General features: G+C 68.4%; 34 protein-coding genes and 3 pseudogenes. 22 read left to right on the forward strand and 15 right to left on the reverse strand.

Annotated elements, in window-relative coordinates; all coding sequences use genetic code 11:
- Nucleotides 1-217: 217 nt before the first annotated feature.
- The 3 genes from KY462_13785 (at nt 218) to KY462_13795 (ending at nt 2,716) form a co-directional block, all read left to right on the forward strand.
- On the forward strand, nt 218-430 hold the full coding sequence (locus KY462_13785; protein MBW3578783.1) for a helix-turn-helix domain-containing protein: 213 nt from the start codon (nt 218-220) through the stop codon (nt 428-430).
- A gap of 97 nt (nt 431-527) precedes the next feature.
- The gene (locus KY462_13790; GenBank protein MBW3578784.1) at nt 528-1,856 is read left to right on the forward strand and encodes a site-specific integrase; all 1,329 of its coding nucleotides are present in this window, start codon (nt 528-530) and stop codon (nt 1,854-1,856) included.
- Between the two features lie 614 nt (nt 1,857-2,470).
- Nucleotides 2,471-2,716, forward strand: a complete 246-nt coding sequence (locus KY462_13795; protein ID MBW3578785.1) for a hypothetical protein — start codon at nt 2,471-2,473, stop codon at nt 2,714-2,716.
- A 181-nt stretch (nt 2,717-2,897) separates the two neighbouring features.
- Here the strand turns inward: KY462_13795 and KY462_13800 are convergent, their stop codons facing one another.
- Nucleotides 2,898-3,932, reverse strand: coding sequence for a hypothetical protein (locus tag KY462_13800; GenBank protein MBW3578786.1), 1,035 nt, complete (start codon nt 3,930-3,932; stop codon nt 2,898-2,900).
- A gap of 158 nt (nt 3,933-4,090) precedes the next feature.
- On the opposite strand from KY462_13800, the gene KY462_13805 reads away from it, so the two are divergent.
- From KY462_13805 to KY462_13830, 6 genes are all read left to right on the forward strand, one after another.
- The gene (locus KY462_13805; GenBank protein ID MBW3578787.1) at nt 4,091-6,457 is read left to right on the forward strand and encodes a DEAD/DEAH box helicase family protein; all 2,367 of its coding nucleotides are present in this window, start codon (nt 4,091-4,093) and stop codon (nt 6,455-6,457) included.
- Nucleotides 6,458-6,522: 65 nt separating this feature from the next.
- The gene (locus KY462_13810; protein MBW3578788.1) at nt 6,523-7,122 is read left to right on the forward strand and encodes a type IV toxin-antitoxin system AbiEi family antitoxin domain-containing protein; all 600 of its coding nucleotides are present in this window, start codon (nt 6,523-6,525) and stop codon (nt 7,120-7,122) included.
- Nucleotides 7,119-7,997, forward strand: a complete 879-nt coding sequence (locus KY462_13815; protein ID MBW3578789.1) for a nucleotidyl transferase AbiEii/AbiGii toxin family protein — start codon at nt 7,119-7,121, stop codon at nt 7,995-7,997. Before KY462_13810 ends, KY462_13815 begins: the two co-directional genes overlap by 4 nt.
- Nucleotides 7,994-9,457, forward strand: coding sequence for a type I restriction-modification system subunit M (locus KY462_13820; protein ID MBW3578790.1), 1,464 nt, complete (start codon nt 7,994-7,996; stop codon nt 9,455-9,457). The genes KY462_13815 and KY462_13820 overlap by 4 nt, the downstream gene beginning before the upstream one ends.
- Complete coding sequence (locus KY462_13825; GenBank protein ID MBW3578791.1) at nt 9,450-10,685, forward strand: restriction endonuclease subunit S; 1,236 nt, start codon at nt 9,450-9,452, stop codon at nt 10,683-10,685. Before KY462_13820 ends, KY462_13825 begins: the two co-directional genes overlap by 8 nt.
- Before the next feature lie 10 nt (nt 10,686-10,695).
- Nucleotides 10,696-11,802 carry an SIR2 family protein gene (locus KY462_13830; GenBank protein MBW3578792.1) on the forward strand — a complete coding sequence of 369 codons (1,107 nt, stop codon included), beginning with the start codon at nt 10,696-10,698 and terminating at the stop codon, nt 11,800-11,802.
- Between the two features lie 582 nt (nt 11,803-12,384).
- Here the strand turns inward: KY462_13830 and KY462_13835 are convergent.
- Nucleotides 12,385-13,860, reverse strand: coding sequence for a phosphatase PAP2 family protein (locus KY462_13835; protein ID MBW3578793.1), 1,476 nt, complete (start codon nt 13,858-13,860; stop codon nt 12,385-12,387).
- 252 nt (nt 13,861-14,112) lie between these two features.
- Here KY462_13835 and KY462_13840 point away from each other — a divergent pair.
- Together KY462_13840 and KY462_13845 are read left to right on the forward strand one after the other, a co-directional pair.
- A pseudogene (locus KY462_13840) lies at nt 14,113-14,427 on the forward strand (DUF1206 domain-containing protein).
- Nucleotides 14,428-14,842: 415 nt separating this feature from the next.
- Nucleotides 14,843-14,962: a DUF1206 domain-containing protein gene (locus tag KY462_13845; GenBank protein MBW3578794.1), complete on the forward strand. Its 120-nt coding sequence runs from the start codon at nt 14,843-14,845 to the stop codon at nt 14,960-14,962.
- 592 nt (nt 14,963-15,554) lie between these two features.
- Here the strand turns inward: KY462_13845 and KY462_13850 are convergent.
- The 5 genes and pseudogenes from KY462_13850 to KY462_13870 all read right to left on the reverse strand — a co-directional run bounded on the left by KY462_13850 (nt 15,555) and on the right by KY462_13870 (nt 23,380).
- Nucleotides 15,555-16,889, reverse strand: coding sequence for a lysine N(6)-hydroxylase/L-ornithine N(5)-oxygenase family protein (locus tag KY462_13850; GenBank protein MBW3578795.1), 1,335 nt, complete (start codon nt 16,887-16,889; stop codon nt 15,555-15,557).
- Nucleotides 16,890-16,930: 41 nt separating this feature from the next.
- The gene (locus KY462_13855) at nt 16,931-17,149 is read right to left on the reverse strand and encodes an MbtH family protein (GenBank protein ID MBW3578796.1); all 219 of its coding nucleotides are present in this window, start codon (nt 17,147-17,149) and stop codon (nt 16,931-16,933) included.
- A gap of 52 nt (nt 17,150-17,201) precedes the next feature.
- Nucleotides 17,202-17,981, reverse strand: a complete 780-nt coding sequence (locus KY462_13860; protein ID MBW3578797.1) for a 4'-phosphopantetheinyl transferase superfamily protein — start codon at nt 17,979-17,981, stop codon at nt 17,202-17,204.
- An 80-nt stretch (nt 17,982-18,061) separates the two neighbouring features.
- Nucleotides 18,062-22,736: pseudogene (locus KY462_13865) on the reverse strand (amino acid adenylation domain-containing protein).
- Nucleotides 22,736-23,380: an acetyltransferase gene (locus tag KY462_13870; protein ID MBW3578798.1), complete on the reverse strand. Its 645-nt coding sequence runs from the start codon at nt 23,378-23,380 to the stop codon at nt 22,736-22,738. Before KY462_13870 ends, KY462_13865 begins: the two are co-directional and overlap by 1 nt.
- A gap of 29 nt (nt 23,381-23,409) precedes the next feature.
- Here KY462_13870 and KY462_13875 point away from each other — a divergent pair, with 29 nt between their 5' ends.
- Nucleotides 23,410-25,239, forward strand: coding sequence for an ABC transporter ATP-binding protein/permease (locus tag KY462_13875; protein ID MBW3578799.1), 1,830 nt, complete (start codon nt 23,410-23,412; stop codon nt 25,237-25,239).
- Nucleotides 25,236-26,996 carry an ABC transporter ATP-binding protein/permease gene (locus tag KY462_13880; GenBank protein MBW3578800.1) on the forward strand — a complete coding sequence of 587 codons (1,761 nt, stop codon included), beginning with the start codon at nt 25,236-25,238 and terminating at the stop codon, nt 26,994-26,996. The genes KY462_13875 and KY462_13880 overlap by 4 nt, the downstream gene beginning before the upstream one ends.
- Before the next feature lie 76 nt (nt 26,997-27,072).
- Here the strand turns inward: KY462_13880 and KY462_13885 are convergent, their stop codons facing one another.
- From KY462_13885 to KY462_13905, 5 genes and pseudogenes are all read right to left on the reverse strand, one after another.
- Complete coding sequence (locus KY462_13885) at nt 27,073-28,197, reverse strand: iron-siderophore ABC transporter substrate-binding protein (GenBank protein MBW3578801.1); 1,125 nt, start codon at nt 28,195-28,197, stop codon at nt 27,073-27,075.
- A gap of 158 nt (nt 28,198-28,355) precedes the next feature.
- Entirely contained in the window at nt 28,356-29,396 is a 1,041-nt protein-coding gene (locus tag KY462_13890; GenBank protein ID MBW3578802.1) for a hypothetical protein, read from the reverse strand.
- Between the two features lie 14 nt (nt 29,397-29,410).
- Nucleotides 29,411-31,123, reverse strand: a complete 1,713-nt coding sequence (locus KY462_13895) for a CopD family protein (protein ID MBW3578803.1) — start codon at nt 31,121-31,123, stop codon at nt 29,411-29,413.
- Between the two features lie 224 nt (nt 31,124-31,347).
- A pseudogene (locus tag KY462_13900) lies at nt 31,348-31,857 on the reverse strand (YcnI family protein).
- A 79-nt stretch (nt 31,858-31,936) separates the two neighbouring features.
- Nucleotides 31,937-32,506 carry a hypothetical protein gene (locus tag KY462_13905; GenBank protein MBW3578804.1) on the reverse strand — a complete coding sequence of 190 codons (570 nt, stop codon included), beginning with the start codon at nt 32,504-32,506 and terminating at the stop codon, nt 31,937-31,939.
- 198 nt (nt 32,507-32,704) lie between these two features.
- Here KY462_13905 and KY462_13910 point away from each other — a divergent pair, with 198 nt between their 5' ends.
- From KY462_13910 to KY462_13945, 8 genes are all read left to right on the forward strand, one after another.
- Nucleotides 32,705-33,358, forward strand: a complete 654-nt coding sequence (locus KY462_13910) for a hypothetical protein (protein MBW3578805.1) — start codon at nt 32,705-32,707, stop codon at nt 33,356-33,358.
- 311 nt (nt 33,359-33,669) lie between these two features.
- Entirely contained in the window at nt 33,670-35,721 is a 2,052-nt protein-coding gene (locus KY462_13915; protein MBW3578806.1) for a thiamine pyrophosphate-requiring protein, read from the forward strand.
- A gap of 3 nt (nt 35,722-35,724) precedes the next feature.
- Nucleotides 35,725-36,846, forward strand: a complete 1,122-nt coding sequence (locus KY462_13920; GenBank protein ID MBW3578807.1) for a mandelate racemase — start codon at nt 35,725-35,727, stop codon at nt 36,844-36,846.
- Nucleotides 36,847-36,914: 68 nt separating this feature from the next.
- Complete coding sequence (locus KY462_13925; GenBank protein ID MBW3578808.1) at nt 36,915-40,013, forward strand: FAD-binding protein; 3,099 nt, start codon at nt 36,915-36,917, stop codon at nt 40,011-40,013.
- Nucleotides 40,014-40,025: 12 nt separating this feature from the next.
- On the forward strand, nt 40,026-40,856 hold the full coding sequence (locus KY462_13930) for a formate/nitrite transporter family protein (protein MBW3578809.1): 831 nt from the start codon (nt 40,026-40,028) through the stop codon (nt 40,854-40,856).
- Nucleotides 40,856-41,173 carry a hypothetical protein gene (locus tag KY462_13935; GenBank protein ID MBW3578810.1) on the forward strand — a complete coding sequence of 106 codons (318 nt, stop codon included), beginning with the start codon at nt 40,856-40,858 and terminating at the stop codon, nt 41,171-41,173. The genes KY462_13930 and KY462_13935 overlap by 1 nt, the downstream gene beginning before the upstream one ends.
- Nucleotides 41,170-41,544: a sensory rhodopsin transducer gene (locus KY462_13940; GenBank protein MBW3578811.1), complete on the forward strand. Its 375-nt coding sequence runs from the start codon at nt 41,170-41,172 to the stop codon at nt 41,542-41,544. Before KY462_13935 ends, KY462_13940 begins: the two co-directional genes overlap by 4 nt.
- 176 nt (nt 41,545-41,720) lie before the next feature.
- Complete coding sequence (locus KY462_13945) at nt 41,721-42,197, forward strand: hypothetical protein (protein MBW3578812.1); 477 nt, start codon at nt 41,721-41,723, stop codon at nt 42,195-42,197.
- Here KY462_13945 and KY462_13950 read toward each other — a convergent pair.
- Complete coding sequence (locus tag KY462_13950; protein MBW3578813.1) at nt 42,171-44,069, reverse strand: glycoside hydrolase family 15 protein; 1,899 nt, start codon at nt 44,067-44,069, stop codon at nt 42,171-42,173. The genes KY462_13945 and KY462_13950 overlap by 27 nt on opposite strands.
- A 9-nt stretch (nt 44,070-44,078) precedes the next feature.
- Nucleotides 44,079-44,519 carry a DNA-binding protein gene (locus KY462_13955; protein MBW3578814.1) on the reverse strand — a complete coding sequence of 147 codons (441 nt, stop codon included), beginning with the start codon at nt 44,517-44,519 and terminating at the stop codon, nt 44,079-44,081.
- 293 nt (nt 44,520-44,812) lie between these two features.
- Between KY462_13955 and KY462_13960 the strand changes: the two genes are divergently transcribed.
- Nucleotides 44,813-46,033: a cation:proton antiporter gene (locus tag KY462_13960; protein MBW3578815.1), complete on the forward strand. Its 1,221-nt coding sequence runs from the start codon at nt 44,813-44,815 to the stop codon at nt 46,031-46,033.
- A 76-nt stretch (nt 46,034-46,109) separates the two neighbouring features.
- Here the strand turns inward: KY462_13960 and KY462_13965 are convergent, their stop codons facing one another.
- On the reverse strand, nt 46,110-46,799 hold the full coding sequence (locus tag KY462_13965) for a response regulator transcription factor (GenBank protein MBW3578816.1): 690 nt from the start codon (nt 46,797-46,799) through the stop codon (nt 46,110-46,112).
- Nucleotides 46,800-47,226: the final 427 nt, after the last annotated feature.

Consider the following 47,226-nt stretch of genomic DNA (forward strand, 5'->3'; position numbering starts at 1 on the left):
CCCAACTCCGACGTGGCGCTCGAACACGGCATGACGAACCTCCGGGTGCAGGAGTGGTTCACGCCGTTCAGAGCCTCCGAGCCGGTCCATCCCTACCTCAGCAACCTGGGATCGACGGAGCCCGGTCCGGGTAATCCTTGAGGTCACCTGTCACACAACGGCCTCTGGAACGGCCTCCATGGGTGGAGGAATCACCAGACGGAAAGAGGAGAGGCTGATGATCACGACGACGTACCCGCCGACGATGACCGTCGAGGAAGCCGGAGAGCTCCTCGGACTGAGCCGAAGCGCTGCCTACCGGGCCGCAGCCAAAGGAGAGCTCCCCACCCTGCGCTTCGGTCGGCGCCTGTTCGTCCCCACGATCCGCCTCCTGAACATGCTCGGACTCGACAACGGCGACTTCGAGATCCACCACGACGACGGCTCATAGCACGAACCTGAGGGAACTATCCACAGGCAGGCGCGTCACCAGCTGCGTCGTGACCCGCGGCGCGCGACTCTGGTGACGCGACGGAGGGGAGGTCTGATTGGCTGGTCGGTGGGGCGAGGTCAACGGTCACGTCGAGAAGCGGCGCGGACGCTGGCAGGTCGTCGTCGAACTGGGCGAGCAGCGGTTCCGTCAGTGTTCGGTCTGCCGGGACGAGCTCAGGGCCGACGGCCGGCGCAAGGGCTCGACTCGCTGGTGGGTGACCGACGGCAACGCTCCGCGACGGTGCCCCGACTGCGACGCGCCGCTCGTCGAGGAGGAAGGACGTCGGCAGGAACGCATCGGCGGGTTCTCGCGCAAGGTCGATGCCGAGGAGGAACTGTCCCGCATCATCAGCGAACATCGGGCCGGCCGCGACCCCAGCCCCTCCAATCTGACGCTCTCCGAGTGGTTCGAACAGTGGCTCGACATCATCGCGGCCAGCGTTCGCGTCGGGGAACTCTCCCCCAAGACCGCAGCGGGGTACGAGTCCCACGTGCGCAACCACCTACGTACGAAGGTCGGGCACATCGACATCCGCAAGCTCACGCCCGGCAACGTGGCCGATCTCATTCGCGACCTTCAGGCTTGGGGACGGTCTCCGGCGACTGCTGCCCGGGTGCGAGCCACGCTGTCGCGAGCCCTGTCCGACGCCATGCGCCACGAGATCGTCCACCGCAACGTCGCCCAGATCGCCAAGCCGCCGAGGGCGACCAAGCGAGAACCGTCGGTCTTCGACAGGGACGAGTTCGAGCGCATCGTAAAGGTCCTCGAGGACCACCGGCTCGGTCCAGCCTTCCTGTTCGCCGCCTGGTCGGGACTCCGCGCGTCCGAGCTGCGGGGACTGCGGTGGAGCGACCTCAATCTCGACCAGGGGACGTTCCAGGTCCGCCGCGGGCTGCACCGCATCACCAAGGCGGCGGAGCGTGTGGTACCCGAGATTGGACTGATCGAGAGCAAGCCCAAGACAGACGACTCGGGCAACGAGCTGCCGCTCGCGAAGCACGCCATCGCGCTACTCGAAGAGCATCGTGAGGTACAGCGAACTGAGTACGACGGACTCGGGATCCCGTGGGGAGAGGACGGCTACGTGTTCACCTCCGTGACGGGTACGCCACTTGAGCCGTCGAATCTCAACCACGCCTGGCAGAAGCTCCTCGAGGAAGCCAAGGTCGAGTACCACACTCGCGACGGCCGCGGCCGAGGGCTCCACGAGCTGCGCCGCACCTTCGCGACGAGACTTCGCGACAGCGGTGTCCCGCTCGAGGACGTACAGCGCCTAGGGCGCTGGTCGTCCCCGCAGGTGCTCCTCCAGCTGTATGCCGCGACCGACGAGGACCGGCTCCGCGCCGCCGCGGACGAGGCCGCCGACGCGCTCGGCGGATCCTGATGTGTGCGAAATGTGTGCGAGCGACGTTCGAGGCCCCTTCGGCGAACCTCGGGTGTGGCTTGGAAACCGCCCCTGACCTGCGGTTTCGCGGAGTGGGCCCGGCAGGGATCGAACCTGCAACCAACGGATTATGAGCGGATCCCCCGCCCTGCCGTTGCGTGCCGTCCTGTGTCGTCTGGTCCGCGTTCTCCCAGGTCAGAATGGGGTTCGCCGATCGGCTCATGCCGTCGAATGCCGTCGCGTGTCGTCCCGTTCCGCCCTGTTCAGCGACCTCTCGTTAGCATCTCGTTAGCGAGTCGCCGGACTTCGCGGCGACCACCACCACCCTACTTGAAAGGCTGGTGAGAGCTCACGGGCGATCCCGGTGAGGTTCTTGAAAGGCGGGCCGAGCGCGATGGCGACCTACCAGTTGATGAGATCGTGCAGCGACAGGGCATCAGGCCGGTGAAAGACATCGGCGAGCTGGCCGGCGACCCGATCGACGACTTCGACGAGTTCCTCGCTGCGGTCCCGTCGGTCCGCAGGTCTACTTGAGAGGTGCGTGTGAGGCCATGGATCCCAGCCTTGTGAGGTAGCTGTGAGGTAGACCGATCCCGACGAGGACGGAGGGGACGATGGCTCGGCGGGATGAGCCGGTGTTCGGCGAGCTCGTCGCGATCCCGTGGGGACTCGGCGAGGTGTACTGCTACGTCCACGAGATCTACGGACGGCCGGACCGGCGCTACGTCATTCTTCGCTCGGAACCCGAACTCTCCCACTACATGCTCGATGACGAGACCACCGTCGTGGTTCCTCTTGAGCAGGTGCGACGCCTCGGACCGGAAGAGTCGACCAGTGCGTTGACGACTACTGCCCGCTGACATCGGCGAAGTACCCTGCGGGCAATCCTCCCCGCCGTGCGTCGCTTCCCGGCGCACTGGCGGGGATTACCCCGTTCGGACTCGCAGCACGCGTCTGCTTCATATAGGCGCCGGCCGGATCGTGCGGTGCACCGAACCCCCGATCGTGTGACACGACACCCCTGTCACGGGACGGGCAGGGTCAGCCTTCGAGTTGTTCCGCCTCGAGTGCAAGGTCTGCCTCAGTGATCTCGCGACGACCCATGCCCCACATCGATGGACCGATGACAGGTCCGTCCACCTCGAGCAACGCGGGCGCAACGTCGGCAGGGATGCCCATAGCATCCTTCAACAACCGTAGGACCGCTGCGCGGAGCCGCGTCACCTGAGCGTCGATCTGCGCCGCGCGCTGCCGCGTGAAGTAGTTCCTGCCGTGGACGACCTGCCGGAGTCGCCACATCTCCCGCGCATCCTGCTCGTCCACACCGGCCGCATCCCCAAGGTAAGCGCGGAGGCTCGCGCCACGAACAAGCGAGGAGACATCGTTCCCGCATTCGGGACACACCTCGATCTCGTGGTCGCATCCCTGGACTCTGTAGGGCGCAGTGATCTTCTCGCCATCCCGCTCCCACAAGACCTCGAGCGCGATCCAGAGGAATAGGTAGCGATCCGCGACCCATGGGACAGCGAGCGCCTTCACGTACCACCACAACGCGAGGAGGAGACGATCGTCGGCCTCCCTCGTGGGACCTAGCGTCGGCACCGGAACGGGGTACTCCTGCCACCGAAAGTTCATCGAGCCGGTGAGGAACTTCGGCGTCACGAGCGCGGCCGGGTTCGCGACGAAGTGAGAGTCCCGTTCCTGTCCGACCTCAAGAGTCGGCGTCACGTCGAGGACGTCGAGCCCCACGACTGGGAGCGCCGCCTGAGCCTGGAACGACAGCGAGTCGACGACGCCCTCGAGAATCGGTTGGGCCCTATCGATCGCGTCGCCGAGCGCTGTCTCGTGGAGCCGGACAACGACCTGCGCCACATCGTGACCCTCGATCTCCGGACCGTCGCCCGTTGCCGGACCGAGAGTCACCGGAAGCCCGTGGAGACGGACCGTGTGCCTCGGCGGGACACGGGTCTCGGTCGTCAGTCGCTTCGGGAGACCCCCGGGCTCGTCCGGCGGCTCGGCCGGGACGATCGACCGCGGGAACGCAACGGAGGCGGTGACACGCGAAACGGGTTCCATCCCTCAAGGGTGACATACGCGATTCACTGACCGCCGCCCATGGCGGACTTCAGGGTGGGAACCCGGGCGTCCTGTCGCTACGTGAGGAATCGCCGCGATCCATTCCAGCACGTGGCTCCTCACCTACTCTTCATCGCGGAGACTGGATTGGGGGTGGGGTGACGCCGGCGGCCGGACCAACTGAAGCGGATACGTGCCGGGACTTCGTCGTCCCGAAGCTTGAGGCCGCCGGTTGGGACGGCAAGTTCAAGGAGCAGTTCCCCATCACCGACGGGCGGATCATCCCGACCCGGCGCGGCCATCGACGCGCCGACGAGCGTCTCCGCGCGGACTACGTGCTCGAGCGCGAGCCAGGCTTCCCGCTCGCGGTCGTGGAGGCGAAGCGGCTCTACAAGATCGCAGCGCACGGCCTGCAGCAGGGCAAGCGCTATGCGGAGCTCCTTGACGTCCCGTTCACGTACGCCACGAACGGGAACGAGATCGTCGAGCACGACTACGACACCGGTCTCGACCGGATCGTCGCGGAGTTCCCTACCCCCGACGAGCTCTGGAGCCGCTTCCGCGCATGGAAAGGGCTCGCCGACGACCCGGTCGCCACCGATCTCGTCCTCCCGTTCAACCGGTCGCTCCGGAACGCCGACGGCACCGTCAAGGAACCTCGCTACTACCAAACGACCGCCATCAACCGGATCGTCCAGGCGGTGCTCTCCGGCGACAAGCGAGTGCTCGTCACCATGGCCACCGGCACCGGCAAAACGTTCGTCGCACTCCAGGTCGTGTGGAAGCTCTGGAGCAGCTCATGGAAGGGAGCGGCCCGCAAACCGCGGATCCTGTACCTCGCAGACCGCAACATCCTCGTGGACCAACCGATCTCGCGGGAGTTCCGTCCCGTGTTCGGCGACGCCGTGTGGAAGGTGCAGGGGACTGCACGCACGAGCCGCGAGATCTACTTCGCGCTCTACCAGGCGCTCACGGGGACGTCGGACGAACCGAGCCTCTTCCACGACTACCCAGAGGACTTCTTCGACCTCGTGATCGTCGATGAGTGCCACCGCGGCAGTGCCCGCGACGAGTCGACCTGGCGAAACATCCTCGAGCATTTCTCCCCCGCGGCTCAGCTCGGCATGACCGCGACTCCACTCCGTGACGACAACGTCGACACCTACAACTACTTCGGCGATCCGGTGTTGGAGTACTCACTCGCCCGAGGGATCGAGGACGGCTTCCTCGCCCCGTACCGCGTGCGACGCGTCGTGCTCAGTCCCGACGCACACGGTTGGGCACCCGAGCCTGGCCAACTCGACCGGTACGGACGCGAGATCCCCCAAGACCTCTACAGGACCCGGGACTTCGAGCGAGTCGTCTCGCTCCTCGCTCGGACCGAGGCGGCGGCGCGCCACCTCACCGAGTACCTGAAGCGCACCGACAGGTTCGCCAAGACGATCGTGTTCTGCGTCGACTCCGAGCACGCCGAGCAGATGCGCATGGCGCTCAACAACGCCAACGCCGACCTGACCCGTCAGCACCCCGACTACGTCGTCCGGATCGTCTCCGACGAGGGCGACATCGGCCGCATGCATCTCGGCAACTTCATCGATACAGAAGCCGAGACGCCGGTCATCGCGACCACATCCAAGCTGCTGTCGACGGGGGTCGACGCCCCGACGGTACGCAACATCGTGCTGTTCAAACCGATCGGGTCGATGGTCGAGTTCAAGCAGATCATCGGACGAGGCACCCGCCTGTACCCGGATGACGACAAGCTCTCGTTCGAGATCATCGACTACTCGGCTGCCACCGCGCTGTTCGGGGATCCGGAGTTCGACGGTCCGCCCGAATCCGTCGCCGTCGACGAGGTGGACGACGAGGGCGCCGTGGTCACCCCGCCGGTCACAGCGGCAGAGGAGCCCGCCGAGTTCGACGAGGAGGAACCTGAGGAGGAGGTCACCGAACGCGCCCATCGCAAGTTCTACGTCGAGGACGGTGACGCCTTGGTCACGGTCGAGGGGTTCTACCTGCCCGACGTCGAGACGGGCAAGCTTCGGCTGGTCGAGTACCGCGACTACATCGCCGACACGGTGCGAGCACTGTTCCCCTCAACCAAGGATCTTCGTGGCAAGTGGTCATCGCGAGCCGGCCGTGAGGACGTCCGGGAGGCGCTGGCCCGACGCGGCATCGACCTCCGGGAGGCGGCGGAGCGGCTCGACCTCACCGAAGCGGACCCGCTCGACCTACTCGTCCACGTGGCCTGGAACGAACCGATCACCACCCGCCGCGATCGAGCTCGTCGAGCGCGGGACGCCGAGTTCCTCGATCACTTCGTCCCCGCCGCTCGAGAGATCCTCGAGGAACTGCTCGACAAGTACGCCGAGCATGGCATCGAACAGCTCGACGACCTGTCCGTCCTCCGCGTCCCACCGTTGAGCGAACACGGGACCGTGGTCGAAATCGCCGGCCTGTTCGGCGGCCACGAGGAGCTCCGCGACGCGGTCCGCCAACTCGAAGACAACCTCTACGCCGCCTAGAACTAAAGGATAACTTTAGTTCTGCTTCCTAGGTTTCGTGCGCATCTAAAGATACGATGTAGGACGTGCCACTGGACCGCCGCGACCTACGTCGCCAACTACTCGCGCTCGCTGCCAGGCAGTCGGGCTACTTCACCGCTGCCCAAGCCAAGGAGATCGGCTACTCCTACCAGGCACAGAAGTACCACGTGGACGCCGGCAACTGGCGCAGGATCGCCCGGGGGCTGTTCCGCCTTCCAGAGTGGCCCGTCGGCGACCACGACGACCTCGTGCGCTGGAGCCTCTGGAGCAAGGAGCGCGCTGTCGTCTCGCACGAGACAGCTCTCGCGGTCCACGATCTGGGCGACGTCAACCCACGCGCGATCCACCTAACGGTCCCCGACAGCTTCGGACAGGAGCCTCCCAGCCACATCGTCCTCCACCGGAACGAGCTGGATACCGACGACGTGGAGGGGTTCGAGGGTTTCCGCGTCACGACTCCACTGCGATCACTCTTCGATGTCGCTGGCTCCGAGACACCTCAGGAGACGGTCGACAAGGCCGTCGCCGACGCACTGCGGGCGGGTGTCGTCTCCCGGCGGCAACTGCTGCGACGAGCCGACGAGTTCGGACCGGCCGCAGCGCTAGAGATCGAGCGCGCACTCGCGTCAGCGGCCGCCTCATGAGGTATGACACCCCCGCCGGCTTCCGTGACGCGCTGGAACAGAGGCTCCTCAACCGAGCTGAGGCGACGGGAACGGACATCAACCGGCTTCGGCGAAGAGCCGTGTTCGAACGCATCCTCGCCCGGCTCGCCGACGCGACGGGCGAACGATGGATTCTGAAGGGCGGCTTCGCCCTCGAGGTTCGGCTCGGCGACCGAGCACGGTCGACCCGTGACCTCGACTTGGCACTCGGCGACAGCGCCGCTACCGGTGCTGACGTCCGAGACGCGCTCATCGACGCCTTGAGCCTCGACCGCGGCGACATGTTCGACTTCGAGGTCAGAGAGCCGAGGGACATCACGCCGGATGACGCTGGGCGACCTGGCTGGCGGTTCACCGTCACCGCCAACCTGGCCGGCAAGGAGTTCCAGAAGGTCCGGGTTGACGTTGTTGCGCGCCCCGAAGAGATCGGTGGACGCACCGAACAGGTGGACGTCAGCACACTACTCGATTTCGCCGACATCGAGAGCGTGACCATGGAAACGATCGACCGTCGCCAGCACTTCGCCGAGAAGCTCCACGCGCTGACGCGTGATTACGGCGACCGACCGAGCTCTCGCGTCAAGGATCTCGCCGACCTCCTCATCCTGATCGAGGACGGGCTGCTTCCGGATGACGACCTCCTGACGGCAGTTCAGGACGTCTTCGAGGTCCGCGCTACCCACGACGTTCCCGACACGATCCCGGCACCGCCGTCGAGCTGGCAGGCGGAGTACGAGGCCTACGTGAGCGAGCTCGACCTTGACGCTGCTGACCTGGATGTCGCACACCAACGCTTGGATGAGTTCTGGTCGAAGGCCCGCAGCGGGGACGACCCACAGGGAGGAACACGATGACGAGCCAGGCCACGCTCTCCGCGGTGATCAAGAACGCGCGCGACACCATGCGCAAGGACGCCGGTCTCAGCGGAGACATCGATCGCATCCCCCAGCTCGCATGGCTGCTCTTCCTCAAGGCCTTCGATGCCCAGGAACAGGAACGCGAGGTCGTCGAACCCGACTTCGAACCGGCGATCGCGGCCCCCTATCGGTGGCGGGACTGGGCCGCCGACCCGATCGAAGGCAAGACAGGCGAGGAGCTGCTGCAGTTCGTCAACAACGATCTCATCCCCTACCTCCGATCCCTCAGCGGGACCAGGAAGGACGACCCTCGAGACGTCATCGCCGACGCCTTCAAGGAGACCCACAACCGGATGCTGTCCGGCTATCTGCTTCGAGATGTCGTCGACGAGGTCAACAAGGTCGACTTCACGTCCTCGGACGACATCTACACCATGGCGCACCTGTACGAGAGCATGCTGCGACAGATGCGCGACGCGGCCGGTGACGCGGGCGAGTTCTACACCCCCCGTCCAGTAATCCGGTTCATGGTCGAGCAGGTGGGCCCGCAGCTCGGCGAATCCATCCTGGATCCCGCCGCGGGGACGGGCGGGTTCCTCGTCGAGGCCTACGAGCACCTCCGCCCCGAGGTCGGCAACGTCGAAGAGCTGCAGGAGCTCGAAGCGAACCTGCAGGGCATCGAGAAGAAGCCATTGCCCTACCTGCTCGGGATGATGAACCTGCTGCTGCACGGGATCAAGCGTCCGGCGATCGTGCGCCAGAACGCCCTCGCCCAACCCGTCACGCAGATCGCGAAACGCGACAAAGTCGACGTGGTCCTCACGAACCCACCGTTCGGCGGTGAGGAGGAGAAGGGGATCCAGGACAACTTCCCAGCGGCGACTCAAACGGCAGAGACTGCCTGGCTCTTCCTCCAGCTCGTGATGCGACGGCTCAAGACTGATGGCCGATGTGGGATCGTCGTCCCCAACGGCGTCCTCTTCGCCGACGGAGTGGGCGCGAGGATCAAAGAACAGCTCTTGGACCAGTGCGACCTCCACACGATCGTGCGGCTCCCTGATGGGGTCTTTGCGCCCTACACGGATATCCCGACCAACCTGCTGTTCTTCCAGAAGACCGGACGTACCAAGGAGGTGTGGTTCTACGAGCTTCCGCTGCCCCAGGACCGGCGGAAGTACACCAAGACGAATCCGCTCCAGTTCGAGGAGTTCGAGGAAGCCCACGAGTGGTGGGGAGGCTCGCATCGCGAGGGACGCAAAGAAACAGACCACGCCTGGAGGGTGTCCATCGCAGACATTGAAGACGCCAACTACAACTTGGACATCACGAATCCGACTGCACCTGGGGATCTATCGCATCGTCCACCAAAGGAGCTGGTCGCTGATCTCTTCGAAGTGGAAGACGGAATCCGCCAGACGCTTGGCGCCTTGGAAGAGGTGATGACTCATCTTGAGTAAGCATGCGATGGGCACGCGCCACCTGGCCGACTTCCTTGAGCTCAGCGTCGAGGAGATTCCGCTCGAACCTTCGTCTCAGTACGAGATGGCTGGACTCTACAGCTTCGGCAGAGGTCTCTTTGAACGAGATCCAGTCCGTGGCAGCGACACGTCATATGCGAAATTCAACCGACTTCGAGAAGGCCAGCTAGTAATTAGTCGTCTCAAGGCGTTCGAGGGCGCTGTCACCGTTGTTCCACCGGAGTTCGATGGTCGCCACCTCTCTCGAGAATTTCCGACCTATGACATCGACCCCACCCAGGCTGATCCGCGATTCGTTCGACACCTGTGTCGTTGGCCGGGATTTTGGGATCTTCTACGCGAAGCGTCATACGGCGTCGGAGCCCGTCGAGAGCGCGTTCACAAGACTGAGATCCTCACGACTGTGAGCGTGCCCCTCCCAGATTTTGCAGAGCAGCGTCGGTTGGCCGAAGTGCTAGACGCTGCCCAAACCCATGTCTCGTCGGCGAAGAGCTCAGTGGAGCGATCGCGCGCGCTAGCGTCAGCTCTTGTCACCTCGCTGACACATCGCGGCGACCTGTCCGAGGATGAGAGATTACGAAGGGGATGGCGCCTAGTTCCTGTCGGAGAATTCGTCGACCTTGATCTCGACGAAGTCCGGGTTAGTGACGACGGGACTTATCCTATGGTTGGCGTGTTCAGCTTCGGCCGTGGCCTCTTCGCCAAGGACTCTGTATCCGGATCGGACACGTCCTATACCAAGTACTACCGCCTCCACCCAGGCCAGATTGTCCTAAGCCGGCTCTTCGGATGGGAAGGGGCTATTGCGCTGGTCACCGACGAGTTCGAAGGTCGTTTCGTATCAACCGAGTTCCCGACATTCCGAGTAGATGAGAACAAGGCTGTTTCGGAGTTTTCAGCGGCCTTGTTCGCGACAGAGGCATTCTGGGGTCAACTCCGGAGCGAGGCCGAGGGCATGGGCGTCAGACGGCAACGCATCCACGCGGAGCGATTCATGAACCAGGAGGTCTGGCTGCCTCCATTGCCGTACCAGTATGCGACCACCACTCAGATTGCAGAGCTCCGTGAGATCGCTACGGAGGAGAGACGTGACGAGCTCCTCGACGCCGTCATGCCCTCGCTGCTCAACGCCACGTTCAGCGCAGTTCCATTGAGCCAGCAGACGGTTCAGCACATAGAGGAAAGAGAGCTTCGCGACCATGACTGAGCACAGTGTGATGACCTTTACGAACGAGTTGGGCACGAAACTGTCCACCCGTTCGAGGCACGTGTGCACCTTTCTTGGGGCAGGTATCTCTAAGGCTTGCGGCCTTCCAGATGTCGCGACTCTCGAACAAGACGTAGTCGGGGGCTTGGAAGGTGATGAGCAGGAAGCCCTGCAGGCGCAGCTCGAAGACAGGAACCTTGAACAGACACTAAGCCGTCTTCGACGAATCTCCTCCCTCGTTTCTGGTGATGAGAGGGTCGATGGGCTGACTGGGACAGACGCGGCCCAGTTGGACAACAACATTTGCCGACTCATCGTAGGTCGATTGGCTGTAGACCAAGCGAATCTCGCTCCAGCTTTGCAGTTCGTATCGTGGGCGGGTCGCACCTCTTATTCGCGACCAGTAGAAATCTTCACCGTGAACTACGACCTTCTTCTCGAAACCTCGCTGGAGCGTCTGGGAATACCGTACTTCGACGGCTTCGTGGGATACCTCACTGGGCGGTTCAGGACCGACCTAGTCGAAGCTAAGCCCACTGATGAAGAGGCCTGGCTCCCTAGGTTCGTGGCTCGTCTATGGAAACTTCATGGATCTGTGAACTGGCGCTGGGATTCTGAGCATTCGTCGACGGTGTCACGGCTCGGGACAACCGTTTCGGAAGGAGAGCCGGCTGCAATCTACCCGTCCGATGCCAAGTACGAGGAGTCGAGACGGGTACCGTTCGTCGTGCTGCAAGATCGATTTCGTCGGGCCCTGCAGGAGCCTGAGACGCTACTTCTCGTCTGTGGCTATTCGTGGAGCGATGCGCATCTCAACGAGATGATTTTCGAAGCAGCGCGGCGCCACCCGCGGTCAGAGATCATCTCATTCTGCTACTCCACCATCCCCGAGGAGCTGGCGAATGAAGCAGTTGCAACACCGAACCTTCAGGTTGTTGCCCAGAAGGAAGCGATCATCGGGGCGATTCGCGGTGCCTGGCAAGAGCCCACAGAGGCGCCCCCGGAAACCGTCTGGATGAACACGACCCGTGGGGCGCCGTCGGGGACGCCGGCGAACGCGCGGTCCGGGCGGCTCAACCCTGGCCGGTGCGGACCCAGCCCCACGATGTACAGCTGATCTTCAGCGCCGCCTGGCTCAGAGGAGGGGACCGCGGCCGATTCATTGAGCAGCACGACGACGCCTCGCTGCTCGAGCACGACGGTCAACTCATCCGCGGCCCCGACCGCATAGTCATGATTGCCCATCACGGCATAGATCGGGATCCCCGAGCTCGTGAGCGGGGCCAGCAACTCCACGACGTTGTCGACTTGCTTCGCGACATCCGGGGCATCGCTGTACACGAAGTCCCCTGCCAGGAGCACCGCGTCGGGGTCCGCTTCCACCACCCGCGCCACGACCCGCCTCACCATGTTGATGTTCGCCAACCACATCCCGACCTGGAGGTCCGCGAACACCGCCACTTCCGCGCCCTCCCAGTCCTGATCAACTCGTGGCAGAGCGATGCTGTAACGGCGCTCGTCGAGGATGAGGCGAGGCTCGACCAGCACCCCGTACGCTGTCAGCAGCGCAAGCCCTGCCAGGAGCGCGATCCCGCTCCACTTCAGCAAGCCCTTCACCTGCGACTCCGGTCTCGTGGTGCGTTGCTGTCAGTGCCGCGATGGGCATCCGCGCCACGGGCATTGCGCCACGTGGCATCCGTCAGCCTGAAACCTGCTCGAGGTCCTGGGTGTCCGACTGGCACGTGAAGCGCCCGGGGCTTGGGCACAGCACCCGCCAGCACACGGCCAGCCAGACACCGGCGTAGAGGATGCTGGCCACGACGTCCGTGGGGTAGTGAACGCCGCGGTAGATCCGGGATAGTGCCACACCCACTGGCGCCAGGACTGCCCACGCGACCGCGACATATCGGATGGAACCGCGTGTCCACGCGAGGACGAGGAAAGCGATAGCCCCGTACAGGGCGACCGAGGCGGCGACATGCCCGGAAGGAAACGCGGTGGTCGGCGGCACGGGTGGTGAGAGATGTTCGACCTGCGGACGATGGCGATGCACGACGTTCGAGGTGGCCAGGAACAGCGTCGTCTCCCCAACCAGCGCTGCGACGAGGAACAGCGGCTGCCGCCACCGCCTGGTGACGGCCACGGCGAGGGCAGACGAGACCACGAAGACCGAAACGGTCCCGGCGGTGCTGCCCAGTTGCCCGGCGACGACGGCAATGGTGGTCCGCCACTCGGTTCGCAGGCTCACTAACCACTGGACAACCGCAGCGTCGAACCTGCGCACCGCCTCGAAGGCGTCCGTCTCCGTGACGAGAGTGCCGACACCGACGAGTGCTCCCCACAGCAACACCCACCCCACCACCAGCTGCGAGATGCTCCGCGTTGCGTCAGGCAGGGCGGCGACCCCAGCGGGAACGGGAACGAGGGCGGGGCGGTCCTCCGGTGCCAGCCCCTGCGCCAGACCAGCCCGCTTCAGGCCCTCCTCTTCGCGCCACCGGCGAAACGCCGATGCGGTCACCGCAAGCCAGAGCGCGCCCACAAGCCAACCGGCCACCACGTCGGAGGGATGATGAACGCCCAGAGCGACGCGCGTCAGGCCGACAACGCCCACAACCGCGATCACCGAAACGACAAACACTTTGCGGAATCGGGGCGGCACGGCAGGAAGAAAGACGAGGAGCAGCGTCCCGTAGGCGACCGTCGAGCCCAAGGCATGCCCACTGGGAAAGCTTCCGCCAGGTGCCAATGCGATCGGGACGTCAACCACCGGTCGGGCCCGCTCGACGATCGCCTTTATCCCGGGGCTGAGCACGGCCACGCCGATGCCGGTCACCGCGGCATAGGTCGCCAGGCGAAGCGACCGCCGGATGAGAAGCCACAAGACCGTGGCAGGTAGGATCAGCCACGCGGCCTCTGACCCGCCGAGATGCGTGAGGAACCGCAGCGCCGAGACAGCCCACGCCTTTCCGCTCACTGCCTCGTTCAACGCGTCCACGACCGCGACATCGACCCTCTGGAGCGGATCCCACCGCGCGACCACCAGCGAAAGAACGAGCGTGAACAGCACCCCGGCCGCGAGGACGCCCAAGAACCCGAGCCCGCTTCTGGCCGTGAAGCGTGCCTGGCCCGCGGTCACCAGTCGCTCGTCCTCGGTCTCGTGGCTGCCCTCACGCACACCGTCTCCATCCGCCACGCCTCCACCCAAGCGGCATCTCTGTCACGCAAACCTCAGATGCGCATCGTGAGTGTCGAACCCGCCCATGCGCGAGCGGACTCCGCTTGACGTCCACGCGTTATCACCAGTTCGGCGGATCCGCAGGGCCGGTTCGCAGCGGCTGGAACCTCAAGCCGGTGTCCACCCGTCGCCGAGACCATCCCCGCAGGTGGAAGGATCCTACGTCCTGCCTGCCAAACTCGTTCGGCTCGAATGAGCGCCGGCCGGCCACAGGCGTGCGGGAGAGTTGAGCCAGGCGGTGCCGGAATCGAATCAGAGCGGACGGCAGGACGAGGAGGAATGACACGCCTGTGGATGAAGCGTGTCGTTCGTCTCGGCTTCGTTGCACGCGGCCTCATCTACTTCATTGTCGGTGCAACCGCCGTCTCCGCTGCGGCGGATCAGGGCGAGTTGTTGGGCGGTCATGGTGCGTTGCGCACCCTTGCCAATGAGCCACTTGGCAACGTGCTGCTGGTGGTTGTGTCGATCGGCTTCGGTCGCTACGGGGTTTGGCGCTTGCTACAGGCAGGGAAGCTCATCCTTCACGGTCCTGGCCTGAACGACGTATCGAAGGCAGTCTTCTGGGCCGTACGCGGCGCCCTGTACGGTCTGGCGGCCTGGTCCGCGGCAGCCATAGCCGTGACAACACAACGAGGGGACTCCTCCTCTCCGGTCCTCGCGCTTCCGCCTCCCTCCAGTCTGGTGATCGGCGTGATCCTCCTTGGCGCGACGGCCTTCCTCGCCTACCGAGCGCTCACCTTCGACTTCAACGACGATCTGGGTATCGATGCGGTGACCCCACAAAGACGTGGTTTCGTCCTCGCCGTCGGCCTCGTCGGCCACCTTGCGCGGGCCCTTGCAATCGGGCTCCTCGGTTGGGTCATGGTCTCTTCGGGAATTGGGCTCGACAAGGTCAATAACCTCGGGCTCGACCGCGCACTGAGTGAGCTCCTGGGGGACGGCCACGGGCCGATGGCTACTGGTCACCCTCGGCCTCGGTCTCATCGCGTTCGGCGTCCTGTCGATCGTTCAAGCGCGCTACCGCAGCATCGAGCTCATGTGACGACGGCCGACCCCGAGGATCCGCTCGAGGCAGGCCGCGCTCGGCAACGACATGAGCGACTTCTGCGACCACGACTACCTCCTGATCGCCGCCAAGGCGGACGCTTCGGTGATCACCACGTGCATCCGACTGCCACCCCGCGTTCCGGACCTCCGTCTACACGAACTGGTCGCGGACGTCACCGCGGCCCTGCTCGCATGGAGCAACACGTCGCGCTCGCGATCGTTGCGGGCGTTGAAGGCCTCCAGCCAGGAGCCACGGCCGCGGGATCGGCGAGGTCCACTCCCTCGGCGGCCATGCCAGCCAGCAGGCTCCTGCTCGGCCCGAGGCGCGCGGGTTGTCCATCGCCGCGGCGAATGCCTCGAGCAACTCGTCAAGGTGCGCAAGCAGCCGCTGGAGACGGTCGGAGGCAGGCGAGACCAGGATCCGCCGACCGTACCCAGCAAGGGACGGAGTCAAGGCCGTCCTGGCGTCCGACGCGTTCACAGCATCAGGGGTCCACGACCTCGATCCCGAAATGGCGCATCGGCCATCCTTCGTGTCTCGACGGTCCCGGGGCGCCAGCGACCGCGTTCAGTGCCCCACCGTGAGCTCAGGCGGGCTCGCGGCACAGCGCGTTGGGCTGCCGTGGGACGGGCTCGGGCGCCCAGCCGGCCGCCGGTTCGGCCATCGACTGCACGATCTTGCCAGAGCGGACGGCAATGTTGGACAGCAGCGTGGCGGTGATGCCATGAGTGTGTTCTGTGCCGCCTTGTAGGTAGATGGCACCCTGGGTCGGTGTGGAGGTGGCGATGCGATAGTCCCGCTCGACGCGGACCATGCCCTCCTCGTCTCTCAGGCACAGTTGCCCGGCCTCTCCAAGGACACGCACCGGGTCGACCGGCCGGTAGCCGGTCGCGTAGACGAGCACGTCCGACGTGAGCAAGTTCCGCTCGCCGGTGGGCATGAACTCCACGGTGGCTTCCACGCCGTCCGCTGTGACGGCCACGTCGACGAGTCGTGAGGCGTTGAGGATGCGCAGCCGCTGGCGCCCCTGCACCTTCTCCTGATAGACGCGCCTGTACAGCTCCTGGATGAGCTCGGCGTCGACGACGGAGTAGTTGGTGTTGCGGTGGTAGTCGAACAGCATCCGCTTCACCTCCTTCGGTGCGCTGAAGTACAGGTCGACCGCCTCAGGGTCGAAGATGCGATTCGCGAAGGGCGTGTCGTCAGCGGGCGTGTATCCGTACCGGGCGAACAGCGAGCACACCTCCGCCTGCCGGAACCGGCGGTGCAGGTACTCCGTGGCTTCCGCGGCGCTTTGGCCTGCCCCGACCACGATGAAGCGGCGAGGCGAGGGGACGTCGGGCAAGGCAGCGAGCCGCTCGAGGAGATCGAGGTTGTGCCAGACGCGGTCGCACAGTCGTACGCCGGAAGGAACACTCAGCTCGAGGCCGACGGCGATGACGAGGTTACGGGCCCGGCGAACCTCGATCTCGCCCGACGGCCCACCGCGGCGGACCACCACGTCGAAGCAGGCGACGACATCGCTGTCGGTCACAGGTCGGACGTCGATCACCTCGCTGTCGTAGTCCACGACGTGCCGCATCCTTTGTGCCGCCCACTCCAGGTAGTCGTGGAACTCGAGGCGCAGGGGGAAGAGGATCTTGTGGTTGATGAAATCAACCAGGCGACCCTTGCTGTGCAGGTAGGACAGGAAACTGAAGTCACTCGACGGGTTGCGCATCGTGACGAGATCCTTCAGGAACGACACCTGCATGGTGGCGTCGTCGATCAGCATCCCGCGGTGCCATCCGAACCTCGGCTGCTTCTCGAAGAACCGCGCCTGCAACCCGTCGGGACCGGTCGTCGTGCGGTTGTGCTCGTCGAGCGCGATCGCGAGCGCGAGATTGGACGGTCCGAACCCGATGCCGATCAGATCGAGCACAGCACGTCCCCGTTCAGGGCTGTGAGAAGGGGGCCACCAGCTCAGGCTGTCGAGCCGTCCATGGCTTGGATGAGGCTGTTGGGCCGCATGTCGGTCCAGTGCGTTTCGACGTATTGGATGCAGACCGAACGAGCGTCCCGCCCGTGCACGACGGTCCAGCCGGCCGGCATGTCGATGAAGTCCGGCCAGAGCGCGTACTGGCCCTCATGGTTGACGAGCACCATGTCGGTGCCGTTGGGGTCTTCGAAGGGGTTAGTCATCTGGGCGACCACCTTAGCTTAGGGAAACCTTACCTAACTTCTAGCCCTCCGGTCAAGGGTCCCTTGACGACAGGGCCCGACGGTGCGTCCGGTTTCCGGTTTCACGTGCGCCGGTGTCGATCTCGTGATCCGACCACCATCGTTCTCTGACCACGTGGGTGGTGGCGGTGAGCAGTGCGACGCTTGCCCCGTACTGAGGGTCGGCGTGCAGGTCGTACAGCCGAACGGGGCCCAGAACCGGCGGGCTCGTCGCCGGCTGGAGCACCTGCGGCGGCTCCGCAGGTGCTGATACCACCAGGCAGTCCGGACCGGCGGTCAGTCCTTTGCCATCCGCCTTGAGAACCGCCTCCTTGCGTGTCCAGTACGTCGTGAACGCCCGCACCTGTTCCGCCTCGGGTAGGGAGTCGAGGACCAAGCGCTCGGATTCGGCGAGTGCAGCCGCTACCAGAGCGGGATCGGGCGGTAGCGCCCCGATCTTCTCGACGTCGATGCCGACGGAAACCCCGGCGGTCACCGCCAGCGCGACGAGATCACCGGAGTGTGACAACGAAAACCGCAACCGAGAGGCGGGAGTCAGCAGGCGGGGCTTTCCGTGAGGACCGCCGCAGTGGCGACAGGTCGCGTCGAGCCCCACCGATGCCGGGGGTACACCCAGGTAGCCGCCCACTACGACACGCAGCAGGACGCGGCCCGTGAGGAAACGCGATCGATCCTCTTGGCGCCGGTAGCGCATCATCCGTGTTCGTTCGTCGGCGCTGAGCAGCTCCCGCTCGGTGTCGAGGACGGGGCGGGGCCGAGCCCACCAGACGTGGCACTCGTTGACGTCGATCACGCTTGGTCGTCCGAGTCGTCGGCTTGGCGTCCATGGTCTGATGAGACCGCGGGCCGCATACCGGTCCAGTGAGCGTTCACCTATTCCGGGCCGGGTCCTGGCGCGGATGGGGGGTCGTCGGCGAAGCCGTCTTCGAATTCGTCGATCTCGTCCTGGCTCAGCTCCACCAGCAGGTCGGACGGGGTGTGCCCACCCGCACCCGGGGCGCGCGTGTGGGTCACCAGCGCGTCGAGGGCGACGAACCAGCCGTCAGCGAGTTCGCGGACGTCGCATTCGGGCAGCAGCGCCGAGGGCCACGACCACGTGACCGACAGCTCCGGCCCGGTTGGCCGGTCGCGGGTGATGGCGTTGATCTCTACGACATAGGCGACCGGCATATCGTCGTCGACAGAGCCGGACAGCGCCTGGCTCAGCGCGGAGAAGCCTTCCGGGTCGGGGTTCTCCGGCGACGCTGTGGGGAACCGGCCCAGGTAGTTGAACCCGATCTGAGGCCAGCGCAACGGCGCGAGCTCGACGCGAGTGCGGGCGTTGAGGTAGCGCAGCAGGCCGAACCCCACGCCGTTGTCCGGCAGCGCCCGCAGTTGCTCCTTGATCCGCTTCACCGCGTGCCCAGCCGCCGGGCCGCCGCGCAGCGCCTCCGCCCGGTCGATCGCACCCGGCTCGAGCCGGACGGGGAACGTGCTGGTGAACCAGCCGACCGTGCGCGAGACGTTGGCGCCTGGCACGACGTCCTCACGGCCGTGGCCCTCCAGGTTGATGAGCACGCCATGGTCCCCATCGCCAGCGCGGCCGCGCCGCTGGCGCCAGTCGGCAACGGCCAGTGCCAGCGCGGTGAGCAGCACGTCGTTGACCCCGGCGTGGAACGCCGCGGGCACCTCGGTCAGCAGAGGCGCGGTCCGCTCCGGCGGGAGCATGCAGGTCAGGTGGCGGGTGGTGGCCGCGGTGTCGCGCTGACGGTCGATCGGCAGCGACGACAGCGGCGGGTCGGCGGGCTCCAGCATCTCCCGCCACAGGGACAGCTCGGCCTCCCGGCCGGGCCGTTGCGCCTCCTTGGTGAGTCCGCAGGCCCAGCGGCGGAACGACGTGGCGACCGGCTCCAGCCGAACAGGCCGGCCGGCCGCGACGGCCTCCCAGGCGGCGGCCAGGTCGGGGACGAGGATCCGCCATGAGACGCCGTCAATGACGAGGTGGTGCACGACGCACAGCAGCCGGCCGGCGTGGTAGGGACCCGTGTCGAACCACACCGCCTGCACCATGACCCCCGCGTCGGGATCCAGCCGGGACCTCGCCGCGGCCAGATGCTCCTCGACGAGCGCGTCAAGTGCCCCGGGGTCGGCCCTGGTCGCGTCGACGCGGGTCAGGCAGTGGCCCGCGCGCACCGCGCCGGGCGGCGGCACGTCGAGCTCCCATCCGTCGGCCGAGCGCAGCAGCCGTGCGCGCAGCATCGCGTGGTGGTCGAGCACCGCCTGGAGCACGGTGGCGAGCCGCTCCTGGCCAGCCCCTGCGGGGATCTGCACCAGCATGGACTGGTTGTGGCCGTCGATCACGCCGCCGTGCTCGCGCAGCCACGCGATGATCGGGGTGATCGGCACGCGGCCGAGCTCGGCGTCGGGGTGCTCCGGCTCGGGGGCACCAACCGGGCGGGCCACTCGTGCCAGCCGGGCGACGGTGCGCTGCTCGAAGACGGCCCGCGGGGTGATCTCGAGCCCCTCCCGGCGGGCCCGACCGACCAGCACGATCGAGGAGATGCTGTCGCCACCGAGGCTGAAGAAGTCGTCGGCGATGCCGACCTCCTCCACCCCGAGCACCTCGCCGACCAGTCCCGCGAGCAGCTCCTCGGCTGCGGTCCGTGGCCCGGCATCACCCCCACGGCTGGGAGGCCCTGGCGCGGGCAGCGCCTCGCGGTCGAGCTTGCCGTTGGGGTTGCGCGGCAGCTCGGGCAGCGCCACGAACGCGGCGGGGACCATGTAGTGGGGCAGATCTGCGGCCAGGTGGCGGCGCCACGCCTCAGGGTCGGCGTCAGCCCGCGGTGCAGGGACGACGTAGGCGACCAGCCGCGCCGGGCTACCGTCCGGCCCGTCGCGACGCGCCACGACGGCGGCGGCGGCGACCCCCGGATGGCGCAGCAGCACGCTCTCGACCTCCCCGGGTTCCACCCGGAATCCGCGGATCTGCACCTGGTCGTCGCTGCGGCCGAGGAACTCCAGTTCGCCCGCGGGCGACCAGCGGGCCAGGTCGCCAGTGCGGTACATCCGCGACCCGGGCGGGCCGAACGGGTCGGCGACGAACCGCTCGGCGGTGAGGCCGGGGCGACCGAGGTAGCCGCGGGCCACGCCGTCACCGCCGATATAGAGCTCCCCCACCACCCCTTGGGGCTGCGGGAGCAGGCCGGGACCGAGGACGTAGACACGGGCGCCCGGATCGGGTCGCCCGATCGGCGGCGTTCGGCCGCGCCAGCCGGGCGGGGCGGCCCACAGCGTCTGGTTGACCGTCGACTCGGTCACGCCATAGGCGACGACGAAACGCACCCGCTGCGACCAGCGGCTCACCAGCTCCGCCGACACCGTCTCCGAGCCGACGAGCAGGGCGATCCGGTCGGGGAAAGCGGCGTCCAACGGGACGACCGCCAGCAGCGAGGGCGGGATCGCCAGCACGGTGAGCTGCTCGTCGCGGGCGAACGTGAGCAACGCGTCGACGTCGGTGCGGCGGTCGGAGGGCACCACCACGAGGCAGCCGCCCGACAGCAGCGCCATGCACAGCTCCCACACCGCGATGTCGAAGCTCAGCGCGGCGAACTGACCGACTCGGCTGCCGGGCCCGACTCCCAACCGGTCCTGCGCCGTCGCGACGAGGCTCGCGATGCCGCTGTGGGTCACCACGACGCCCTTGGGCCGGCCGGTCGAACCGGAGGTGTAGACCACGTATGCGGCGCGGCCGAGATCGTCGCCGAGATCGGGCGCCCCGGGGTCGCCGGCGCGGGTGTCCCCCTCGACCCCGTCGGCGGCATCGAACAGCAGCCGGTCGATTCCGACGTCTGCCGGCAGCCGAGGCGCTGCCGCTGCGGTGGTCAGCACCAGGGCGGGAGCCGCGTCGGCGAGCACGTAGGCGAGGCGCTCCGCCGGGTGGTCGAGATCCAGCGGCAGGCAGGCGCCGCCCGCCTTCTGCACGGCGAGGAACGCCACGACGTACTCGACCGAGCGCTCCAGCGCCAGCGCCACCACCCGCTCCGGGCCCACACCGCGGTCGCGCAGGACATGAGCGAGGCGGTTCGCGCGCCGGTCCAGCTCGGCGTAGGTCAGCTCGCGTCCGTCGGCGCGCACCGCGGCGGCGTGGGGAGTACGGGCCGCCTGCGCGGCGAACAGCGACGGCAGGCTGGCCGCGGGCAAGGGCCGCTGGGCGGTGCCGATGCCGCTGCCGAGGACCTGCCGGGCCTCGTCGCGGGAAACGAGGCCGCAACGGCCGACCGGCCGGGCCGGGGCGGTTGCGACGGCGGTGAGCATCCGCTCCAAGCGCCCCGCCAGGGCCGCGGCCTCGGCGGGTGTGACCGCGTCGGTGCGGTGGTGCAGCGCGAGGCGCAGCCGCTCACCGGGCGTCACGACGACGGTCAGGGGGTAGTGGGTGGCGTCGTGTGACTCGACCCCGGTGATCCGAAGGCCGGCGACCACCTCATCGGAGAGGTCCCGGGGATGGTTCTCGAAGACGACGAGCGTGTCGAACAGCTGCCCCAGACCCGCCCGGCGCTGGATCTCGGAGAGCCCGACGTGCTGGCTGCCGAGAAGGTCGGCCTGCTCGTCCTGTAGGCGGCGCAGCGCCTGGCACAGTGGCTCGGCCGGGCGCACCCGGACCCGCACGGGCACGGTGTTGACGAGCAGTCCCAGCATGTTCTCCACGCCGGGGATCTCGGCGGGGCGAGCGGCGACGGTGGTGCCGAACACGACGTCGTCGCGGCCGGTCGTGGCGGCGAGGACGACCGCCCACGCACCCTGCAGCACCGTGTTGAGGGTCAGGCCGTGCTGGCGGGCAGTGGTGACGAGATCGGCGGTGACTTCGGCGGACAGCTCGGTGACGTGCTCGGCGCCGGGGCCGGGGACGTCGCCGGCGGTGGGAGCGAGCAGCGTGGGGCGCTGCAGCCCATCGAGCGCGCGTTCCCACGCGGCGTGCGCGGCGTCGCGGTCCTGCTCGAGCAGCCAGGCGAGGTAGTCGCGGTAGGGCGTCACCGGGGGCAGCGCCGAAGCGTCGCCGCGGCTGGCGTAGAGCGCGAGCAGTTCGCGAACGAGCAGCGGGGTGGACCAGCCGTCAAGCAGGATGTGGTGGCTCGTCAGCACCAGCCGGTGGTCATCCGCGCCAAGGCGGACGAGCACGAGCCGCAGCGCGGGCGGGCGGGCGAGGTCGAAGCGGTGCGCGCGCTCGGCGGCGATGAGGTCGGCGAGCCCGGGCCGCGCGCTCGTCCGGGTCGAGGTCGGAGACGTCGACCTCCCGCCAGGGCAGCTCGACGGCGCGCGGCAGCAGCTGTGCGGGCCGCCCGGAGCGGCCGAGCCGGAACCCGGCGCGCAGGTTGGCGTGGCGCCCGAGCAGGGCCTCGCCGGCTGCGCGGAACGCGGCTGGGTCGACGGGCCCGGCCAGGGCGACGACGAGCTGCACCGCGTAGACGTCCGGCCCGCGGTCGCCGTTCGTCCCGTCGTAGAGGGCATGGAACAACAGCCCCTCCTGAAGCGGTGACAGCGGCAGCAGGTCCTCCAGGCCGGCGCGTCCCATCAGCTCTCCTCTCCCCGCCTGCCAGGCATGTCGTCCCCGTCGGGGCCCAACAGCTCGAGCCCGTCCGCGTCGTCGCGTGGCCGCACCAGCAGTGCGGCGGTCTTGTGCGGCAACCGGACGTGTCCGGCGGCGCGGAACCCGGCGCGGCCGAAGGCGCGGACCGCGGCGGCGTTCTTCTCGTCCGGCTCGGCGACGACCCGGCTGCATGCGGGAGCGGCCGCCAGCAGCCCGTCGGCGACGGCTCGCAGCAGCGCGCTGCCGAGCCCGCTCCCGCAGCGGGCCGGATCGCCGATGGCGATGTGGACGCCGAGGTCGTGCGGTCGCGCCGGGTAGTGCGCGGCCAGGCGGTCGCGGACGACCCGGTAGATCTCGAGGTAGGCGAACGGCTCCCCGTCCAGCGCCACAAGGCAGGGCCGCGAGTGCTGCCCGGCGAGCTGGCCGGCGAGCTCGGCCTGCCAGCGCCGCATGGGCCAGGCCTGGCCCCACCGGGCGGCCACGTGCGGTGCGGACATCCAGGCATGGACACGTTGCAGGTCCTCACCCCACGCCCGGGCGACCCGGATCGACCACGGGTCGTCGAGCCGGGGCAGGGGCGGCGGACCGACCTCATGCTCCCCCGCTTGCGACGTCTGCAGCACGAGCAATCCACGTTGATTAAGGTTAGCCTTACCAAATGCAAGCTAGGCCGGGGCCGACTGGCCCGTCAAGCAGAGCGGGGCGCGACAACGCCAAGGGATCGCCGCGCGCGGGCGCAGGGAGCGAAGCAGCACAGAAGATCACCATCGGTCGGCCACACGAACAAGGATGCTCTGTGAGCAGCACATCGACCTCTGGCCGGGCTGTGCTGCGATCCGCCCTCCGCGGACAGGGCAGGCAACTGGCCTCGTCCTCGGCCTTCTTCGCCGGGCACCAGGGCAGTGAGGCCCTCGTCCCCGTCCTGATCGGCGTCGTCATCGACCGCGCCGTCGCCGACAACGACGTGTCGCAGCTGCTGGTGTGGCTCGGGGTCCTCGGGGTGGTGTTCGTCGTGCTGTCGACGAGCTGGCGCTTGGGGGTTCGACGGGCCCAGCACTCGGCACTGCGAGCGGGCCAGCAGCTGCGACTCGACCTGGCTACCCGCGTGGTGGATGCGTGCGGCGGGGCCGCGACCGGTCGGCTGCCCGGTGACCTTGTCAATGTTGCCACCGCCGACGCCACCCGGGTGGGGACGGTCTGCTTCGGACTGCCCCCGGCCGTCAGCGCGCTCACCGGGCTTGTGGTCGCCGCCGCCGCACTGCTGGTGATGTCGATCCCTTTGGGGATGCTGGTGCTGCTCGGCACCCCCCCGCTGCTCTCCCTGCTGGGGCTGCTGAGCCGCCCGCTCGAGCGCCGCTCCAGCGCCGAGCAGGAGGAGGCCGGGCAGGCCTCGGGCCTCGCCGCCGACCTGGTCGCCGGCATCCGCGTGCTCAAAGGCGTCGGCGCCGAAGTGGCGGCGCGCGACCGCTACCGCGACGTCAGCCGATTGTCGTTGGCCGCGACGCTTCGCGCCGCCCGCGCGCAGGCCTGGTACAAGGGAGCAGTCCTGGCCGCGAACGGGCTGTTCCTCGCCCTGGTCGCGCTAGTCGGCGGCCGGCTGGCCGTTCAGGGTGGGATCACCGTCGGTGAGCTGGTGGCCGCCGTCGGCCTGGCCCAGTACCTCATCGGCCCGCTGAAGGTGTTCGGCTGGTTCAGCGAGCGGCTGGCACAGGGTCGCGCCTCCGCCGACCGCATCGCCGCGGTGCTCTCCGCACCGCCCGCTGTCACCGCCGGCACGGGCACGCTGCCCGATCCGATCCGTGGCGAGGTCCGGCTGCGCGGCGTGCGGGAGGGGACCCTCGCCGGACTGGATCTGACCGTGCGCCCCGGGGAGCTGCTCGGGGTCGTCGCCGAGCCGGGCGACGCCGCATCGCTGCTGCGTTGCCTCAGCCGCGACACCGACCCAGTGGCCGGTCGCGTGGAGCTCGACGGCCTGCCGCTCACCGACCTCGATACCGCTGACGTCCGGTCGGCGATCCTCGTCGTGACCCACCATGCCACGCTGTTCGAGGACAGCCTGGCCGACAACGTCCGCGCAGCCGCCCCTGCCGGCGCGGACGTCGATGCGGCGATGCGGGCGGCGCAAGCACACGAGGTGGCGCGCGCGCTGCCCAACGGCGCGGCGTCGATGGTCAGCGAGGCGGGCCGATCCCTGTCGGGCGGGCAGCGCCAGCGGGTCGTGCTCGCGCGCGCTCTCGCCGCAGACCCGCCCGTCCTGGTCCTGCACGACCCGACCACCGCCATCGACGCGGTGACCGAGGCACGGATCGCCGACGGGATCCGCGCACTGCGCCGAGGTCGGACCACGATCGTGGTCACGACCAGCCCGACGCTGCTCTCCTCGACCGACCGGGTCGTCACGCTCGAGCATGGCGTCGCCACGGCCGAGGGTGCTCACGCCCACCTGTTGGGCACCCTCGAACCGTACCGGCGGACCGTGCTGGCATGACCGCGCGCAGTCTGCTCCCCACCGCAACACCCAGCCGAACCCGCGCCGGGCTACGACAGCTGATACGCCCGCATCGGCTGCTCGCGGTCGGCGCGCTTGCTGCCCTTGCCGCCTCCGCAGCGGTGAGCCTGTTGGCGGCTCCCCTGCTCGGCCACATCGTGGACCTCGTGGTGCAGGACCGCCCGGCCACCGCGATCAGCGTTCCGGTGCTGATGCTCGCCGTGGTGGGCATCGCTCAGGGACTGCTGGCGGTTGTTGGCATCACGTGGATCTCTCGGCTTGGCGAGGGCCTGCTGGCCGAGCTGCGGGAACGCTTCGTCGAGCGGGCTCTCGCGCTGCCGCTGGAGCAGATCGAGCTGGCCGGTAGCGGCGACCTGACCTCGCGCGTCACCGAGGACGTCAGCGTGATCGGCGAGGCGGTGCGCGACGCCCTACCCGAGTTCACGCGGTCCGTGCTGCTCATCGGCCTGACCCTGGTGGCCCTGGGCGCGCTGGACTGGCGGTTCGCTGTGGCCGCGCTCCTCGCCACCCCGGTGCAGGTCGTGACGGCACGCTGGTACCTGCGTCGATCCACGCCGGTCTACCGCACCCAGCGAGAGGCCATCGGCGCACAGCGCCAGCAGCTCCTCAGCACCCTCGGTGGCGCGGAGACGGTGCGCGCACTCGGTGTCGGGACGGACCACGTCCGCCGCGTGCGCAACCGGACCGAGCACACCGTCGCGACGTCGATGCGCGTGGTCGGTCTCCACACCCGTTTCTTCGGCCAGCTCAACGCCGCCGAGTACATCGGGCTGAGCGCGGTCCTCCTCACGGGGTTTCTGCTCGTCCGCGCCGACGCGGTCACGCTCGGGATGGCCAGCGCGGCCGCACTGTACTTCGTGAACCTGTTCGACCCGATCAACCAGGCGCTGTTCCTACTGGACAAAGTGCAGGCGGCAACGGCCAGCCTTTCCCGGTTGATCGGGGTCGTGGAGCTGGCGCCCGCACCCCAGCCCGAACACGGCTGCCACCCCAACGATTCGTCGATCAAGACGGCCGGGCTCGGCCACGCCTACGAGCAAGGCCACGACGTCCTCGCCGACGTCGAGCTGGACATACCGGCAGGCGCGCAGGTCGCCCTGGTGGGGGTGAGCGGCGCCGGAAAGTCCACCCTGGCCAAACTGATCGCCGGCATCCACCGACCCACCCGCGGATCGGTGCTCGTTGGCGGGATCGACCTCGACAACCTCGGCGACGGACGCAGCCGGCAGACCGTCATGCTCATCACCCAAGAGGTGCACGTCTTCGCCGGGCCGCTGTCCGCGGACCTGCGCTTGGTCCGCCCGTGCGCGATCGACGACGAGCTGCGGGACGCGCTGAGCCGGGTCGACGCGTTGACCTGGGTGGAGGCACTGCCCGACGGCATCGACACGGTGGTCGGCTCGGGGGGTCACGAACTTACCGTGGTCCAGGCCCAGCAGATCGCGCTCGCCCGGTTGGTACTGGCCGACCCTCCGGTCGCGATCCTAGACGAGGCGACCGCCGAGGCGGGCAGTGCCGGGGCCCGGATCCTGGAGGGTGTCGCGCTGCGCGCGCTAGAGGGCCGCACGGGTCTGCTCGTGGCCCACCGGCTGACCCAGGCGGCGGGTGCCGACCTCGTGGTCGTGCTGGAGGACGGTCGGATCGTCGAACAGGGCACCCACCACGAGCTCGTGGAGGCCGGAGGCTGCTACGCCCAGCTGTGGACGGCGTGGTCGGTCGACCGCCACCAACCTTGATACGGCTCTCCAGCTGGACGAGGACCGAGCAGTGAGTGCGCGAGCGGATCGAGGAGCGAGCCACGGCTGCAGTTGCTCACGAGCGACCCGGGGACGGCGAAGGCTCACGTTCCGTCGTCACTTCTGTGCGGGGGTTGCCGTCGACGGCGGCCGCCAGCTGGGGCACCAGCTCGTCGAGCAGGAAGGGCAGGCTCAGCACCGTGCTGAACGACAGCGCCCCGGCGAGCTGTCCGTCGGGTTCCAGGAACAGGTCGCGGCCTTCCTTGACAACATCGAGGCGCTGGTAGAGCGGCTCGTCCGCGAGCTGCTCACGGCCCTCGGTGTCGTTGACGACCCAGACCATGACGTCGACGTCGGTCAGGCTCAGCCGTTCGCGGCTGATCGGTGCGGAGAACTCGTCGCCGACGAACCGTGCGACCTCTTCGGGGATCTCGAAGCCCAGGGCGGTCATGAAGCGCGAGCGGAGGTCCTGCCGACCGTAGACGTGGTAGTCGGCATCGCCACCCCCGAGGAATCCGACCATCCCGGTCGCATCCTGAAACGCGGCATGCTGCTCACGCACAGCCTCGAAACGCGACTCCAGCGCGCTGATCAGCTCCTCGGCGCGGTCCTCCCGGCCCACAGCGCGACCGATGATCCGGGTCTGCTCCTGCCAGGGGACGCCGAAGTCGACGTAGTCGTCGGACTGGGCCACTGTGGGAGCGATCTGCGACAGCAGGCCGTACTGCTCCTGGGTCATCCCCGAATAGATGCCGACGATCAGGTCAGGTTGCAGGGCCGCGACCTGCTCGAAGTCGAGCTCTCCCACGGGCAGGACCGTCGGCTCGGCGTCGCCCAATTCGTCCTGCGCCCACACCCAGGTGGCGTGGGGCTTGCCACCGAACCACTCGCGGACGGCCACGGGGGTGATCCCCAGCGCCAGCAGCGGGTCCTGGTCATTGAAGCCGACCGACACCACCCGTTGGGGCTCGGATTCGATGGTCGTCTCCCCGAATTTGTGCTGGATGGTGACCGGGAAGTCCGTCTCGGCGGCCGTCTCCCGGTCGCTCCCGGTGGAGGTACCGGTGCCCGTTGCGGTGGTGGCGTCGGTGTCGCCGTCTCCGCCGCAGGCGGTCAGCGTGAGCAGAGCGGCGAGCAGGGCGGCCAGTCTCGTCCAGGTCGTCAATGCACCTCCGGTTCCGACGTCTGCAGCAAGAGGCACCCGCCTTTACTAAGGTTAACCTTACCGAACCAGAAACATAGGCGGGGCCCAACTCCTCCGTCAAGCAGGGCGCGAAACCTGGAGCGGGGGACGCCCCCGCTCGGGACGAGGGCGCTCACCACGGCTCGAAGCCGGTTCGGCGTATCGCGAACAGAGGCTCAGGCGTCGCTCGGCTCGTTGGCGTCCGCAGGCGCTGGCCTGCTGTCGAGGGCGGCTGCGAGCGCGCCTACGGACAAGCCGATCGCTGCCGCGACGAGCACGGCCGTGAGCGTGGGAGGCAGCAGGTTCGTCTGCACAGCCAGCCGTGCCTGTGGCAGGCGGGAGACCCCCCATACGACCACCGCCACGATCGCCGCCAGCGTCGGGGCGAACCTCGAACGTTCGTCGGTGGTGCGCAGTGCGAGCGCGCCACCGAGCACGGCGAGCACGGGGAGCCCGATGCCGACGAGGTTCGCGGACGACTCCGCATGCAACAGTTCCCCGAGCGCGGCGGCGAGGGCCAGCAGGCTGGCTCCGACGACCGGTACGACCGACGCCCGGCCCGACCGACGACCCCCGACCAAAGCGAGGCCCCCGGCAGCGAGGGCAGCGACGACGAGGACCCACCAAGGCACGGGTGGGAGCCACTCGAGCTGTCCGTGGACGACCACCGGCTCACCGTCGACAGTGAGCGGCACCGTCCAGTCGAACACGATCCGACGCTGTCGCGGGTCGGATTGCACGGCGGGCGGGGGTTCGGGGGACATCCAGTGGATGCGGTGGTCGTGCCACTCGGCGACGTAGGCGCCTTCCGCCCCGATGATCTGCCAGCTGGGTTCCGCGCCGGACTCGGCGCGATCGGGCACGGCGACGTCGGCGTAGCGGTCCTCGTTGAGGGACGCGGCCGGTGAGTTGTCGTTGATGTGCAGCGATCCGTCGGGGTCGATGCGCAGGTACGGCTCGGGGTCTTCGCCTCGGCCTCCGTAGCCGTGGATCACCACGGTGTGGCCGGGTTGCACGACCAGCCGCAGGTAGGAGTCGCCGCCTCCCACGCTGACGTCGATCGCGTCGGTGGCGGGCTCCAGGCGGGTCACGGTCGAGCGGTAGCTGGTCGAGCCGACGTCGTCGACGGCGTGGGCGTGGGCGGGCGCGGCCGCGACGGTCGCGACCGTGCCCATCGCCGCCGCCGTGACGATGATGTTCCTCAGGATTGTGGACACGTCTGCCTCCCGAGTCAGGGATTGACGGTGAAGGTGACGGTGGCGGTCTCCCGCTCGAAACGGGACATGGTCACGACGGCCTCGATCTGCCAGGTGCCGGCGATCTGCAGCTCAGGACCGGTGTGCAGCCAATGGCCGGGACCGGCGACGGCCGGTTCGCGTTCGAGCGGCCCGATGTCCTGCTCGGGCATGGCGAACCGCAAGGTCACGTCCTGGGCGTCCACCGGTCGTCCGGTCTGATCGAGCAGATACAGGTGGATCTCGTTCGTGCCGGCACGGTTGGGGTCCACGGTGACGTTCAGCGTGTGGTCGGCCACGGTCACGTCGGTGGTGAACACCCCGCCGACGCCGGCCGCTTCACGTGCCGGCTGCAGCGAGACGAGCACGGAGGTGACCGCGATCACCGCGACCATGAGCCCGGCCTCGACCGCGACGGTACGGCGCAGCAGACGGCGCCCAGCACCAAGCCGCTCCACGTCCCGCACCGCGGGGACCAGCCGGTAACGGTTGTAAGCCGCGACAGCCATGATCAACGCGACGAGGGCGAGCTTGGCGACCAGCACCTGCCCGTAGGGCGTGGTCAGCAACGCCCGCAGGGCACGCACCTCCAGCCACGCCAACCCCCCGCCCGAGACGGCGACCGCCGCGAGCGCACCGGCGGCGACCTGCGAGTAGCGGCTCACCGCGGCCGCCGACACCGACGCGTCCGCCTCACGGCGTTGCCACCACAGCACCGCGCCCAGCGCCACCAACCCTCCGAACCACACCGCGGCCGCTGCGACGTGGGTCACGTCGGCCAGGCCGGCGAACCAGCGTGGCTGGGTGACGGCGGAGTGCCCCACGAGCACGAACGACGCGACCGCGACCGCCCCCGCCACAGCCGCGTACAAGGTGCGGTCGGGCCACCGGCTCAACAGCGTGGCGAGCGCGACGAGAGCGGCGGTGCGCACCACCATCCCGATCCCGAAGGGGCTGGCGGTCACCTCCACCAGGACCTCCCGGTCGAACATGCCGGCCAGTCCGGTGCCGGCGAGGCTGCCCACCTGGACCGCGAGGAGGGCGATCGTGGCGGCGGCGGCGCCAGCCGCGGCCCACACGCCGAAGCGCCGCAGGCGACGGTCGACCGCCGCGGCGAGCTCACCATCCGAGGCCACCGCCTGCCGTCCCTCGGCCGGTCGGCGCCAGACCGTCGCGAGGAAGAACGTGCCGCCAGCAGCCAGGAGCCTGGCGAGGAACGCCACCGTGCGTACCACCGCGCCGGCCAGCGTCCAGCGGTTGGCGGACGCGTCGGAAAAGATCGCCGCGAACGTGCCCTCGTCCACCGCCGTGTCGACCCCGGCGGCGAACAGGAACGCCCCACGCACCAGATGACCGTCAGCGGACACCACCCGCCACGTCAGGATGTAGACGCCGTCAGCGAGTTCGCCGTCCACCGGCACGACGATCTCGTCGGGGGCGGACGCGGTGTCGGAGCCCACAGACACCTGTTCAGCGGACTCGTCGTAGAGGCGGATGCCCCGTGGGGGCACGCTCACCGGTTCGTTGAACCGCAACGTCACCTCGGCAGGGGCCTCGTCGAGCACACTGCCGTCGACGGGTGAGGTCTGCGTCAGGACGGCGTGCGCTGCTGCCGGTGCGGCCAGAGCCGCCAGCACGCCCGCGACCGCCGTCACGACCAGCGCGAGACGCCACACGTGGAACCGCATGAGCACCTCACCGTCAGGCAAGGCGACCCCCAGGTGAGAGGAGGCCGCCCCGCTCCCGATCAGCCTCGTCGGGCCAACGCGACTGCCGCACCGCCAGCGGCGAGCGCGGCGACCAGTGCCGCGACCGCCAGGATCCGCGCCTGGGAGGCCGCCGCTTCCGCGTCGCGCACGGCCGACGTCAGCGTGTCCTCGTCGCCCGAGGCGGCATCGGCGGCCGCCTGGCCGTGCCCGCTGCCGCCTTCGGTCAGCGTCAGGGCCGGTGCCGGCTCTTCCAGATCACCGGGTGACTGCCCCTCGGCGGGACGTTCGATCCAGGCGTGCTCGCCTTCCTCGCAGGTCTGGATCACCGGGAAGTACAGGGTCTCGCCGGGCGCGTCGGGCAGTCGGACCGACAGGCCGAACTCCTGGAACGCCCCGTCGGGGATCGGCGGCCCGCCGAACCAGCGCACCTGCTGCACCCCTTCGGTGATCTTCTCACCGTGCAGCATCACGGGTTCGGAGAGCTCGCCGACGACGGTCTCGTACTCCCAGCCCGGGACGAGCTCCGGCTTGACCGACACGACACCGTCGGGGATCTGGATCGCGATCTCGGTCGTCGGTGACCCCTCACAGCCGTGCCCGATCCGGAACGCGAACCGGGCGAAGCTGTCCGCCGGGGCCTCAGACGGGTTGATGGTGGCGTGCGCCCAGACCGGTGCCGACCCGAGCGCGACGAACGTGACAGCGGCCAACGCCGCGATGATGAACCGACGCATGATGAAAGAACCTCCTGTGCTGTGACCTTCGAGAACGTGCCGCCATCACGGCTGCGCGCAGGCAGCCGCGATCGACAGGTCAACAGCGAACGGGAGGCCCCCGACGGGTCAGGCCGACCCGATCGGGCCGGCAGCGGACCGGCACCACCGTCGCCACCGGCGCCTCGACGCGGACGGCGATGCCCAGACGGACGCGAGGGACGGGCTGCCCAAGCCAGGCGGCCACGCGTTCACCGGTGCGCAGCAGCGCCGTGGCCAGCAACGCAGCCGCCAGCTGGACGACGAGGCCCGTGAGGACGACCGGCTCGGCGAGAAGTTGCTCCGTGCCGATCCCCGCTGCGGCGCGTTCGCCCGCCTCCAACAGCAGGAAGCTGACGACCTGCGCCGACGCCAGCTGCGGCCACAGACCTCGCCACGACGAGCCGCCGCGGCGCCGCTCACGTGCGAACCCGTACCCGCACGCCCCCACGACGCCGAACAAGGCCGCGGCGAGCCACGGCAACGGCCAGCTCGCGTGCCCGGACTCCGCGAGGGCGTTCGTGTGCGCGTGCCCTGTCGGACCGAGCGTGTACACGAGCGCGTGCCCGCCGACGATCGCCGCCACCACCACGACGGACGCGGCGACGAGACGCACGATCCGGCGGGACACGACCACCTCCCGGCGACCAGACGGGTGGAGCGACTGCAGAAGATAGTACGCGCCGCTTCTCGGCTCGTGGCGGGCTAGTCACGGCAGGCCATCTTGAGGTCACCCGTAACTCCAAGGCCCCCACCCGCGCCAACGTGACTGCAATCAATCAACAGCCGACCACACACCGTGGGTCGAACGTCCCAGAGGAGACCAACGATGCTCGAGACACTCTTCAGCGCGCTGAGCGCCAAGGTCGCTGCCGGTGCGATCAGCGCCGTCACCGCAGCCGGCCTGGTCGCAGGCGCCACCGGACAGCTCCCCGACGCGATGCAGGACGGGCTCAGCGAAGCCGCTGCCCGCGTGGGGATCTCGGTCCCCGCCGGCGGCCAGGACCAGCCGGTCGACACCACCACCGAACAGACCGAAGAGCTTGGCACGCACGACGTCGAGACCCACGAGCGCGGCGACGAAGACCGCAGCGATGCGGTGCGTTCGGTGATCGACGAGTACCACGGCGAGCCGGGCGAGTTCGGCAAGTCGCAGTCGCAGTCCGATGACCCCAGCGAGTTCGGTCGTGCGGTGTCCGACGCCGCGTCCGAGGGTCGGGCGTCGGCAGGCCGCGAAGCCGGTACCGACGTCGCCGATGACAAGCGCCCCGAGCGGCCCGCCGCGGCCGACGAGGCCAGCCGTCCCAGCAACCCGCCGGCGGACGTCACGGCCGACGAGGCCAGCGACGCCTACCGCCCCAGCAACCCGCCAGCGGACGTCCCCGCCAACGAGGCCAGCGACGCCTACCGCCCGCAGGACCCCCCCGCGGACGCCGGTGAGGGCGAGCACTCCGACAGCGTGGAGCGCCCCACCCGCCCGTAACCCCCGACAGCCAGCAGGCGGACCCCGGACGACCATCGTCCGGGGTCCGCGCCATCCCGGTGGCGAGGCCCGGCGGACGCGCTAGCCCCGGTGCGATCTGTCCGACCGCAACGACCGCATCAACCTGCGAGCGGCGACCGCGAGACAGCGAGGCCGCAAGACCATCTCGCTGCGCCAGATCACCGGTCGCAGTCCCGCCGGGCACCAAACCGAGCAGAGGTACGGATGTACCGGGACGAACGTCGGCGCCTGGGACGCCACGTGCCGCCCCTCGTCGGGTGTACTCGGAGCGGAGGGCGCCCCGGCGGCAGATGAGGCCGACGGCGAGGGATCGGGCTGCCGCTCCGGTCCGGAGGGCGGTCAAGCGATGGTGTGGGTCGTGCTGGGATGCCCCTGCGTGTCAACGAGCTCACAGACCGCAGCCCATTCCCGCCGGCACCGACTTCTCCTTGGTCGTGGAGTCCGACGTCCCCATCGTCGTCCGGCACACCCGGCTGCCGAGCAGGGATCGCCTGATGCGCACGTGCGTGTGGGAACAGCCACCGCACACGCAGCAAAGCGACCATAGGAAGGACGATGAGATGGTGACGACCGCCGAAGCGGCCATGACCCGCCTCAAGCAGTGGGGGGTCACCCAGATCTTCGGATATCCCGGCGACGGTATAAACGGGCTGCTAGAGGCCTTCGAATCCGTGGAAGGAACTCGCTTCATACAGGTTCGCCACGAGGAGCTTGCCGCTTTCGCGGCCTGCGCGTACGGCAAGTTCACCGACCGCCCAGGGGTTTGCATGGCCACCTCCGGACCTGGGGCGATCCATCTGCTGAATGGCCTCTACGACGCGAAGCTCGACCACTCACCGGTTGTCGCCATCGTTGGAGACCAGGCCACGAGTAGCCGCGGGACGTCCTTCCAGCAGGAGGTCGACCTGCGCAACCTGTTCAAAGACGTCGCAAGCGACTACGTGGTGGAGGTGACCTCACCGAAGCAGATCCCGGTCGTCATCGATCGCGCCTACCGCACCGCGGTGGCGGGCAGGACCGTGACCTGCATCATCATGGCCAGCGACGTCCAGGAAGAGGAGCACCAGAACCCGTCGAACACCTTCAAGGAGCTGCCCGGCAGTCTGGCAGGTGTCAAGCAGCCCATCGTGTACCCGCCTGAGGACGAGCTTGACCGGGCCGCCGACGTCATAAACGCGGGATCGAAGGTCGCCATTCTCGTCGGGCAGGGAGCCGCGGGCGCGAAGGATGAGGTCAAGGAGCTGACCGAGCTGACCGGGGCCGGCATCTCCAAGGCACTCGTGGGCAAGGACGTCCTGCCCGACGATCTTCCCTACATGTGCGGCGCGATCGGGCTGCTCGGGACGCGTCCAAGCTGGGTGCTCATGGAGCAGTGTGACACGCTCGTCATGATCGGAACCACCTTCCCGTACACACAGTTCCTGCCCGAGTACGGTCAGGCGAGAGGGGTGCAGATCGACATCTCCGCCCGCAATATCGGCTTGCGCTACCCGACCGAGGTGAACCTGCTGGGCGACGCGAAGCTGACCCTCCAGCATCTGCTCCCCAAAGTCCATTACAAGCAGGACCGCTCCTGGCGTCAACAGATAGAGCACGAGGTCTCCGACTGGTGGAACCTGATGGAGACCCGTGCGAGGATGGACGCTGACCCCGTCAACCCCCAGCGGATCTTCTGGGAGTTGTCGCCGAAGCTGCCGGAGCGCTGCATCCTCACGGCGGATTCCGGATCAAGCACGAACTGGTGGGCACGCTACCTCAAGGTACGCGAGGGCATGCGCGCCAGCCTGTCCGGCAACCTCGCCACCATGGGACCGGCCCTGCCGTACGCGTTCGCCGCGAAAATGGCCCATCCGGATCGGCCGGTCATCGCCACCGTCGGTGACGGCACGATGCAGATGAACGGCATGAACGTGCTGATCGACGTGGCGAAGTATTGGCAGGAGTGGGAGAACCCGACCTTCATCGTGGTCATCCTCAACAACTCCGACCTCAACCAGGTCACGTGGGAGCAGCGGGCCATGGGTGGGTTCGCGAAGGTTGCCGCGACCCAAGACATCCCGACGCTCGATTTCGCCGGCTACGCGCAGCTGCTGGGCCTCGACGGCGTCCGCATCGAGAAACCGGAGGACATCGTTCCTGCGCTCGATGTCGCCCTGCGGGCGGATCGGCCGATGGTCATCGACGCGCTCACCGACCCGGAGGTTCCACCGATCCCACCCCACGTGTCCCCCGACCAGGTGAAGAACCTGATGAGCGCGCTGCGGGAGGGCGATCCCAACGCCCGCCACCTCATCGGCATGGGCGCGAAGCAGAAGTTGGCCGAGTTCCTCCCACGGCACTGACTCGTGCATTGCGACACGACAGGCGCCGCTCCGATCGAACGGGTCGACGCTTCCGCCTACACCATCCCCACGGAGCGGCCGGAGAGCGACGGGACCCTCCAGTGGGACGCCACGACCGTCGTGGTGGTCGAAGTACAGGCCGGTGACCAGGTCGGGCTGGGTTACACCTACGCGCACGAGGCAGCAGCGACCCTCGTCACCGGCAAGCTCGCCGGGATCGTCGAGGGTCGCGACGCGCTGGCGGTGCGCAGCCGGTGGCTGGAGGTGATGCGGGCGACGCGGAACCTCGGCCGGCCCGGCGAGGTCTCGATGGCGATCTCCGCCGTCGACATCGCGCTCTGGGATCTAAAGGCGAAGCTGTTCGACCTGCCGCTCACCGTTCTGCTCGACGCCGCTCACGACGGTGTGCCGATCTACGGCAGCGGAGGTTTCACCTCCTACACCATCCCGGAGCTGCAAGCCCAGCTCGCGGGCTGGGCCGAGCAGGGCATCCCGCGGGTGAAGATGAAGGTTGGTCGCGACCCGGACGTGGACGTGGATCGGGTCGCGGCTGCCCGCCGCGCCATCGGCGACGACGTCGAGCTCTATGTCGACGCGAACGGCGCCTACACGCGCAAACTGGCCCTGCGCATGTCCTATGCGTTCTCGGACTACGACGTCCGCTGGCACGAGGAGCCGGTCACCTCCGATGACCTCGAAGGGCTGCGCCTGCTGCGCGACCAGGGGCCGCCGGGGATGGACATCGCCGCCGGAGAGTACGGCTGGGACCTGCCCTATTTTCGCAGGATGCTCGACGGCGGCGCGGTGGACTGTCTCCAGTGCGACGTGACCCGCTGCGGGGGGATCACCGCGGTGCTCATGACCGGCGCCCTCTGCCACGCGCACAGCGTCGACGTCTCCGCCCACACCGCACCCCAAGCCAGCGCCCACGTGTTCAGCGCGGTGGTGCCCCTGCGCCATCTCGAGTACTTCCACGACCACGTACGCGTCGAGCGTCTGCTCTTCGACGGTGTCCTCGAGCCCGAGGCCGGCATGCTGCGGCCTGACCGGTCCCGGCCGGGGATGGGACTGGAGTTCAAACACGCCGACGCCGAACGTCTCGCGGCCACATCGCATAAGCAGTGAAGCGGTAGCGAGTTGATGAGCCGCAGCCGCTGGCGATCGGGTCGCGGCCGATATGGAGGAGTAGCTTCATGAGCCTTGATCCGCCGGACACCCGGCCGACCTCCCACCAGATGTCCATCCCGAAGTCCCAGCTCGACCTCGACGTCGAGGGTCTCGTCGCCGCACTCGAGCGTACGATCGAGGGGGAGGTGCGCTTCTCCGACGGCGACCGCCACCTCTACTCGACCGACGCGTCGAACTTCCGTCAGATCCCGCTCGGCGTGGTTCTCCCCAAGACCCTCGACGACGTGATCCAAACCCACAAGCTGTGCCGACAGTTCGGCGCTCCCATCACGAACCGGGGTGGGGGAACCAGCCTCGCCGGGCAGGCTTGCAACGTCGCAGTCATACTCGACACTTCGAAGTACCTGCGGGAGATCGTCGACTTCGACCCCGCCAACCGCACCGTCACCTGCCAGCCCGGCATCGTGCTCGACACGCTCCGAACGTTCACTGCGCGGGAAGCCAGCCTGACCTGGGGGCCGGATCCTTCCACCCACAACCGCTGCACGGTCGGCGGGATGATCGGCAATAACGCCTGCGGCATCCACGCCTTCGCCTATGGCCGGACCGAGGACAACGTCAAGGCCATGGACGTGCTGCTCTACGACGGCACCCGGATATGGGTGGGTCCGACAGGCCAGGACGAACTCGAGGCCATCATCCGCTCGGGGGGCCGTCGGGGCGAGATCTATGGGCGGCTGCGCGACCTGCGCGACCGCTATGCGGACCTGATCCGTGAGCGGTTCCCTGACATCCCTCGCCGGGTGTCCGGCTACAACCTCACGGAACTGCTGCCCGAGCAAGGTTTCAACGTCGCTCGTGCCCTGGTCGGCACCGAAGGGACCTGCGTCACGGTCCTGCAGGCGAAACTCGACCTCAACCCCTACTACCCGCAGCGCGTGCTGCTCGTCCTGGGCTACCCCGACGTCTTCGAGGCCGGCGACCACGTCGCGGAGATCCGCCGCCAGTCGAAGGCCATCGCTTTGGAGGGCATCGACCAGAAGCTGATCGAGCAGATGGAGGAGCGGGGTCTTCACACCGACTCGATCGGTCTGCTCCCCGAGGGGCGGGGCTGGCTACTCGTGGAGTTCGGAGCCGACACACGCGAGGAGGCGGTGGAGCACGCCCGCGAGCTGATGCAACTGCTGAGGGAGAGCGATGCTCCCCCGAGCATGCGGCTCTACGACGACCCGAAGGATGAGGCGGTCGTCTGGGACGCTCGAGAGGCCGGACTGGGAGCCACCGCCCACACCTCCCACGGCGACGACTGGCCGGGGTGGGAGGACTCGGCTGTGCACCCCGATCGGATCGGGGACTATCTACGCGACCTCAAGAAGCTGTTTCACGAGTACGGCCTTGACGCCGCGCTGTACGGCCATTTCGGCGACGGATGCGTGCACTGCCGCATCAACTTCGATCTCATCACCGCCGATGGGGTGCGCACCTACCGGGAGTTCCTCGAGGCTGCCGCCGAGCTCGTGTCATCGTACGACGGCTCCTACTCCGGCGAGCACGGCGACGGCCAACAGCGCGCCGAGCTGCTCGACAAGATGTTCGGACCGGAGATCGTGCAGGCCTTCCGCGAGTTCAAGGCCATCTGGGACCCCGACAACAGCATGAATCCGGGGAAGGTCGTCGACCCGTACAGGGTCGACCAGAACCTGCGTCTCGGCGCGAACTACCGGCCCTGGGAGCCGCAGGTGAAGTTCGGCTACCCCCAGGACGGCGGCTCCTTCGCGCACGCCGCGCTGCTGTGTGTCGGTGTGGGCAAGTGCCGGCGCGACGATGGGCACGGGGTCATGTGCCCCAGCTACATGGTCACCCACGAGGAGATGCACTCGACCCGCGGCCGGGCGCGGCTGCTGTTCGAGATGCTCCAGCCCGACTCCCAGCTGGACGGCTGGCGTGACGAGCACGTCAAGGAGGCGCTCGAGTTGTGCCTGTCCTGCAAGGGCTGCACGACAGACTGCCCGGTCAATGTGGACATGCCGACCTACAAGGCGGAGTTCTTCTACCACCACTACAAACGCCGGCTGCACCCACCTGCCCACTACGCCTTGGGGCTCATCAACGTCTGGTCGCGGCTCGCCTCGTTCATCCCAGGCATCACCAACGGGGTTCTGCGGGCGCGGGGGTTGAGCACCGTGGTGAAGAAGGCGGCCGGGATCGCCCCGCAGCGGCCGGCGCCCATCTATGCCGGTCAGACCTTCCATGAGTGGTTCGAACAGCGGCCGGTGCGCAACGCAGACAGGCCGCCGGTGCTGCTGTTCCCCGACACGTTCACGAACTACTTCCACCCAGCGGTCGGCAAAGCCACGGTGACGGTGCTCGAGGACGCCGGCTACCAGGTGACGATCCCGCCCCAGCTGTTTTGCTGCGGGCGGCCCCTGTACGACTACGGCTTCCTGGACCTCGCCCAGCGCTACCTCGACCGCCTCATCGACGTCGTGCGCGCGGAAGTCTCAGCGGGCGTGAAGATCATCGGGATGGAGCCCAGTTGCACGGCGGTGTTTCGCGACGAGCTCGTGAAGATGAAACCGCATGACGTCGACGCTCGACGCATCGCCGCAGCCACCATGACCCTGTCCGAGTTCCTCCTGGACGAAGCCGAGTACGACTTTCCCCGACTCGACCGCAAGGCCGTCGTCCACGGCCACTGCCACCACAAGGGGACGATGGGCATGGATGCAGAGTTCGAGGCGCTCGACCAGCTGGGACTCGACTGGGAGGAACTCGACGCGGGCTGCTGCGGCCTGGCCGGCTCGTTCGGTTTCGAGGCCGGCGATAAGTTCGATATCTCCGTCAAGGCCGGCGAACGCAAGCTGCTGCCTGCCGTGCGCGACGCCGACGGCGACACGCTCATCGTCGCCAACGGGTTCAGCTGCGCGACCCAGATCGACCACCTGCAGCTGATCAACGGCGGCCCCGGCCGCCGCGCCTTGCACCTCGCCCAGGTCGTCCAGTTGGCCAAGGACCACGGCCCCGACGGACCGGTGGGCCCGGGGCCGGTGGAGAGTGCGGTGCTCGAGGACGCGACGGCGAGCACCGCCCTGTGGACGGCTGTGTGCGCCGCTGCGGCGACCCTGGCGGTGACCGCCGGGGCGCGCTGGCTGCGCCGACGCTGAGCAGCGCACACCGTGGCGGAAACGGCGGACTCGAACGGGCTCCCGCCGTTCCAGCACCTCCGCGCCGTGCACGTCATCGACGCGATGGCGACCTTCGGGCAAGACCGGCTCGAACGCTTGGGCCTGCCCCGGGCGTTCTTGCTGGCTGCGCTGGCCGGTGGGTTCATCACGCTGGGAGGGCTGCTTTCCATCCTCCTGCCCGTGGGGATCGCCGCCGATGGGCTCGTCCGGCTCGTCGAGGGGTTCGCGTTCAGCGCCGGGTTCTTCTTCGTGGTGCTGTCCGAGGCGGTGCTGTTCACCGAGGCGAACGTCGTGCTGCCCGCCACGCTGCTCAAGAGCGACCGGCCGGCCCGCAAGGTTGCGGCGTTCTGGGCGACCGCCTGGATCGGGAACCTGACCGGCGCGATCGCCACCGGCGAGCTCGTCATGTGGGCCCAGTCGTACCCGGACGCGTCCTTGGAGATGCTGCGGCACGTGATCGACCTGAAGCTGCAGTACTGGCGGGAAGGCGGCGCCCAGGCGTGGCTGCAGGTGGTCGGATCCGGTGTGCTCGCCAACTGGCTGGTCGGCATGGCCGCGTTCTTTGGGATGATGGGACGCACCATCTTCGGCAAGTTCATCCCCATCAGCCTGGCCGTCACCCTGTTCGTCGCCGCGAACTTCCAGCACAGCCCGGCCAACATGGGCTACTTCGCGCTGCTCCACGCCCACGGCGATGGCGCCGGCTGGCCGGTCGCGCTGGTCTGGAACATCGTTCCTGCCGGCATCGGCAACGTCATCGGGGCCGCCGTGTTGGTCACGATCCCCTTCTGGTTCGTGTTCCGAACCGCCGCGCGGCGCTGATGCCGACCGCCTCCACGGCCCTGACCATCTGGGCGAACCGGCTCGCCAAGCCGCTGGTGGACCGCTACCTCGCACGGACCAACAGCGAGGCCCAGCAGACCGACACCCCGGCCTCCGCCGACGACCCCGACAACCTGTTGGAGCCGCAGGACCAGGATCGCGACCGCGGCTCGCACGGTCCGTTCGACGACCAGGCTCACCAGATCAGCCAGCTGCAGGTGCTGTCCCGCAACCGCGGCAAGGTCCGCCGCTGCAACCGCGTTCGCGGGCATCCGCGGCCCCGACCGTCACGAGGAGGAGGAGTGAGATGTCGATGAAGAGCCCGCCGGGTACGACCCGTTGGGTGATCGCCGAGGGCTACATCCCCGACGAGAGCCACGGGCCGGTCCCGCAGATGACCAGCCACGAGACCGCCTGCATCCTCAACGCCGCCGACGCGGACGCTCACGTGCGGATCACGCTCTACTTCTCCGACCGTGACCCCGTCGGCCCCTACGAGGTCACCGTCCCGGCACGCCGCACCCGGCACCTGCGCTTCAACGAGCTCGACGACCCTGAACCGGTCCCCCGTGACACCGACTACGCTTCCGTGATCGAATCCGACGTGCCGATCGTGGTGCAGCACACCCGCCTGGACAGCCGCCAGCCGGAGCTGGGGCTTCTGAGCACCATCGCTTATCCGGCGTGATGGAGATACGCGACGGCCGGCCGGTCCCCGGCGACCTGCAGCGCGCCGAGGCGTGGTTCAAGCGGACCGAGGGACACGCCAACGACCTCGGGGTTCTCCGAGGAGGCACAGCCGGCTGAGTCACCGTCGGCGGACACGACGGTGCGGCGGGCACTCGACAGGCTGAGAGGCGCTTCGTGGATTGGGCGGGATGGGCGACGTTCGGTTTCGTCGCCACGGTGCTGCTGACCGGCATCATGGTGACCGCTCAGCTCGCGGGCTGGTCGCGGATGGACATCCCCATGATGCTCGGGACGATGTTCGTCGCCGACCCCGATCGCGCCCGTCTTGCTGGCTTCGTCGTGCATCTGGGGGTAGGGCAGCTGTTCGCGCTGCTGTACCTGTCCGCGTTCGCCCTGCTGGACACGGCCACCTGGTGGCTCGGTGCGCTGTTCGGGCTGTTGCACGGGCTGGCGGCCCTGACGATCCTGGTCCGGCTGATCGTCGGCATCCACCCGCGCATGGCCTCCGACCGGGCGGGTCCGGAGCTGGGAACGATCCTCGAGCCGCCGGGGCTGCTCGGGCTCAACTACGGCCGGCACACGCCGCTGTTCGCCCTGCTCGCGCACGTCGCCTACGGAGCCGTGCTAGGAGGTTTCCTCACGCCCCGATGAGCGGTTCGCTTCGGCGTGCTCGATGGCAAGCGCCGCCTGGACCAGCGCGCCGTGGCTGAAAGCCATCGGCATGTTGCCGAGGTGTTCACCGGTCTCCGGGTGTATCTCCTCGGCGAACAGACCGAGCGGCGAGGCCCGCTCGACCAGATCCTCGAAGAGCCGACCAGCGTCATCGATCCGGCCGGTCGCAGCCAGCCCCTGGGCGAGCCAGAACGACGCCGGCAGGAAGGCTCCCTCCGGGCCTTCCAGGCCGTCGGTGCCCGGCGGGTACCGGTAGAGGAGCGGCCCTCCGGCGGACAGCTCGCGGTGGACCGCGTCGACGGTTCCGATCACCCGCAGCGATCGCGCCGGCTCGAACTCGATGATCGGCAGCAGCAGCAGCGCGGCGTCGAGCTCGTCGGTGTCGTAAGTCCGCAGGTAGCTGCCGCGCCGGTGGTCGAAGCCTCGCTCGCGTATGTCGGCCGCCAGGGCGTCACGTTCCCGCCGCCAGCGCCCGACCCGGCGCCGACCGGTGCGGTGATGGTGGGCCATGCGCAAGCCCCGGTCGAGCGCCAGCCAGCCCATCAGCTTGGAGTGGACGTAATGCCTGGGCTCCCCGCGAACCTCCCAGATTCCCGCATCGGGCTCGTGCCAGTGCCGGGCGACGAAGTCGATGAGCTGGTAGAGCATGCGCCACGTCTCGCCGTACAGGCGCCCGCCAGCACGGTGGTAGGCCCAGGCGGCGTCCACCACCCAGCCGTAGCCGTCGAGCTGGTGTTGAAGGCCCGCCGCGTTGCCGACCCGGACCGGGCGAGAGCCGCGGTAGCCGATCCAGTCCGCCATCGCCCGCTCAGGAGGCGTCGGTCGGCCGTCCAGGGTGAGCGCGGGCGGGAGGTGTGGCCGGTTCACGCGTCCCGCATGCAGGAGCCAGTACAGGAAGGCGGTGGCCTCGTCGCTCTTGCCTGCCGCCAGAGACGCCGAGATCCCGATACTGGCGTCGCGGGTCCACGCGTAGCGGTAGTCCCAGTTCCGCGACGCGCCCGGCCACTCCGGCAAGGAGGTCGTCGGCGACGCAACCGGTGCGCCCGACGGCGCGTACGTCAACAGGCGCAACGTGATCATGCTGCGCACGACGGCGTCACGGGCGAACGCCGGGGCGTCGATGTCGCGCGCCCAGCCTCGCCACCAGCGATCGGATCGCTCCAGCAGCCGCCAGGCGTGCCCGGGATCCACGTAGACCAGCGGCTCGCGGTCAACCGCCGCAACCGCGAACGTCACTGGCGCGCCGGGGCGGACAGTCACGGCCGTCTCTGCACCCACCGGCAGGCGCAGCGGCGGTGCCGTGGTGACCGCGAGTGCGACACGCTGCCAGAGACAGACGAGGGCCTCGCCGCGGCGTTCGATACGGGGGGGACGGCGGCCCTCCCCGCGGCACGGATCGAAGCGCACGAGGACGTCCTGCGGCCCGCCTCGCGCTTGCACCCGACGAACCAGGAGCGTCTGGGGCAACAGGGAGCCGGTGACCTCCACGACGAGACCGTCGGTGAGCGTGACCTCACCCTCGTCCGAGCGCCACACGGTTTCGATCACCGCGGAATCCGCCCGGTACTGGCAGACCGAGGGCCGGGGTCCGCTGCGGGCGGGGCGGATCGAGAAGCTCCCGGCCTGCCGACCACCGACCAGGCGACCGAACACGGGTGGAGAGTCGAACCGCGGCAAGCACAGCCAGTCGATGGATCCGTGGGCGGCGATCGCGGCCGTGCGTGTGTCCCCGATCGCCCCGTACTCGCCGATCGCAGGCAGCTTCGCCGGCTCGAGCACGGCGCCACCGACCCGCGCCGCCGAGGACAGGTCGTCCAAGATCCCGTCCTGAGAGCCCTCGGCAGCGACCATGGCGGTTGGCTACGCCGTCGGGTCGATCAACGCCAATCCCGTCTCCTCGTCGACGCGCTTGCGGAGGTGCGCGGGCGTCTCCTCGACGATGACCTCGAGCGTCGGCCACACCACGCCCGACTGGAGGTGTCCTCCGGCGGTCGTGCCGTCGGGCTTGCCGACCACGACGTGCGCGTGCAGCTCCGGCTCGTCGTCGTGGAGGGCGATGTCACCGGTCAGGGAGAGAACCTCCACCTGCCCGTCGACGGGGATGTCGCGATACCGCTTCTCTTCGCGGTCGAAATACGCCAGCATCGTGTCCTGGAACGCTCCGATCGCCGTCAGGGACGCGCCAGTGACGTCGTTTTCCCGGGCGAACGACTCGAGGCCGGCCTTCGTCTCGTCACCCTTGTCGAACACGACCGCGAACGTTCGCAGGCCAGCCGACTCATGAAGAAGCTTTACGCGCATCCAACAAGTCCCTCGGAGACGACATGGGCACGTTCCGATCAAGTGCCGAAACCAGCATGGGACACGACATCGCCGCGTACAGCTCGGCGTGACGTCCGATTGGACAGACGGCCGCGGCACCGGGCTCCCGGCGCGATACCACCTGATCGGCGGGCACGTTGGATCTGTGGAGGGTTGAGCCCGGCGTGGCTCGCACATGGATGCGGCAAGGGTCGAGCAGCGAGCCGCTAGCGTCTCTTCACGGGCTGCTGGTAGTGGTCGTGGCACCGCGGCACACATCTCGAGGTCGTCCCATGCTGTACGTGATCCTCGCTGCCGTGGGCCTGCTCGCCATGCTGGTCGCCCGCTTCTCCGGGCGCCTGCGCAGTATGCCGATGAGCCCGCCACTGCTCGGCCTGGCACTGGGAGTGGTAATCGGCCCCGCCGTCCTCGACCTGGCCCGCGTGCCGGCCGGCGAAGAGCTGGCTGTGATGCGGACGGCGACGCGTCTGCTACTCGCTGTGGCCCTGATGGCGATCGCGCTGCGGTACCCGCTACGGGCCGCGCGGCAGCGGGCATGGAAGGTCGTCCTCCTGGTGGCCGTGGTGATGCCCGCCATGGGCGCCGCTGTGGGTGGCCTCGCTGTTCGATTGCTCGGCGTACCCGTGGCCGTCGCGGCCGCCGTCGGTGGGGCACTGTCGCCGACGGACCCGGTGCTGGCATCCAGCGCGGTCGCTGGTCAGCCGGCAGAGGCGTCCATCCCCGCGCGGCTGCGCGAGATGCTCTCCCTGGAGGCTGGTGCCAACGACGGGCTCGCGCTGCCTCTGGTGGTGGTGGCGACAGCGATGGTCACTGGCTCCTCGCCAGCTCGTGGCCTTGGGGCCGCGCTCGTCCAAGTGCTCGTCGGTCTCGCCATCGGCCTGGCGGTCGGGACCGTGGCCGGGGCGCTCATGCACAAGTCGCCACAGGATCGAGACATGGAAAGGTCTGCTCTCGTCCTCTACACCGCACTGCTGGCGTTCGCGGTCCTCGGTTTCGTCGGTGCCGTGCACGGTGACGCGCTCGTGGGCGTCTTCGCCGCAGGCCTCGTGTACAACTACCTCGCCACCGGAGGCGATCGCCGGGCTGAGGCCGAGATCGACGAGGGTATGAACCACTTCCTGGTGCTGCCGGTGTTCGTGCTGTTCGGGATGGTCCTGCCGTGGGAGGCGTGGGCCCGACTCGGTTGGAGTGGGTTGGCGTTCGCCGTCGCGGCACTCGTCTTTCGCCGTCTGCCGTGGGTCATGCTCGTCAAGAGGTTGCTGCGTCTCCGCTGGCACGAAGCCGTCTGGCTCGGCTGGTACGGGCCGATCGGGGTCGCGGCGATCTTCTACCTCACACACCTGCCAGAGCTCGGCGTCACCGATCCCATCGTCTGGGAGGCCGGGACCTTGGTGGTGGTCGCCAGCACGTTGGCCCACGGCATCACGTCAGGGGTAGGGCCCGGTCTGTTCCAGCGAGCCAACGAGTACGCGGTCGCCGAGGAAGGAAGCTAACCCGGCGGTCATCGCCGTTGTCGTCCACAGAGCAACCGCAACAACGACGCCGCAGCCGAGGGGATTTGGTCGGACGTCAGGGGCGGTCGTTGAACCGGTAGCCGATCCCGCGCACGGTTTCGATCCGCGTGGGGTCGTGGGGTTCACGCTCGACGCGACTTCGCAGACGCCTGATGTGAACGTCCAGCGTCTTGGTGTCTCCGACGTAATCCGTGCCCCATACCTCCTGGATCAACTGTCCCCGCGTGAGCACACGCCCGGCATGCTCGATCAGGATGGCGAGGAGGTCGAACTCCTTCGGCGGTAGACGGATCTGGTTCCCGTCGACCTGCACTTCGTGCCGTGCACGATCGACACGGACCCCGGCGGCCTCGGACGCTGGTTCGGGCGCGCCGAGGTCCATGGTGGATCGCCGCAGGACCGCCCGGATCCGGGCTGCGAGCTCGCGGATCGAGAACGGTTTGGTCACGTAGTCGTCCGCCCCGAGCTCGAGTCCGAGGACGCGATCGAGCTCGGCATCTCTGGCGGTCAACATGATGATCGGCACGCCGCTGCGGCGGCGTAGCTGTCGGCACACCTCCGTGCCGGGTAGACCCGGGAGCATCAGGTCGAGGAGGACGAGGTCAGGACGGGTCCGCTCCCACGTCGTGAGCGCTTCTTCGCCGTTCATCACCCAGACCACGTCGAAGCCCTCGGCCCCGAGCGAGATCGTGAGCCCTTCCCCGATGGCACGCTCGTCTTCCACGAGCAGCAGCTTGCTCACCATGGACACCTCATCGTTCGTCACGTCCTCCACCCGCACGGTCGCCTGTTGCGTCGAGGATCGGGAGCGACCGTGCAGCGGCTGGCTCGTTGTCGCGGGGAAGGCGCCGGCGAAGCCCATCGATGCTCCGATCGAGTGACGGCCGGATGCTACGCCGGGCGGGTTACGAGAAAACGGCGGCAGGGTGTCGGCCCACTGAACGCTTGCTGGCGATACGGCGACGTCGACGATCGTTCCGACACTCGTCGCTAGTGTGCCGTCCGCTAAATACGCTAAATAATGGCTGGGCGGGTGTAGATTCCATGTGACGGGCTGATGGTGGCGACCAGGAGCTGGCATGGGGCGTGCGGGGCGACCGACGGTGGCGATCGAGCTGAACGACGACGAGCGGCAGACCTTGCAGCGGTGGGCGCGGCGGCACACGTCGTCG

The organism is Actinomycetota bacterium, from assembly GCA_019347675.1.
Lineage (GTDB): Bacteria > Actinomycetota > Nitriliruptoria > Nitriliruptorales > JAHWKO01 > JAHWKW01.

What these genes read in the sequence shown, in the direction of transcription:
- KY462_13965 (MBW3578816.1), bottom strand. Translation starts at nt 46,799, where the DNA reads ATGGTGAGCAAGCTGCTGCTCGTGGAAGACGAGCGTGCCATCGGGGAA.
- KY462_13815 (MBW3578789.1), top strand. Translation starts at nt 7,119, where the DNA reads ATGAGGTATGACACCCCCGCCGGCTTCCGTGACGCGCTGGAACAGAGG.
- KY462_13875 (MBW3578799.1), top strand. Translation starts at nt 23,410, where the DNA reads ATGCAAGCTAGGCCGGGGCCGACTGGCCCGTCAAGCAGAGCGGGGCGC.
- KY462_13830 (MBW3578792.1), top strand. Translation starts at nt 10,696, where the DNA reads ATGACCTTTACGAACGAGTTGGGCACGAAACTGTCCACCCGTTCGAGG.
- KY462_13820 (MBW3578790.1), top strand. Translation starts at nt 7,994, where the DNA reads ATGACGAGCCAGGCCACGCTCTCCGCGGTGATCAAGAACGCGCGCGAC.
- KY462_13855 (MBW3578796.1), bottom strand. Translation starts at nt 17,149, where the DNA reads ATGACTAACCCCTTCGAAGACCCCAACGGCACCGACATGGTGCTCGTC.
- KY462_13950 (MBW3578813.1), bottom strand. Translation starts at nt 44,069, where the DNA reads ATGGTCGCTGCCGAGGGCTCTCAGGACGGGATCTTGGACGACCTGTCC.
- KY462_13800 (MBW3578786.1), bottom strand. Translation starts at nt 3,932, where the DNA reads ATGGAACCCGTTTCGCGTGTCACCGCCTCCGTTGCGTTCCCGCGGTCG.
- KY462_13910 (MBW3578805.1), top strand. Translation starts at nt 32,705, where the DNA reads ATGCTCGAGACACTCTTCAGCGCGCTGAGCGCCAAGGTCGCTGCCGGT.
- KY462_13795 (MBW3578785.1), top strand. Translation starts at nt 2,471, where the DNA reads ATGGCTCGGCGGGATGAGCCGGTGTTCGGCGAGCTCGTCGCGATCCCG.
- KY462_13940 (MBW3578811.1), top strand. Translation starts at nt 41,170, where the DNA reads ATGAAGAGCCCGCCGGGTACGACCCGTTGGGTGATCGCCGAGGGCTAC.
- KY462_13935 (MBW3578810.1), top strand. Translation starts at nt 40,856, where the DNA reads ATGCCGACCGCCTCCACGGCCCTGACCATCTGGGCGAACCGGCTCGCC.
- KY462_13785 (MBW3578783.1), top strand. Translation starts at nt 218, where the DNA reads ATGATCACGACGACGTACCCGCCGACGATGACCGTCGAGGAAGCCGGA.
- KY462_13880 (MBW3578800.1), top strand. Translation starts at nt 25,236, where the DNA reads ATGACCGCGCGCAGTCTGCTCCCCACCGCAACACCCAGCCGAACCCGC.
- KY462_13955 (MBW3578814.1), bottom strand. Translation starts at nt 44,519, where the DNA reads ATGCGCGTAAAGCTTCTTCATGAGTCGGCTGGCCTGCGAACGTTCGCG.
- KY462_13925 (MBW3578808.1), top strand. Translation starts at nt 36,915, where the DNA reads ATGAGCCTTGATCCGCCGGACACCCGGCCGACCTCCCACCAGATGTCC.
- KY462_13915 (MBW3578806.1), top strand. Translation starts at nt 33,670, where the DNA reads ATGAGGCCGACGGCGAGGGATCGGGCTGCCGCTCCGGTCCGGAGGGCG.
- KY462_13960 (MBW3578815.1), top strand. Translation starts at nt 44,813, where the DNA reads ATGCTGTACGTGATCCTCGCTGCCGTGGGCCTGCTCGCCATGCTGGTC.